General features: G+C 62.9%; 42 protein-coding genes (1 of these 42 running past the window's edge). 20 read left to right on the forward strand and 22 right to left on the reverse strand.

The features are described 5' to 3' along the window. From VNH11_12125 to VNH11_12140, 4 genes are all read right to left on the reverse strand, one after another. Nucleotides 1-946, reverse strand: a 946-nt coding sequence (locus VNH11_12125; GenBank protein HVA47105.1) for a hypothetical protein, incomplete at its 3' end; no start/stop codon positions are given. A 511-nt stretch (nt 947-1,457) separates the two neighbouring features. After that, nucleotides 1,458-2,069 (reverse strand): cysteine peptidase family C39 domain-containing protein, encoded by a 612-nt coding sequence (locus VNH11_12130; GenBank protein HVA47106.1) that lies wholly within the window; start codon nt 2,067-2,069, stop codon nt 1,458-1,460. Nucleotides 2,070-2,085: 16 nt separating this feature from the next. Next, entirely contained in the window at nt 2,086-3,141 is a 1,056-nt protein-coding gene (locus VNH11_12135) for a hypothetical protein (GenBank protein HVA47107.1), read from the reverse strand. Nucleotides 3,142-3,554: 413 nt separating this feature from the next. After that, on the reverse strand, nt 3,555-4,235 hold the full coding sequence (locus tag VNH11_12140; GenBank protein HVA47108.1) for a hypothetical protein: 681 nt from the start codon (nt 4,233-4,235) through the stop codon (nt 3,555-3,557). Nucleotides 4,236-4,598: 363 nt separating this feature from the next. On the opposite strand from VNH11_12140, the gene VNH11_12145 reads away from it, so the two are divergent. The 3 genes from VNH11_12145 (at nt 4,599) to VNH11_12155 (ending at nt 8,390) form a co-directional block, all read left to right on the forward strand. Next, a complete protein-coding gene (locus tag VNH11_12145) occupies nt 4,599-6,662 on the forward strand; it encodes a glycosyltransferase family 39 protein (GenBank protein ID HVA47109.1) in 2,064 nt (687 codons plus the stop codon). Nucleotides 6,663-6,740: 78 nt separating this feature from the next. Next, on the forward strand, nt 6,741-7,625 hold the full coding sequence (locus VNH11_12150; GenBank protein HVA47110.1) for a sugar phosphate isomerase/epimerase family protein: 885 nt from the start codon (nt 6,741-6,743) through the stop codon (nt 7,623-7,625). A 24-nt stretch (nt 7,626-7,649) separates the two neighbouring features. Continuing rightward, the gene (locus VNH11_12155; protein HVA47111.1) at nt 7,650-8,390 is read left to right on the forward strand and encodes an MBL fold metallo-hydrolase; all 741 of its coding nucleotides are present in this window, start codon (nt 7,650-7,652) and stop codon (nt 8,388-8,390) included. A 15-nt stretch (nt 8,391-8,405) separates the two neighbouring features. On the opposite strand, the gene VNH11_12160 is transcribed toward VNH11_12155, so the two are convergent. Further along, entirely contained in the window at nt 8,406-8,690 is a 285-nt protein-coding gene (locus tag VNH11_12160; protein ID HVA47112.1) for a DUF433 domain-containing protein, read from the reverse strand. A gap of 215 nt (nt 8,691-8,905) precedes the next feature. Between VNH11_12160 and metG the strand changes: the two genes are divergently transcribed. The 3 genes from metG (at nt 8,906) to VNH11_12175 (ending at nt 13,736) form a co-directional block, all read left to right on the forward strand. Next, the gene (gene metG / locus VNH11_12165) at nt 8,906-10,954 is read left to right on the forward strand and encodes a methionine--tRNA ligase (GenBank protein HVA47113.1); all 2,049 of its coding nucleotides are present in this window, start codon (nt 8,906-8,908) and stop codon (nt 10,952-10,954) included. Between the two features lie 154 nt (nt 10,955-11,108). After that, nucleotides 11,109-11,510, forward strand: coding sequence for a hypothetical protein (locus VNH11_12170; GenBank protein HVA47114.1), 402 nt, complete (start codon nt 11,109-11,111; stop codon nt 11,508-11,510). Nucleotides 11,511-12,380: 870 nt separating this feature from the next. Then, entirely contained in the window at nt 12,381-13,736 is a 1,356-nt protein-coding gene (locus VNH11_12175; GenBank protein ID HVA47115.1) for an aspartate aminotransferase family protein, read from the forward strand. 8 nt (nt 13,737-13,744) lie between these two features. On the opposite strand, the gene VNH11_12180 is transcribed toward VNH11_12175, so the two are convergent. The 6 genes from VNH11_12180 to VNH11_12205 form a co-directional block, all read right to left on the reverse strand. Continuing rightward, nucleotides 13,745-15,967: a M56 family metallopeptidase gene (locus tag VNH11_12180; protein ID HVA47116.1), complete on the reverse strand. Its 2,223-nt coding sequence runs from the start codon at nt 15,965-15,967 to the stop codon at nt 13,745-13,747. Nucleotide 15,968: 1 nt separating this feature from the next. Then, nucleotides 15,969-16,358 carry a BlaI/MecI/CopY family transcriptional regulator gene (locus VNH11_12185; protein ID HVA47117.1) on the reverse strand — a complete coding sequence of 130 codons (390 nt, stop codon included), beginning with the start codon at nt 16,356-16,358 and terminating at the stop codon, nt 15,969-15,971. Nucleotides 16,359-16,393: 35 nt separating this feature from the next. After that, on the reverse strand, nt 16,394-16,576 hold the full coding sequence (locus VNH11_12190) for a hypothetical protein (protein ID HVA47118.1): 183 nt from the start codon (nt 16,574-16,576) through the stop codon (nt 16,394-16,396). Continuing rightward, nucleotides 16,560-17,201: a Shedu immune nuclease family protein gene (locus VNH11_12195; protein ID HVA47119.1), complete on the reverse strand. Its 642-nt coding sequence runs from the start codon at nt 17,199-17,201 to the stop codon at nt 16,560-16,562. Before VNH11_12195 ends, VNH11_12190 begins: the two co-directional genes overlap by 17 nt. After that, nucleotides 17,198-17,491, reverse strand: a complete 294-nt coding sequence (locus tag VNH11_12200; GenBank protein ID HVA47120.1) for a hypothetical protein — start codon at nt 17,489-17,491, stop codon at nt 17,198-17,200. Before VNH11_12200 ends, VNH11_12195 begins: the two co-directional genes overlap by 4 nt. Before the next feature lie 144 nt (nt 17,492-17,635). Then, on the reverse strand, nt 17,636-17,797 hold the full coding sequence (locus VNH11_12205) for a hypothetical protein (GenBank protein ID HVA47121.1): 162 nt from the start codon (nt 17,795-17,797) through the stop codon (nt 17,636-17,638). A gap of 271 nt (nt 17,798-18,068) precedes the next feature. On the opposite strand from VNH11_12205, the gene VNH11_12210 reads away from it, so the two are divergent. From VNH11_12210 to VNH11_12220, 3 genes are all read left to right on the forward strand, one after another. Then, on the forward strand, nt 18,069-19,469 hold the full coding sequence (locus tag VNH11_12210; GenBank protein HVA47122.1) for a DEAD/DEAH box helicase: 1,401 nt from the start codon (nt 18,069-18,071) through the stop codon (nt 19,467-19,469). Beyond that, a complete protein-coding gene (locus tag VNH11_12215) occupies nt 19,435-20,661 on the forward strand; it encodes a DUF790 family protein (GenBank protein ID HVA47123.1) in 1,227 nt (408 codons plus the stop codon). Before VNH11_12210 ends, VNH11_12215 begins: the two co-directional genes overlap by 35 nt. Nucleotides 20,662-20,850: 189 nt before the next feature. Further along, the gene (locus tag VNH11_12220; GenBank protein HVA47124.1) at nt 20,851-21,585 is read left to right on the forward strand and encodes a hypothetical protein; all 735 of its coding nucleotides are present in this window, start codon (nt 20,851-20,853) and stop codon (nt 21,583-21,585) included. A 6-nt stretch (nt 21,586-21,591) separates the two neighbouring features. On the opposite strand, the gene VNH11_12225 is transcribed toward VNH11_12220, so the two are convergent. After that, nucleotides 21,592-21,747: a hypothetical protein gene (locus VNH11_12225; protein ID HVA47125.1), complete on the reverse strand. Its 156-nt coding sequence runs from the start codon at nt 21,745-21,747 to the stop codon at nt 21,592-21,594. A gap of 58 nt (nt 21,748-21,805) precedes the next feature. Between VNH11_12225 and VNH11_12230 the strand changes: the two genes are divergently transcribed. Further along, entirely contained in the window at nt 21,806-22,789 is a 984-nt protein-coding gene (locus tag VNH11_12230) for a hypothetical protein (GenBank protein ID HVA47126.1), read from the forward strand. A gap of 85 nt (nt 22,790-22,874) precedes the next feature. Further along, entirely contained in the window at nt 22,875-25,952 is a 3,078-nt protein-coding gene (locus VNH11_12235; protein HVA47127.1) for a tetratricopeptide repeat protein, read from the forward strand. A 255-nt stretch (nt 25,953-26,207) separates the two neighbouring features. Here VNH11_12235 and VNH11_12240 read toward each other — a convergent pair whose 3' ends face one another. The 5 genes from VNH11_12240 to VNH11_12260 form a co-directional block, all read right to left on the reverse strand. After that, nucleotides 26,208-26,612, reverse strand: a complete 405-nt coding sequence (locus VNH11_12240; GenBank protein ID HVA47128.1) for a hypothetical protein — start codon at nt 26,610-26,612, stop codon at nt 26,208-26,210. A 90-nt stretch (nt 26,613-26,702) separates the two neighbouring features. Continuing rightward, nucleotides 26,703-26,936, reverse strand: coding sequence for a hypothetical protein (locus VNH11_12245; protein HVA47129.1), 234 nt, complete (start codon nt 26,934-26,936; stop codon nt 26,703-26,705). Nucleotides 26,937-27,340: 404 nt separating this feature from the next. Continuing rightward, complete coding sequence (locus VNH11_12250; protein ID HVA47130.1) at nt 27,341-28,987, reverse strand: S26 family signal peptidase; 1,647 nt, start codon at nt 28,985-28,987, stop codon at nt 27,341-27,343. A gap of 127 nt (nt 28,988-29,114) precedes the next feature. After that, nucleotides 29,115-30,467: a mandelate racemase/muconate lactonizing enzyme family protein gene (locus VNH11_12255; protein ID HVA47131.1), complete on the reverse strand. Its 1,353-nt coding sequence runs from the start codon at nt 30,465-30,467 to the stop codon at nt 29,115-29,117. After that, entirely contained in the window at nt 30,467-31,099 is a 633-nt protein-coding gene (locus VNH11_12260) for a response regulator transcription factor (GenBank protein ID HVA47132.1), read from the reverse strand. The genes VNH11_12255 and VNH11_12260 overlap by 1 nt, the downstream gene beginning before the upstream one ends. A 617-nt stretch (nt 31,100-31,716) precedes the next feature. Between VNH11_12260 and VNH11_12265 the strand changes: the two genes are divergently transcribed. Beyond that, nucleotides 31,717-33,957, forward strand: coding sequence for a transglutaminase family protein (locus VNH11_12265; GenBank protein ID HVA47133.1), 2,241 nt, complete (start codon nt 31,717-31,719; stop codon nt 33,955-33,957). Between the two features lie 239 nt (nt 33,958-34,196). Next, nucleotides 34,197-35,156, forward strand: a complete 960-nt coding sequence (locus tag VNH11_12270) for an outer membrane beta-barrel protein (protein ID HVA47134.1) — start codon at nt 34,197-34,199, stop codon at nt 35,154-35,156. 16 nt (nt 35,157-35,172) lie between these two features. Here the strand turns inward: VNH11_12270 and glgB are convergent, their stop codons facing one another. The 3 genes from glgB to VNH11_12285 form a co-directional block, all read right to left on the reverse strand. Continuing rightward, nucleotides 35,173-37,086 carry a 1,4-alpha-glucan branching protein GlgB gene (glgB, locus tag VNH11_12275; GenBank protein ID HVA47135.1) on the reverse strand — a complete coding sequence of 638 codons (1,914 nt, stop codon included), beginning with the start codon at nt 37,084-37,086 and terminating at the stop codon, nt 35,173-35,175. A 78-nt stretch (nt 37,087-37,164) separates the two neighbouring features. Beyond that, nucleotides 37,165-40,641 carry a maltose alpha-D-glucosyltransferase gene (gene treS / locus VNH11_12280; GenBank protein ID HVA47136.1) on the reverse strand — a complete coding sequence of 1,159 codons (3,477 nt, stop codon included), beginning with the start codon at nt 40,639-40,641 and terminating at the stop codon, nt 37,165-37,167. A 220-nt stretch (nt 40,642-40,861) separates the two neighbouring features. Then, nucleotides 40,862-42,847, reverse strand: a complete 1,986-nt coding sequence (locus tag VNH11_12285; GenBank protein ID HVA47137.1) for an alpha-1,4-glucan--maltose-1-phosphate maltosyltransferase — start codon at nt 42,845-42,847, stop codon at nt 40,862-40,864. A 248-nt stretch (nt 42,848-43,095) separates the two neighbouring features. On the opposite strand from VNH11_12285, the gene dnaE reads away from it, so the two are divergent. From dnaE to VNH11_12320, 7 genes are all read left to right on the forward strand, one after another. Then, nucleotides 43,096-46,803, forward strand: coding sequence for a DNA polymerase III subunit alpha (dnaE, locus tag VNH11_12290; GenBank protein HVA47138.1), 3,708 nt, complete (start codon nt 43,096-43,098; stop codon nt 46,801-46,803). Between the two features lie 150 nt (nt 46,804-46,953). Then, entirely contained in the window at nt 46,954-48,990 is a 2,037-nt protein-coding gene (locus VNH11_12295) for a glycosyltransferase (GenBank protein HVA47139.1), read from the forward strand. A 244-nt stretch (nt 48,991-49,234) separates the two neighbouring features. Next, entirely contained in the window at nt 49,235-50,326 is a 1,092-nt protein-coding gene (locus VNH11_12300) for a hypothetical protein (GenBank protein HVA47140.1), read from the forward strand. A gap of 56 nt (nt 50,327-50,382) precedes the next feature. Next, nucleotides 50,383-51,639 (forward strand): hypothetical protein, encoded by a 1,257-nt coding sequence (locus tag VNH11_12305; protein ID HVA47141.1) that lies wholly within the window; start codon nt 50,383-50,385, stop codon nt 51,637-51,639. Nucleotides 51,640-51,686: 47 nt separating this feature from the next. Next, the gene (locus VNH11_12310) at nt 51,687-53,669 is read left to right on the forward strand and encodes a glycosyltransferase (protein HVA47142.1); all 1,983 of its coding nucleotides are present in this window, start codon (nt 51,687-51,689) and stop codon (nt 53,667-53,669) included. Continuing rightward, nucleotides 53,666-54,514 (forward strand): hypothetical protein, encoded by an 849-nt coding sequence (locus VNH11_12315; protein ID HVA47143.1) that lies wholly within the window; start codon nt 53,666-53,668, stop codon nt 54,512-54,514. The genes VNH11_12310 and VNH11_12315 overlap by 4 nt, the downstream gene beginning before the upstream one ends. Nucleotides 54,515-54,841: 327 nt before the next feature. Beyond that, on the forward strand, nt 54,842-55,747 hold the full coding sequence (locus VNH11_12320) for a radical SAM protein (protein ID HVA47144.1): 906 nt from the start codon (nt 54,842-54,844) through the stop codon (nt 55,745-55,747). Here the strand turns inward: VNH11_12320 and VNH11_12325 are convergent. Together VNH11_12325 and guaB are read right to left on the reverse strand one after the other, a co-directional pair. Next, the gene (locus VNH11_12325) at nt 55,716-56,705 is read right to left on the reverse strand and encodes a hypothetical protein (protein HVA47145.1); all 990 of its coding nucleotides are present in this window, start codon (nt 56,703-56,705) and stop codon (nt 55,716-55,718) included. The two genes, VNH11_12320 and VNH11_12325, sit on opposite strands and share 32 nt — an antisense overlap. An 85-nt stretch (nt 56,706-56,790) precedes the next feature. Continuing rightward, a protein-coding gene (guaB, locus tag VNH11_12330) for an IMP dehydrogenase (GenBank protein ID HVA47146.1) crosses the window boundary here: on the reverse strand, nt 56,791-57,671 show its 3' portion. It continues 598 nt past the right edge of the window; the window shows 881 of its 1,479 coding nt (coding positions 599-1,479); its start codon lies off the right edge, out of view — the gene reads right to left on this strand; its stop codon occupies nt 56,791-56,793.

Here is a 57,671-nt window from a genome sequence, read left to right on the forward strand (position 1 = left end):
CGGCCGGGCCGCTGGGCACGTGATAGCCAACGACCGGTAGTCCGCCATCCGGGCGCGGGGCCAGATGCCTCGTGTCGCCGACGAACGTTCCAGGCTCGAGATCCAAACGGAAGGCGTCGTCGGCAACATCGAAGCGGATGTCCTGCATACTGCATCGAAAGCGCAGCCACACATCCGCGCCCGCGAACATTTCCAGAACGATCCGCTTAGCCAGCCAAAGGCCCTCGCCTATCTCGAAAAAATCATCACAGACGTACCGCGTCGAAATGCTCCCCTGCGGTGAACACGCCTCGCGACCGACGATCGCATATCCGCGTTTCGGGTCGAGGAAAATGCGATCTTGCTTCGACGAAATCACCACGCAATCCGTCCCATGGAACTCTCTGTTTCCGACCGCCAAGTACTCGCCGTTTGCCAGAATTGCGGCGACATCGCAGGAAAACGGTTGGTCGGGGGGCTTGTTTGGGTCGCTCTGCGCCCAGAACTGATAACCGAGGTCCGTCGGATGCCCCTGCAACGCGAGGAATTCCTCCAGGTACCTGGCCTGCGCCCGACGATCGCCGCTATGAACGGTGGCATTGGCAGGCCCGTGCAGCACCCAAGTCGACTTCCCATCGTAACAAAGTGCGCGCCGCCGGAAGTCCTGCGGAATCTGACGCCCGGCCGGAGCGAAACACCGAACGTCGTACAGTCGCTTGTCTCCCTTCACCACGGCGCGGCAATCACAATCGCGGTCCGGAGCAATGATGTCCACGCCTTCGGCCAGGCGCTGTTGCAGCAACCTACTCGAATGCTTCCAGCGAACGTCGACGGTGGCTAATTTGGCGTTTCCATTAACATAACGCTGACGGATCGAACCAAGATCGACCGCCGTGGCGACGGCAAAGTTGTCCGTCGCTAATACCGCGAAATGCGCAATGATGCAAAAGCTTAATGTGGGGTTCATAAGCGCCCGAATCTCCCTAACGAAGTGCGGTGACGCCATCTGCGAAAAGGGCCGGCGTCCCGCCCCTGAGAGGCGAAAAACGACAGTTTCCCGGCGGGCAACTGGCGGGCGCGTAGTAAGAACCGCACATAAAGGGACCGACGCCAAAGGTGCACCAGCTTTGGGTCGTACTTATGCACTGGCCGCCCGCTGTTCCCGGCCATGTTATGTATAAACCGACGAATGCGCAATAACTCAGCGGAGGGATCGGGCCGCCGCACCCTGGCTGCGTCGTCTCCGTAACGGAGCAGCAACCGTTCCCCGCGCCGAATACCTGCCCCGCTTCATTCGGAGACAGCTCCGATGCCCGAAAGCCCGCGATGCATAGGAAACAGCCAATAACGGCGGCAAGCGCGCCGATGACCATGCACAAAACAGATCGCATAACAACCTCCGTTCAGAATAGGCAATGCCGGAAGCTAACCGTGAACCGTACAATACAATACAATACAATACAACACAACGCCGCTCGCTAAAAAGATATCGGAGCCGTAGGACGCTTCCTCTCGCGCAGTCCGCTCCAACCGAGGAAGGCGGCTGCGAGGGTGACCGCTGCGGCTCCGGCGGAAGAGGCATAGGCTAATTGGCCAAGTAGCAAATTGTTCCAAGCGCGCCGCTCGACAAGTGCCACCCCGGTCCAAAGGTCGTAAAAGTCACCGCGTGACATTTGCCGCATTTCGCCGCGCGTGCATTCTAGTACCGTGAACGTGTCGTCCGCGGCGATCCGAAGTAATAACAGGTAGTGACCCCGGTCGCCGGCTTCCTTAAAATGAACGATTGCGGGAAGTGGCAGCCGCTCCACATCGCCGACATCCGCGCGCACCGCCGCCAACCGAATGCCGAAACGCTCCGCGACGCGCATGAGCTCGGCCGCGCTGGTGCCGCGGTCGGTCACCTCGGTCGCTGAGACCAAGCTGGGATAGTCGACCCGCTTGCCGAAAATGAAAAGCATGACGTACAGGCAATTCGGCCCGCAGCGCACCGCCTCGCGCCAGTCAAGGTTCGTGGGCTTTGCATCGCGCCCTTCGGCGGGCGCGCCGAGCGATCTTAGCGCCATGATGCCGACAATCACGTTTGGAAGCATTGGTAACTCTATCGGCTCAGATCCTATTTCGTCCGGGCGTCGCGCTGCAACGCAGCAGCACACGTCCCGCGTGGCTGTAGGGGCAGTAGTCGCTCATCACATCGTCGTCTGAAGCAAGTGTGAAGGCGCGCTCAAGGCAATTCAGTGCGCGCCGCACAGAGTCGTGGGCGATGCGCAGGTCCTCAGGAAGGTAGAGTTGGGCCTCAATCACATGCGCCGTAATATGAAGGTCACGGTGCCGATAATCGGCGGTCGCCGCGCCTTTGATCCAATGCGCCCCCCATGTGCCCTCGGGGCTCTGACTGTCCGCAAGCGAGCGTGAGAGTTCGGAGCAGCGGTTACGCACGCGCTCTGACATGCGGCGGCCCAGCGCAATATCCTCATTGCCACGCGCCAACCGCAGCAGAAGGGCCAGTGACTGAAGGAGGTGCGTTCCGCCGCAACAAAACCGCGTCGGCTCTCGGTCCAGGAGGAACGACGCCCAACCATCGAGCGAAATCATCTCTCCCCAACGGTTTGTCCACGCCGCCACTGCCGAGTAATGCGCAGCGACGCACAGTGCCCATTCCGGCTCCGCCCTTCGCCCCTCGCGAAGCTGCACGTTAAGCAGGCAATCGCGCACCGCGTCGCCCAGGACGCGCGTGCGCGAAGCAGTCGATATGGGCTTTGACGCGGGCAAGCCCGCCTCCGCAAATGCGGCCAGTTCCTGAAATGGATGAGCAGGCCTTGAGTCTACGCGAAGCTTACGGTTCACCAAGCCCGACAGATACCGAATGCCGTGGTCGGTTTCGACGATGACAGCCGCCTGTCCGAACCGGCTCTCGATCTTCCGCGCGTCGGTTAGGAGCGATATGACTTCGCGCGCGGTGTCCGGGATGAACTCTTCGGACGAAGGGTCCGCGAACACGCGCATCCAGTGAAGCAAGTGCGAAACGCCCATCTCAGCGCGCCAGCGGAGGCGGTCCCTGACGAGGTTAATGAGCGCGGGCGAGAGCATCTTGTGCGTATCGCGTAGCGGAACCATCGGCAAACTGCGCGGCTGTTCGCGAACAACCAGCGAGGGCGATTGCAAGGTTGCCCACGCCGCCGCAAGAGAAAGCGGGACCCCCGCTCCTCCGGTCGCTAGCAACTGCCGGCGCGACAGGCGACGTGGTCTGCCAACGGCGCTGGTGTTCGGCTCGCAAGCTAAGCGCATAGCCGCCTCCCGCGGAAGCATCTTCCGTTCAACAACCACCGCATAGCGCAGTGTCCCGCGATCGGCCGCGATGCGCCGTCCGGCGAAGGTTGGTCGACCTCGCGATCCGGACATGCACGCCCAAGGCTGGCGATACCGGCGCCGCCCAAATGCGGCAGCCACGCGCAGCGTTTCATCCAGGGGAGCCTTGCTTCGCCCATCGGATTCGACCTCGTTCGTTCAAAGTGTCCCCGCCGCGGTCCGGCGTCCGGCCGTCCTGCATCGCTTCTATTAACCTATACGGAAGGGCCTTACACTTCCGCTCCATTTTTGTCGGATTCGCCAGACCCGGCCCGACCTATTGTTTCTGCGCGTGGCTCGCTATCCCCTCCGCTGGCAGCATGTGCTTTTGGCGCGAGCCCGCGGGCTTCCAGTTCGGGACCAAGCCTTTTTTTTCCACGCGAGCGATGCACGTAGACGGCGGAGAGGGAGATGCCGAGCTCCGTGGCGAGTTCGGCCGCTGGCGCGATGCCGCCTGGGGAGCGCGCATCCGCCAGCAGAACAGCTTCCTCATTGGAAGAAAGGCGGTCATCCATCGCTTGCAGTATTTCGGGCCGAATGTCTGCAACGTCCGTGGCGGCGTCTTCGATGTCGACGGCCGCGTGCGGGTCCGGCAGGGCCGTTTGCCAATCGTCGCTGGCCGCCGTCGCGCGATCCCGCTTCTTGTGCCACGGCGCGCCAAGCTCCTCGAGCGCCAGGTGATCCGCTATCGTCCAGACCCAGCCCTTGAGCGTGCCTTTTTTGGTATCGAACGCCGCGCGGCGCTCCCAGGCATGCTCGACGGCCGAGACAGCGATTCCGTCGGCCTGCTCTCGCGATAGAGACGCGAAGTATTTCAGCCGTAGTAGTGACGCGAGCTTGGCATGCGCCCAGCGCAACGCCGCAACGACCAGCCGCTCGTCGCCGGCGCGCCATCGCTCGCCGAGCCGCACGGCAGCGCGGCCATCGCCGCCAACCCTCGCGCACCCTGATGAGCCGTCCGTCACGGGATCTCCGCTTTCAGTGGTGAGAACCGAAGCGCCTGGGCGTCGCAGACTGATTGATCGCGCGCCGACGGCGTGACGGTTCGCTCGTGAAATATGGGGCCGTGAATCCACCACGCGAAGCTCACGGCATGGCCGTCATCCTAACCTCTGCGCCGCCGGTGTCAAGGGTCCCCGCCCGCGCGGCGCCCGCGGCTTGGCCAGAAGGTAGGGAAGCGACGGCGCTCGCGTTCGGAAGCCTCGTGGCGGCCCGGGGATCCCGGCGGGCCGGGACTCCGCGGGAGCCACACGGTCGGTTATCATGCGCTGCGAATGAAGCTGCGTCGCCGAATATCGGTTGTCTGCCCGCTGGCCGCTCAGGCGCTCATGCTGCTCACGAGCGCGGCGCTGCACAGTCCGGTGATGGATGAGGCCGCGCACCTGGCCGCCGGAATCAGCCATTGGGAACTGGGCCGCTTCCGGTTGTTCAAGGTCAATCCGCCGCTGGTGCGGATGGTCGCGGCGCTGCCGGCCATCGCCTCCGGGGCCAAGACCGATTGGAGCAACTACTCGGAGGGCGTCGGCGCGCGGCCGGACTTCACCGTCATGGACGACTTCGTACATGCCAACGGCGAGCGCGTCTTCTGGCTGGTCACGCTCGCCCGCTGGGCGCTCGTCCCGATCGTGCTCTTGGGCGGCTATGTATGCTATCGCTGGGCCCGCGAGTTGTATGGCGACGCGGCGGGCATCATGCCGCTCGCGCTGTGGTGCTTTTGCCCGAACGTGCTGGCCTACGGTCAGATCATCAATGCCGACGCCTGGGCTACGGCGCTTGGTGTGGCGGCGGGCTACTGCTTCTGGAAATGGCTGAAGGATCCGGCCTGGGACCGCGCGCTCGTGGCGGGCATCGTGCTGGGGCTGGCCGAGCTGACCAAGACGACCTGGTTGGTGTTGTTCGTGCTGTGGGCCGTGCTTTGGATCGTGGTCCGTTGTCCGTGGTCCGTTGTTTGCGCCGCGATTGTTCGATCGGCGCGGAGACAAACAACTCCAAAGTCGCTAGAGAAGGGTTCAGGGTTCAGGGTTCAGGGTTCAGGAAAGAGCCGGAAGTCTCACGACTTCTGCAACGAGGACGCACAGTTGGTGGCGATATTGACGTTGGGCGTGTTCTGCATCAATGCGGGCTACGACTTCGAAGGCAGCGGCACGCGGCTGCGCAATTACCTGTTCGTCAGCCGCCCGTTGAAAGGCGCCAACGAGGCGGGGCGGGCGGCGCAGATCGGCAATCGGTTTGCGAAAAGTTGGTGCGGAGGGATGCCTCTGCCGCTGCCGAAGGATTACGTCGAAGGCATCGATATGCAGTGGCACGATATCGAAGTCGGCAAGCCGTCGTATTTGCGCGGCCAGTGGCGGGACCGCGGCTGGTGGTATTGGTATCTCTACGCGCTGGCCCTGAAGGTGCCGTTGGGCACCTGGGGACTGTTCCTGCTGGCGGTGGGAGTGCGCGTGACACACTGGCGGCGCGGGAAAAGGAGTCGTCGGACCGAAAGCGGCGCCGCGCACCCTCACCCGCGCCCTCTCCCGAAGGGAGAGGGAGACAGCATTCCTCACGTCAGCCGTCTCCCGGAACGAGAGGGAGAAGCACGCAATCCAAAATCCAAAATCGAAAATCCAAAATGGGCCGACGAACTGGTGCTGTTGGCGCCGGCGGCGGTGGTGCTGGTGTTGGTCAGCTCGCAGACCGGCTTCAGCAGGTACATCCGATATGTGTTGCCGGTCTTTCCGTTCGTGTTTATCTGGATCGGCAGCGTGGCTTGTGGAATTGGCTCGTTCGCCCGGAACGCCACGGAGGGCGTTCCCTACAGACGCGGTCGCGCGCTCGCCGCGTTGACGGCGATCCTCCTGGCCTGGTCGGTCGGCGGCAGTCTGTGGTACGCGCCGCACTGGATGTCGTACTTCAACGAACTGGCGGGCGGGCCGTTGGGCGGACCCGCGCACCTCATCGACGCCCAGGTCGATTGGGGACAAGACCTGCTCTACCTCAAACGCTGGCTCGACGCGCATCCCGAAGCGCGGCCGCTGCGGCTGGTCTATTTTGGGCCGATCGATCCGCGATTGGCCGGCATCGAGTTCTCGCCGCCGCCCGCGGCAGACCACCCGCCGGACGATCCGGCCGGAATTGCCGTCCGGCCGAGCGACCTCCCGCCGGGCTGGTACGCGATCAGCGTCAACTTTCTCTATGGCTATCCGCACTACGCGCTCGACGGGCATGGCGGCCGCGCGCACTTCGCACGCGGCGCCTACAGCTACTTTCGCCGCTTTCAGCCCGTGGCCAGGGTCGGGTATTCGATCTACATTTACCACGTCGGCGACCGCGCTATCGGGCATCGCAGCGGCTGAGAATCCCGGGCTGACGCGTTTCGCCGCGGGCCACCCGGAATTCCGGACGGAGGTATATTGAATAGGATGCATACTGCGATGTACTACCCCGTCCGAAATCCTCAGGCCACCCACCCAATGCGTCTCGGCTACAACACCAACGGCCTCGCTCATCATGATCCGTTTGAGGCGGTGGAACTGCTGGCGGAGATCGGCTATCGCAGCGTGGCACTCACGCTCGACCATGGTCCCCTGAACCCGTTCGCCGGCGACTTCGACGATCAGCTCCGCAAAATGCGGCAATTGTTAGAGCGGCTTGACATGCGCAGTGTCGTCGAGACCGGTGCCCGTTACCTGCTCGATCCGAGGACGAAACACGAGCCGACGCTCGTCTCGCGCGACCCGCGGGGGCGCCAGCGGCGAACCGACTTTCTCAGGCGGGCCATCGATGCGGCCCACGCGCTGGAGAGCGACTGCGTTTCGCTTTGGTCGGGCGTCGTTCGCGACGGCGCCGCCGACGGGGCCGACGAGGCGGCGGTCTGGCAACGCCTGCTCGGCGGCCTGCACGAGACGCTGGACTACGCCGAGGCGCGCGGCGTCGTGCTGGGCTTCGAACCCGAACCGGGCATGTTCGTCGACACCATGGCCCGCTTCGACGATTTGTCGCGGCGGCTGGACCACGACCGCTTTCGCTTGACGCTCGACATCGGCCACCTGCAGTGCCTGGGCGAGCTGCCGATTACGGATCACCTGGTCCGTTATGCGGAGCGGTTGGTGAACGTCCATCTCGAAGACATGCGGGCCGGCCGGCATGAACACCTGATGTTCGGCGAGGGCGAAATCGACTTTCCGCCCGTCATGCGGTATCTTTCAGAGAGCGGGTACGCGGGCGGCATTCACGTTGAGCTGAGCCGCCACAGCCATCTCGGCCCGGAGGCCGCCCGCCAGGCGTTCGCCTTCCTCAGTCCGTTGATGGCGACGTGACCCGCGGCAGGATATAAGAGAAACATGCAACTGGCTCTGCTGGGAACCGCCGGTTATCACCCCAATGAGTCGCGCCACACGGCGTGCTTCATGCTGCCCGAAGTCGGCGTGGTGCTCGATGCGGGCACCGGCTTCTTCCGCGTCGGCCCGCGGCTTTTGACCGACGAGTTGGACATTTTTCTCACGCACACGCACCTCGACCATGTGTTTGGGCTGACGTTCCTGTTCGACGTGCTGTATGGCCGCGACCTGAAGCGTGTCGACGTTCATGCCGAGGCGGCAAAAGTGGCCGCCATCCAGAACCACCTGCTCTACGAGTTGCTCTTTCCGGTCGGACTTCCCTGTCAATACCGGCCGCTCACCGGGCCGGTGCCGTTGGCCCGCGGAGGGACGCTCTCGTCGTTTCCCTTGTCGCACCCCGGCGAAACGGTCGGTTTCAGGCTCGATTGGCCCGGCCATTCGATGGCCTACGTGACCGACACCGTGGCCGATCCGGCCGCCGGCTACGTCGAGCGGATTCGCGGCGTCGACCTGTTGGTCCACGAGTGCAACTTTTCCGACGACTATTCCGAGCAGGCCAAGCTCACCGGCCACAGTTACACCACGCCGGTGGCCCAGGTGGCCAAACAGGCGGGCGTCGGGCGGTTGCTGCTGGTCCACCTCAATCCGCTGATCGTCGACAAAGACCCGGTGGGGCTCGACGTGGCGCGGGCCATCTTTCGCGACACGACCATTGCCGAAGACAACACGGTCGCCGAGTTCTAGTAAAACCGGATCGTGTCAGCCACCGAGCTTTTTTCTCAACTCGGCGGGAATCTTTGACGGAGCGTTCGCCCTTCCCCAGTCGTAGAGATCATCCTCTTTGCGGAAATCTTCTTGGATGTCGTCCTCGTGATCGAAATAGTAAGCCAGTGCCGCGTGGATATCGGAAAGCGTGATGCTCGGATACTCCGCCAGGATTTCCTTGGGCGACATGCCACGCATTTCATGCATGACGACGATGTCTTGTACGCGGATGCGGTGCCCGGCGATGCAGGGCCGCCCGCCGCAGATGCCCGGCGACACGTCCCGCAGCCATCACGCATGCCCATGCGATCGTCGTGACTTCGGTTTTCGGCACGGCTTCGCCAAGGTTGAGCGTATCGTAAGCAAATTGGTTGTCGGAACATAGGCAAGTCGCGGCCGTTACGGCATAATCGGTGGTTCGCCCGCGTTGCCAGGACGGCGAACCTGCCGCCCGCGGCGGGTGTCGCCCAGTGTAGCCGGTCCCCGGAGCATGCATGAGCCAGCGTCGAATTCTTGTCACCAGCGCACTCCCCTATGCCAATGGCCACATCCACATCGGCCATCTGGTCGAGTACATCCAGACCGATATCTGGGTGCGCTTCCAGAAGCTGGCCGGCCATCGTTGCGTCTATATCTGCGCCGACGATACGCACGGCACGGCCATCATGATTCGTGCCCGGCAGGAAGGCCGCAACGAAGAGGCCGTGATCGCCGACATGAAAGCGGCCCACCAGCGCGATTTCGCGGGCTTCCAGATCGTGTTCGACAACTACGGCAGCACGCACAGCCCCGAAAACCGCGGGCTGTGCGCCGAGATTTGGGCCGCCTTGCGCAAAGCCGGACTGATCTTCGAACGCGAGGTGACGCAGCTTTTCGACCCCGTCGCCAACACCTTTCTGGCCGACCGCTTCGTCAAAGGAACGTGTCCCAAGTGCAAGCTGCCGAACCAATATGGCGACAGTTGCGACAACGGCCACACCTACAGCCCCAGCGAGCTGATCGACCCGGTCAGTACGCTGAGCGGGGCCAAACCGGAGCTGCGCTCGTCGAAGCACCTGTTCGTCAACACGGAACAACTGCACGGCTTTTTGCAGGAGTGGACTCAGACGGGCGATCATTTGCAGCCCGACGTGGCCCACTGGCTGGCCGGGGCGTTTCTCTCCGAGCCGCTGCGCGACTGGGATGTTTCGCGCCCCGCGCCGTATTTCGGGTTCGAGATTTCCGACGCGCCGGGCCATTACTGGTATGTTTGGTTCGACGCGCCCATCGGCTACATCGCCTCGAGCAAAGAGTGGTGCGTCAGGCAGGGCGAAGAGTTCGATTCGTGGTGGCGCAGCGACCAGACCGAAATCCACCATTTCATCGGCAAGGACATCACCTATTTCCACACGCTCTTCTGGCCGGTGATGCTCAAGGCGTCAGGCTTCAACCTGCCGCGGAAAGTCCACATTCACGGCTTCTTGACGGTGGGCGGCGAAAAAATGTCGAAGACCAAGGGCACGTTCGTTCGCGCTTCGACCTACCTGAAGCACCTCGATCCGGCCTACCTGCGCTATTACTATGCCACCAAGCTGGTGCCCAAGCTCGACGACCTGGACCTGAATCTTGCTGAGTTCGTGGCCAAGGTGAACGGCGATCTGGTGGGCAAAGCGGTGAACCTGGCCAGCCGCACGGCCCGCTTCGTGCGCGAGACGGGTCTGGCGGCAAGCTATCCCGACGACGGCGGGCTGTTCGCGCAGGCGGCGGCCGCCGGCGGCGAGATTGCGGCCAGCTACGATGCCTGCGACTACAACCGGGCCATGCGGCAAATCATGCTGCTGGCCGATCGCGCCAACAAGTACGTCGAAGACGCCGCTCCTTGGAGCCTGAAGGGAGCGAATCACGCCGAGCAACTGCGGCAGGTTTGCACGGTGTCGCTGAATCTGTTTCGGCAGTTGGTAGTCTATCTGACCCCGGTCTTGCCCCGGCTGGCCGAGCAGACGGGCAAGCTCTTCGGCAAGCCGATCGAGCGTTGGAGCGACGCGGGCCAGCCGCTGGTCGGCACGCCCGTCAGCGAATTCGAGCATCTGATGCAACGTGTAGAAACCAAACAGGTGAAAGCCATGATTGACGAGAGCAAAGAAGAAGCGCCGCAAACCGCTGAGACAAGCGGGCCCGCAAGCGCGGCCCAACTGGTCGACGGCCCGGAGCCGTTGGCAGCCGAGCCGCTGTTGGGCCAGATCAGCTACGACGAGTTCGCCAAGGTCGATTTGCGGATTGCCCGCGTCGTGGCGGCCGAAGAGGTGCCCAAGGCGAAAAAGCTGTTACGGCTCACTTTGAGCCTGGGCGGCGATATGCGGCGGAACGTGTTCGCCGGCATCAAGAGCGCCTACAAACCTGAAGAACTGGTGGGCCAGCTCGTCGTGTGCGTGGCCAATCTGGCCCCGCGGCAGATGCAGTTCGGCACCAGCGAGGGGATGGTGGTGGCCAGCGGACCCGGCGGCGAAGAGGTGTTCTTGCTGCGGCCCGACGAGGGCGCCAAGCCGGGGCAGCGCGTGCATTAGTGATCGCCATATATGTCCAGACCAACCGCCGGACCTACGATTACGGACTTTTAAGGGTTGCGGCCTCGGTCTGCGCCGCCGATTCAATTGCATTAGGGACCGATATTGTGGATACTAAGCATAACCTTCCCCGCCTTTCTGAAAGGAGCCTTCCATGACCGTCGCCCGCCTTTTCGACCGTCACGCTCGCCGCTTGCTGGCCGGTGCCCTTGTTGTTGCCATCGTGTGCCTGCTCGAATCGAACGCCGTTGCCCGCGGAGGCTCAGGGGCGATGCGGATGTATATGAAGGTCGCCCAGGCCCAAATGAAGTGGACGCAACAGCAGATGGCCATCTATCAAAAGCAGCAGAAGGAACAGTACGACGCTTTCATGAAGCGGTTCGACACCAACAAGAACGGCAAGATCGACGGCAAGGAAAAAGGGCCGGCCCAAAAGTATCTGCGTGCGTTGGAACTGGGCAAGGATCCAGACAAGTCGATGAAGACGTTGGGCGGGTCGTCCGCCAGCTTCGGGCCGCGGACGCACACCAAGCCGGCCAGCAGCAAGTCGAAGTAAACCGGTTTCTGGCCGCGCTGCAACGCTACTTCTGGGAATCGCCGATGAATCGAGCCGTGGCAGCCGGAAAGGGGGACTTATCAGCGGCGGCCATCGTGCGTATGCTTGATTACCACGTCCTTCTTTCCCTTCGGTACCATTCCTGCTTTAGGGGGCGCCACGGTTTCGACAGGCGTCTGTTTGGCCTGCGTCGCACCTTCTGGCGCGGGTAAACTGACAGATTCTGGGCCAGGCTTTGCCGACACTTCCTCTTTGGATCACGCCCGCGCTTGGCCTGCCGATCGACCTGGACATCACCTACCAGGCGGCCTGTGCCGCCAGGCGAATCGCCGTTGAACCATCGTGATCTGGCAGCCGTGAACCCGTGAGCGTTGGGTTCCGGGGACATGGCAGAGGTGGCGTAATGCTGTTCATGCGAACCGCCATGTGGCGTCTCGTTGTGTCTCCGCGGGCTGGTCGTCGATCGTCCGACGGCATGCCGTGTCGTAACCCCCCATTGACCTCCACTCTGCACCAAGGACTCGCGGTTAGCCGGCCGCGCCATATGATGTGGATGCGGTTGACGCGATGCCTAACGGGAGACGACGTTCGTGATGCACAAGGTCGAGACAATTCAACAGGCCGGCGATGATCGGATGCTGCACCTCGCAATCCCGGTCGATGGAGCGAAGCGGCGTTACCAAGTTACCGTCCTGGTGCGGCCGGTGCCTGACGCTTCGGAGCCGGGCTCGGGTTGGCCGCCTGGCTTCTTTGAGCAGACCGCGGGCTCGATCCAAGACGATGCCGTACTCGGCGAAAGATCCGCTGAGCGTCGAATTGATCGGTGGCGGACGCTACAATCGGATCCTTGTACCCACCGGACTTCCCCCCATGCCACTGCCGATACCTGGCGACGACCGTTCGCGAGATCAAGCCCACCTGCTCCACTCGCTCCATAACCGCGAGGCGCAGGCCCGGGCCCATGTTTGGGTCCGGGGCCACGGGGCGGTGCTGGTCGACCAGGATGGCAAGGAGTATCTCGACGGGCTGGCCGGACTTTGGAACGTCGTCGCCGGACATGGCCGCCGCGAATTGGCCGATGCCGCCGCGCGGCAGATGAACGAACTCGCCTACGCCTCGTGCTACGCCGGCAGCACGAACCGCCCGGCCATCGCGCTGGCCGAGCGGCTCGCGGGGCTCGGTTACCCCGGCATCAACCGCTTCTACTTTACCTCCGGCGGGGCCGAGTCGAACGAATCGGCCTTCAAGACCGCCCGCTACTACTGGAAGGTCGCCGGCCAGCCCGACAAGTACAAGATCGTCAGCCGCGTCTGGGGCTATCATGGCGTGACGCTGGCCGCCATGTCGGCGACCGGCATCGCGTCGTACTGGCCGATGTTCGAGCCGCGCACGCCCGGTTTCGTCCAGATCGAGAGCCCGTATCCCTATCGTTTCCAGGCCTCCCCAAATGACTCGCGGACTGCGGGTCAACAGGCGGCCGACTTGCTCGAAGCGGCCATCCTGCGCGAGGGTCGCGACACGGTGGCCGCGTTTCTGGGCGAGCCGGTGCAGGGCGCCGGCGGCGTGATCGTGCCTCCTGACGACTACTGGCCGCGCGTTCGCGAGATCTGCGACCGCTACGGCGTGCTCTTGATCGCCGACGAGGTCATCACCGGATTCGGCCGGACGGGCGAGTGGTTCGCCCTTTCGCGCTACGGCATCGAGCCGGATATCGTGAGCTTCGCCAAAGGAATCACCAGCGGCTATTTTCCGCTGGGCGGCATCGGCGTCAGCGACCGCATCGGCGCCGCGATCGACGGCGCGGCCGGCGATCGCACCTGGATGCATGCCTTCACCTACTCCGGGCATCCGGTCGGCTGCGCCGTCGCGCTTGTTAACCTCGCGATCATCGAGCGCGAGGGGCTTGTCGCGCAGGCCGGCGCACTCGGCCGGCGGTTGCTCGAAGGTCTTCGGACGCTCGGCTCGCATCCCCACGTGGGCGATGTGCGCGGGCTGGGGTTGATGTGCGCCGTCGAGTTGGTGGCCGATAAAACGACGAAAGCCGAGTTTCCCGCGGCCGAGCAGGTTGGACCTCGCGTGTATGCTGCGACGCAAGAGCGGGGCCTCTTCACCCGGCTGCGCGGCGACGTTTACAACCTTGCCCCTTGCTTTGTCACCACCGATGCCCAGATCGACCGGATGGTCGAGATTCTAGGTGACTCGATCCAGGCCGTGTTGGGCCCATGACGGTCTCATCACTTCTTGCGGACGTCGAAACCAGCCGAGCTCCCTTCGGTCAGCAGGATGCCGTTGCGTTCCAACAACGAGCCCTTGCGGAAGTGAACCTGCAGGATCGCCACGTTGTAATCGACCAAGGCGCGCCAGTAGGCGATCTCGGCGTCGGCCAGGCGGCGCTGGGCGTCGAGCAACATGTCGAGGGTAGCGGTGCCCACCTCGTAAGAGCCTTTGACCGCCTCGAGCTGCTTGGCGGCCGCCACCCGGCGATTGGACGTGGTGTGGCTCACCTGGTAGTTGCGGTCCAGATCGCGCAGGGCGTTGGTCAAAAGGTGAAACAACTCCAGTTCCTTGTCTGACAGTTCTTCCTTGTCTGACGGTTCAACGCTACGGTTAAGCCCTTCGGAAAGGACCTCCTTCCAATCGAAGCGGACTTCCTCGCTGGTCGGGTCGTCGGCCGGGCGGATCAGGCGGCCGTCGCTCGGAAGAAGCCCCATCATGTGTCGCAGGCGGCTCTCGGCCGTGTAGAGCTGGCCCAGCGCGTTTTCCGCCTGGGCGCGGAAGAGGAAGTACTGCTCGCGGGTCTGTGCTTCTTTCTCGGCCTCGCCGCCCTTGGCGCCCGTCATGTTCAAGGCGTGAACCTTTCGCCACGTCTGCAACGCGCTGTCGCGTCCGGCCTGCACGGCGTTCAGGTTGCGGTAGTGGTAATAGAGATCCCAATAGGCCCGTTCCAGGTCGCTGACCATGTTCCGCACGCCGGCCTCGAAGTCGGCCAGTGCGACGTCGTCGTCGATCCGCGCCAAGACGAATCGGACATTCGTGCCGCGAACGGCCTTTGAGTCGCCCACCGACCCCTTGGCGTCCTGGCTGGCGCCCTGTTTCAGGTCCGATTGCGGCCTAACAGGCGTGAAGAGAAAACCGCCCATGTTTCGCAGCACTCTGGAGTTCCCCAATGCGGTCCGAACGGCCTCTTCAATCGTGAGATCCCAAATCTCGTGGACATCGGGATTGCTGAGCGTGAGTGGGTCGCGGTCGACGTGTACCTGCTCCACTTGCCGTCCGGCCGGGCCCAAATCCATGATGGGCGCGGCTGGCGGCTCCTTCTTCTGTTCTGCAGGTGCCGACTCCGTCGATTCGGGAGGAGCAGCGCGAAGCATGGCCAGCGGGGCCATCATGGCGGCCGCGAGTGCCGCGCCCAGGCAGACTGCCGACCTGGTGAGCGCCGCCCGACTGCGGCGACTGTCGAGAATGCCGTGGAGACGATCATCCAGTACGCCGCGGCGAGCCATCGGCACGGCCACGAGCGCCGACACCTGCGCATCGGACAGGCCCGTCGCCAGCGCGAGCAACTCGCGGGCATAGTCGCTGGCCCGGGCGCCTGAGGCCAACACGATGTCGTCGCAGGCCCGCTCACGCTCGATCCGCATTTGCCTTGCGGCCAACCAGACGAGCGGGTTGAACCAGTACACGGCGCAGGCGACGTGGGCGACCAGTTGCGTAAGCCAGTCCCAGCGGCGGACGTGAGCCAATTCATGCAGCAGCACCAACCGCCGCCGCTCGTCGGGCCAAGCGCCGGCCTCGAAAGGCACCAGCAGCACGGGCCGCAGCGCACCCCAGGTCAACGGCGCAGGTGCCGATTCGCATTGGCGGAGTTGCACACTGCGGCGCACGCCCAATTGCCGGCGCAACTCGTCGAGCAGGTTCAGCCAGCGACGATCGCCGATGACTTGCGAACGGCGGTGCAAGCCGGCCAGTTGCCAGAGTCCGATCGCCAGCGGAACGAGCGACAGCAATCCGCCCGCCGGCCATGCGATCGCCAGCCATGGCATCGCGGAGCGCGGCGGGCTGGTCGTTTCGATGATGGCAGGCGGCAGATTGTGCGGCTCCATTTCCGAACGAGCGGCGATGGGCGGCAAGATGTTCGCCGCATCATGGTGCGGTGCTTCATCGAGCGGCGCGGGGCGATTCGCCTGCGCGAGCCCGGTGTGCCCCGTTGCGGCGAGCTCCGTTGGCTTGGCGGTCCACTGAGGCAGCCAGGCCACTCGCCAGTCCGGCAGCGCCAGCGACAGGACCGGCAAGAGCAGCAAGCTCGCCACGCTCAGGCACCACACCAGGTGCCGCCAGGCAGCCGAGGCCCGGCCCAAGACCACCGCAACGACCACGGCAAGGAGCACAACGGCCGCGCTTTTGAGCGCCGGGTCCGACAATTCGGATGCAGAAACGAGCGTCAGTAGTGAGGACATGTCAGCGTCCCTCCTTTCGAGCTTGCTGGATGAGTTGCGCCAGGCGCTGGAGATCTTGATCGGAAAGGTCGGCGTCGGCCCCTTGCAACAAGGCGGCGACGGCTTTTTCGAGTGAGCCCTCGAAAAAAGTGTCCAGCACGCGGCGCAGCGCCGAGCGACCGGCCTGGGCGCGGCGGCGGGTGGGGACATAGATATAGCGCCCCTGCTGGGAACGGTGCTTGAGATGCCCCTTGTCGACGAGGATCGCCAGCAGGGCGCGCACGGCGGAGTAGCTGGGCGGGTCGGGCAGGGCGGCACGGACGTCGGCCGCCGTGGCCTCGCCCTGTGCGTACACGATATCCATGATCTGTCGTTCGCGGCGGCTCAGTGTGTCGGCGGGTGCGCGGCTCATAGTTGCTAAAAAATTAGCAGCCAGGCGGGAGGCGGTCAATAGCGCCATGCTGAATTATTCAGCACGCCGTCGTGCCGGGAGGAGGTTTGTCCCTCAATCATCAACTCCCAGCCGGTGAAATCCGAGATTTCGGTCGCCACGCCAAAGTCAGCCGCGAAAGAGCCGATCGCCGTCGACATCATCCTCGTCTGCCGCAAGTGGCTAACTTTCTTCGGCATCGGTGGCAAGGCCCCAGACTCGCATGCGAAACGCGAGCGCGTCGTACAAATCATCGTACGTCATGCAGCCAACTTGCACCGAGTCGACCTTCACCTTGTCCGCTCGCCAGCTTAACCGTTCCTTTTCGTCGCCCTCCAAATTCGCCGACCTGCCGATTAAAAGCAAGCCGCTGAACCGAACGTGTCCGCCGCCAAAATCGCGCGAGAACCGTCGGGTCCGCTTGAAATCGTCCAGCGAACAAAACCAGTCGACGATTTGACTGAAGCCGTGATTGAACCGCGGACTCCAATCTCGGGCTGCCCTGTCGCCGACCCGAGAGAAAACGCTGTTCTGCCTGGCGTCTTCGAGCTCCACGAATAAAAATGCGCGCGGCACTCGATTGCCCACGACGAGGTCCGCCGAAAAATCGCCTACGATGGGAAATTCGAATGCGAGGCAGTCGGCCACCGATCCATGTGGCCCACATGTCCCGACGAGGGCGCAGAGGTGTCGCCGCTCCTTGAAAAACTGCTGAATATCGGCACGTTCGGCGAGTTCGGCACGAGACGCCAAAAGCTCGCCAAATTCCCGCAACTCTTGCGCACCTTTGGCGGGATCGAAATCGACATCCGCCAGTTTCTTCATAGCCCTCGGTGGTCTCCGGCTTTGACCGTCCGCAGAGAATCCTTTCGAGCAACGTCGACGACCGTGATTTGATCTTCGTCCACGGTGAAAAAGATTCGCACGTCCGACGTGGTTCGCAGAACGTAGACGCCATGCTCGTCGTCGGGGAAAACGGGCTTCGAATTCTTTCGGACCTCCGGATCGGTACGCCAGTTCCTGAGATGGTCGAACCAAGCATGCACCCGCCGTCGATCTTCATCGGGCAAGCCCGTTACAGCAATCTTCGCCGCATTCGTAACTGCTACGTTCATGTCACATGCACCTCGCGCGCCGCTGATTCGACAGAATTGGGTGGAACGGTCCTCATTTGATCCTATTCTGTAGGATCGCATTGGACAAGCAAAGAGCATTGCCGTCAGGTAATCGAGCCGCCTCCGCCTGCCGCGGCGCGCGGTTTATGTGCGCTGGCAGCCGTAACGTATCAAGCAGTCATGCATGGCGCGCTGGGCCGCGGCCAGGGCTGCGCGGGCACGCTCGGTGAAATCGTTCGGGCCGCCGGAACCGTTGGCCACCAGCCGCCGCCAAACACGGTAAACGGGCGAACGACTTGCGGGCACGACCCTTGTTCTTCGAAAGTGTTTTCGTCCGATCCCGGCGGCGGGTCAACTGTCGGAATCCGACAGTTGGCCATTGGTGGGGGGCGTCCGTCTTTGTCGCCACCGGTTTCCGGCACGGCCCCAGAAGGCATGGTGCGCCACAATGGAGAAGTTGCGGAGGTGTTTGCGGTAAGCTAAAAAGGAAGTGGAAGGGGCCTGTCAAAAGGCGGGCTGTCACACGCCGGTGCCGTGATCCGAGCCACGGTTGTCCCGTCGAGCGATTCGTGCCGCCATGCCGCCTGTCACGCCCTCCCTGTCCTTCGCCGGCGGCACGTTGCTGCTGAAAGACCTTCCGGCGGCGGGCGTCCGGCGCGTTTTTGGCGATTTACCTTGGACCTGGGACGACCGGACGGCCGCGTGGCGCATCGACGCGATCGAGTATCCCGCGGTCCGCTCGGCGATCGATGCTCGCCGCCTGGCGTGCCACGACACCGTACCCAAGTGGCAACCGGTCCGCTGGTCCAAGATCGAGTTGCCGCCGTTGCGAGCGGAGCAGCAAGCGGCCCTGGCGGCCTGGCAGACCGGGCGCCGCGGACTGGTGGTCATGCCCACCGGCACCGGCAAGACCGAAGTGGCCTTGTCGATCGTTCGCGACCTGGCCGTTTCGACGCTCGTCGTCGCGCCGGTGCGAGACCTGATGTATCAGTGGCACCGCCGCATTGCCGAGCGCCTGGGTTACGAGGCCGGCATCGTCGGCGACGGCGTCTATCGCGTTTCGCCCGTATCGGTGACCACTTACGACAGCGCGTTCATTCATACCGAGCGGCTCGGCGACCGGTTCGGGCTGATCGTGTTCGACGAATGTCACCACCTGCTCGGCACCCTGCGCCGCGACGCCGCACGGATGAGCGCCGCGCCGTGGCGGCTAGGCCTGACCGCCACGCCCGAACGATCGGACGGCCGCCATGCCGACTATGCACGGCTCATCGGGCCGGTCGCATATTCGCTTCCCTTGGCGGCGGTCCGCGGTTCCACGCTGGCCAATTACGAGGTGGTGCGGATACCCGTGTTCCTGGCACGCGAAGAACAGGCGCGCTACGACGCCCTGGCCCGCCAAGTGCGGCAATACGTCTGCCAGCGGCGACAGACTCAGCCCGACTTCGGCTGGGCGGAGTTGTGTGCCGATACGGGCAAGTCGCCCGAGGCGCGACGCGCGCTGCGGGCCTATCGTGCCAAGCTGGCCATCGAAGACCGGGCCGAAGAAAAGCTGCGCGTGCTGGAAGACCTGTTCCGCCTGCACGCGGGAAGCCGGACCATCGTCTTTACCGGCTCGAACGCTATGGCCCGCGAGGTGTCGCGCCGCTTTCTCATCCCGTGCCTGCTCAGCCACTGCGGCAAAAAAGAGCGGCTGGAAGTGCTGCGCGGCGTGGAAGACGGCACCTACCCGGCGCTCGTCGCCAACCAGGTGCTCGACGAGGGCGTCGACTTGCCGGCCGCCAAGGTGGCCGTCATCCTGGGTGGCAAAGGCTCGGCGCGTCAGGCCAAGCAGCGGTTGGGGCGGATATTGCGCAAGGCCGGAAACGAGCGGGCCACGTTGTATGAGGTCGTTTGCACGGGCACCAACGAAGAAGACCGCTCGCGGCGGCGGCGGCGAAACGATGCTTACCAGGGAACACGCCATCGTCGAATATGAGGGCGGCCGCGTCCTGCCCGACCGGCTCGACCGCCGCAGGCACGCCCGCTATGCCGGCTATGCCGAGCGGATGCTCACCGTCTATCGGCACGGCGCGGGTCGAACGCGCGGCGAGCTGCACCGCGCGGTGCGCGACATCTTCATCGACGAGCCCGATTGCCCCGTGCGGCGCATCGCAGCGTTCTGCAAGCTGCTCGACGACGCCAGCAGCTACGATTACGACCGGGCAGGCGACGCGGCCGCACTGCGAAAAAAGGTGTTTCAGCTCGCCGCCGCGTCGCATCCGTTGGTCGCGTCGGCCGAGGGCCTCTTCGGCCGAAACGAGCAGCGGGTCAAGGCGGAGATTGCCGCCGAGCTTGGCAGCAGTTGGGACGACATCGACGCGAGGCTGTTTTCCGACATCATCGACTTCCATCGGCTGCGCGAGTTTGCCGGCTACGTCGACGGCCGCGCTCTTTTGGCGCGTTACAACGTGGCCCAGACCCAGGCGGCCCTGTTCGACGCCGTCGAGATGACGGTCTGGGCGGAGGACGATTTCAAAACCATCTTTCGCTATGCGAAGTTGGCGCGGCTGCTGCACACGGTCCGCCGCACGGCCGACGGCAAGTACGTCATTCGGCTGGATGGCCCCGCGTCGTTGCTGCGCGAAACGCGACGCTACGGCGCGGCGATGGCCCGCTTTCTGCCGGCCCTGTTGGCGTGCCGAGGCTGGCGGATGCACGCGCTCGTGCGTACACGCGGGCAGCAGCGGATCAACCGGCTCGAACTTTCGCCGGCCGACGGTTTGACCAGCCATCTGCCGCCGCCCGAAGAGTTCGACTCGTCTGTCGAAGCGGCGTTTGCCGACAAGTGGGGCGTCGCCCCGCGCGAGGGCTGGACGCTGCTGCGCGAAGGCGAGGTGTTGTGCCGCGAGCAGCACGTGTTCGTGCCCGACTTCGTGCTCGCGCACGACGACGGCCGCCGCGTGTTGCTGGAGATCGTCGGCTTTTGGACGCCCGAATACCTGGAAGCGAAGTTGACCACGATGCGGCGTTACCGCGACGAGCGAATCATCCTTGCGCTGGCCGAAAGCAAGCGCCACGAGGCGTTTGCGGAGCGGTTCGCGGCCGCCGGCTTTTCCATCGTCCGCTTCAAAGCCGCGTTGTCGGTGAAGAGTGTGCTCGACGCGTTGCGGTCGCTTTCGCAGAGATAGGGAGTACCGGCTCTGCTTGTCGGAACCCATTGGCTAAAGCCTCGTCCGGCTCCTCGGTCTGATCGCAAACCGAAGCGCCGATTGCTAGAATCAGGGAGCACTGCATCATCGGCTCCCGGACCCTTTATAGCCTTATCGCCCTCGCGCTGACACGAGCCGCCCCTCAACTGGCTCAGAAAGGAGGATCGCATGGGAATCCAGGACATTAAGTTCACGGGCCTGATCCAGAATCGCAAGCTATCCGAAATCACGGGGCCGGAATTCTTCAACGCTTTGGCGGCTTGTGGCTGGAAAGAGGGCACAGGCACGCATTTCTTCCAGCAGCTTCGCAAAGACGGACCATCGCGAGGCATCAACACGCCGGCGGACCTCGTGCGGGCGATCGCCGCCGGCAGCTCGGAGCCGGGTCGCGACGGGAAGACGATTCATCGGATTTGCAGCCAAACCGCCTACCTGATCTACAACGCGACGACACGAACGCTGATCACATTCAGCCAGGGGAGCCCGTCCGCGAGATGGGACGTCGACAAGGCGATTCAGCATCTGAGATCGAAGGCCGGATCGCCCTATGGCGTCGGCAAATGCGCGACGTTCGTCCGGGAGGCAATTGAGGCCGGCGGATTAACCATTTCCCGGACCGGGTCAGGGGCCGCAAAAGACTATGGCCCTCGGCTGACCCAAGCCGGCTTCGTCGCGCAGATGGGCGCTGGCACGCCTTACCAAACAGGCGATGTCGCCGTTATCGACGGATTTACGAAAGCTGCCGCCCAGGGCATCAAGAAAGATCACATCGACGGGCACGTGGCGATGTACGATGGCACGCAGTGGATCTCGGATTTCAAGCAGGTTGGCCTATCGCCCTATCCGGGCAGCGACTACGAGCGGGCAAAGCCAAAGATCGTGATCTACCGATACGGACGGTAGCCGCGATCACGAACAACGTGAACAGGCGAAGGCGAACAGGCCGAAGATCAGCGACCAGGCCAGGCCCGAAATGATCGGGGCGATGATGATCGGCATGGCGCCCAGCATCGCCGCACTGGCGGTGAACAGAATCGGCCGCAAACGCACGACGCGGCTTTCCATGATCGCGTCGAACAGCAAACGACACGCGTGTCGCGTCGCCCCGGCGCCGACAAGCGACGTGTCACGCGGTTGGAACGTCGAGGCGCTCGCGCACAACCCGCCATGTGTGCGCGAGATTGAAGGAAAGGTCACGGACGCCGACACGGGCGAACCGATCAAAGGCTGCGTCGATTACCTGGCATTGAGAACAAACAAGAACATTCCACAAGAATTCGGACTTCAAGACGGTTGGGAATCGGAACGCTTTTTGACCGACGCGGGGGGCCGGTATCGCGCGGCCGGATTGCCGGGGCCGGGAGTGCTGCTGGTTCGTTCGTTCGGCAAAACGATTTATCCTCTGAGCGTGGGGGCGGAAAAAATCGAGGGCTACGATCCCAAGAGCAACTTCATACCCACGACCCCGACGGGCATGCCCCTTTCCAATTGGCACCTCGTTCAGTTCATCGATCCGGGCGTGGATGCCGACTCATATACCTGCGACATGACGCTTTCGGCTGGAATTTCGTTGGTCGGACGGATCGTCGGGCCGAACGACTCGCCGGTCTCCCACATCGAAGCCTTGGGACTGGTCGAAAAGGGCCCGTTCTTCGAGTCCTTGATGGACGACAAGTTCACGCTGACCAATTACCAACCTGACGTGCCGCGAAACCTGTTCTTCAAAACGGGTGATGGGGCCTTGGTCGGACTCTTGCATCTGGAGGGCAAGCCGCCCGCCGACTTGACCGTTCGCCTGCAACCCTCGGTCACGGTCCGCGGAACGCTGATTGAAACCGAAACCGAAGAACCGGCCGCGGGATATGGTATCTATTGCAACTCGTCGAAGCACGGCAACTTCCGGATCGAAGACACGACGACGGACAAGGAAGGCGGCTTCGGAATCAAAGGGCTGATGGCCGGAAACGTCTACGAAATGAACGCGTTCAATGTCCAGCTTTTCTCCAGTGGAAAGAACTGCTTCACGATCGACCTGACGGAAGCCAAGCCCGGAGATGTGGTCGAACTGGGTGACGTTACGGGCAAGAACGCTAAGCGGAAGGAATAGGCAGGGTGAAGAGGCGGTCTTGCCGCCGCTCGACGCATGATGCTATGCTGCTTGCGTAAAGGCCGTCGCGCAAGGAGGTACCGTCATGTTCAAGCGTTTCCTTTGCCTGCTGGGAATTGCGGGGCTTGTTTTGCTCTCGGCAGCCTATGCTGTCGACCACAGCGCCGCCGATGCCGCCGCAGATGGATGGACCGGCCGGTTCGTGTTGGCCAAATCGCCGGCGGTCGTGCTGCGCGAGGCCCCCGACGGTAATTCGGCGACCATCCAACTGTCGCTAACGGGCATCTGGCTCGAGGTGCAGCAAAAGGAGGGCGACTGGCTGAAATTCGCCGAAGGTTGGCTGCCAGTGAGCGACGTCATGGGCGAAGAGGGCGTCGTCGAGCATTTCACGGCACAGCTCAAACAGGGCGAAAGCGTTTTCAGTTATCTTGGCCGGGCGCGCGGTTGGTTGAATCAAAACGACTTCGGCAAAGCCGAGGCCGACGTCAGTGAGGCGCTGCGTCTGGAGCCGCAGAACGCTCGCGCTTTCTTCGTGCGCGGGAAAATCGCCGCTAAACGGCAGCGTAACGACGAAGCGCTGGCAAACTACGACCGTGCGCTGGATTTGTCTCCACGCGGTGCGGCGGTGCTCGCCGAGCGTGGCGTGCGGCTGATGAACCTGGGTGAAGACGAGCGCGCGATTCGCGACTTCGACGCAGCCATCGAAGTAAACCCGGCCGACTCTCACTCTTGGGCTATGCGAGGCTGGTGCCGCTCCAACAAGCGCGAGTTCGAAAAAGCCTTGGCCGATTTGGCGGAGGCCGTGCGGCGAAATCCCCGCGATGCGTACGTGCGCGCTGCCCATGCGGTGGTTTATCTTCGAAACCAGAAACTTGATGAGGCCCTGGCAGAGGCTCAGGAGGCGCTGCGGCTCAATCCAAAGCTCGGCGAAGGATTTGCCACGCGCGGCGCCGTGTACGCATTCCAAGAAAAACTTGACGAGGCCCTGTCCGACCTGAATGAGGCGATTCGATTGGGCGTGGCAGCGGCATCTACGTTCTCATATCGCGCCTACGCCCATTCGCTGAAGGGGAATCTCGATGCGGCGGCGCTCGACTATACGCAAGCCATCTCGCTGAAAGCCGACGATGCCGGTCTCTACTTTCGACGGGCCGAGGTGTGGGCCGGCAAGGGCGACAATGCCAGCGCCATCGTCGATCTCGGAGAATGTCTGAAGCTGGCGCCGCAGACCGTCGAGGCTTACGTTCAACGGGGCCGCTTGCGGAGCGAACCGGATGCGGACGGCGCCCTGCCCGGTGCGGCGCGCCTGGACGAAGCCCTCGATGACTTTCAGCAAGCCTTGCGGCTTGACCCGCGGCACGTGGATGCCCTGATCCACCGGGCCTATATCTGGTCGGCAAAAAATGAAACCGAGAAGGCCCAGGACGACCTCTCCGCCGCCATTCGCATCAATCCCCACGAGAGCGAGGCTTATTGCCAGCGGGCGGGAATTCACACGTCGCGCGGCGAATACGGTGCGGCGATCGAAGACTTGACCGCCGGCATCGGCGCCGAGCCGACGAAGACCGCCTGCTTGCTCGATCGCGCGGTGGCCTTCGCATTGAAGGGCGAATACCAGAAAGCGATCGACGATTGCCAGGCGGTCCTGAAGATCGAACCGAACAACACGATCGCTTACTTTCATACCGCGATGGCGTGCTCGTGGGGTGACCGAAGTGAGGAGGCCTATGAAGCGTATAGCGCCATTTTGCGGATCGATCCGGACGATGCGGGCGCTCTCGAGTCGAGGGGCCACGTAGCAGCTAGGCTAGGCAAGTTTGACATGGCCCTGGCCGATTTCGAGCGGCTGAGGCAGATGAAGGGACACGAGGCTGAGGCGATCCGCGCGCGCTCGCAAGTCTGGGAGTATCAGGGTCAGTGGGACAAGGCGGCGGCCGATTTGACCGAGGCCATTCGGCTCAAGCCCGACGACGCCGAGATGCTCCGCCAGCGGTCAGCCTGCTGGCTACAACTTAAGAAGTTTGACAAAGCGATTGCGGGTGCGAAGGAAACGGTGCGGTTGGAGCCGAATTCAGAGCTGGCCTTGCAGACGCTTCATGTAGCTCAAGAGGCGAAAGCGGGGCGCACCGTCGTCCGGCCGCCAATCATGGGCGCGACGACCGAAACGATAACGATTAATGATGCAGTGTTGGGGAATAGCGAAGCCGGGCCGTTGACGCCTTTGTACGACCTTACATTGCAGGGGCCGGCCGGTTTCCAGCTCGCTCTTGAAGGCGCTCAAATGGAGGAGTTCGAAGACAACGCGGCGCCTTTTCCGCAGCGAGTGCCGATGTTCGACCAAGGCATGGCGCGTTTCAAGCTTGCGGCCGACAAAGAATTGGCGAAAGATCTCTTTGGGCGGATCGAGTCGGCACATTTATCGCCCGAGGAGGCTGCGCGTTGCAACAAGAAGGCCCCGTCACTGCAACTCACGAAGGACAACCTCCATATCGCCAGATCCGGCACAGACGTGATCAAAGTGCTCGTGCTGGCGCATGCCGGAAACGAGCCCGCGAGCGAGCCTGAATTCGAAGTTCTGACGAGCACGGCAACGCGGCGTCTGCCCGAATTGCTCAGCGAGGCAGCGCGCCGCGGCACCGTCATCGCGGCGCTTGACCTGAGCGAGCACCTGCCACCTCTGACGCCATTTTTGCCTTCGCAGCTTTTGCCTTTGACGCCCAATGACCGGTTCGTCCGTTTTACGCTCCGTGGTCCCCAAGGACTGACGCTGGCGCATGAGTTGCCAGTCCCAGGAAAGTTCGACGAGCAGCCGCAGCCGGTAGCGGCCCATTTTGCGTTCTTGCCCGGCATCGAGATGCGGTTTCAGCTAAAGGGACCGCCGATACCCGCGGGTACACCTCTCTACGGCTGGCTGTCAGTGAGTGGTCCTTGGCCGACGGAGCTTGGCCCGCCGGGAAAAACCGAATTGCTGATCGACCCGACCGTCCGCCCGGAAGCGTTCAGGTGCGGTTCGGCGCATCGGTCGATGAAACCGAATGCAGGTTGCCGAAGCGCCGCCAACCAGCGACGCACGACTGGATGTCTCTTGTCGCGGTCGGTGCGGTTGGCTGCGGAGGACGATGCCACTGCCGCACGATCTCGTCCAGTCTCGGTGGGTAGCTGAACGGGACAGGTCCAATATCGAAACACTCAACGTGGCACGAGCACGACAGCCGCCGACTCGTGTGCGCAAAACGGGGCGCAGCTTGTTTGGAGAACGATCTGCGCCCTCTCTTCGCCCGCTGCCACCGGGTTTCGCCGCCGATCGGCAAATCCCTCGCGTTGGAGCGTTGTCATCGCGACTTGGCGAGCATCGCGCTCGGCCTGATCGAGCCGCCACGGCCGGCCGCATCGTCTGGGCTGACGAAACGACCGCCTCCTAGAAAAACCCCTTGTTGATCGAAACGGCCAGTTTGCGTCCGTCGATAATGGCTTTGAGCCGGTTGTGAACAAGAGCCCGCAGCCCGAGAAGCGGCAGCCTCGGACTTAGAAGATCGTCGCGCGGATGAACTACAATGCCTTCGGGCAATTCGAGTGGGACCGGCGGCGTCGCCAAAAGCTCGTCCCGATGCCCCTTCAAATTGCGATGTAAGCCCACGCCTGCCCGGCTTAAGAAGACCGGGCGGTTGTTCAGCGTCGTGCGGCCAATTTCCTTGAGAGCACTGTGCAGGATGCCAGCCCAATCGCGAAGCTGCTCCTCCTTGATCGAAAAGTTCAGCGAATGCCCGACGTCGAGAATGGCCGGAAAGGGCCGCGAAACGGCCGTGCCGACTCGGATGCTCACCCAAAGAATGATTTGATAGGGTCGGATCTCCACCCGCGACGGTCACCTGTGTCGCCGCTCTGTAAAAAGGGCATTGGCGAATGATGGAGCTCATTGATCCAGGTAGAGGTGGACCTCCCCGGCCTCGTAAAACGACGGGTCGGTTTGTGCGACTTCGAGAAGAGCTTTCATCTTCTCGAGCTGATCGGCTGAGATGACATAGTAGGTTTGCGGTCCATCCTGGATGGGCACCGCGCGGCCGGCTTCGAGCGCCTGCCGTTGTTCGTCGACTACCCCTTCACGGACCGCCAGGGCAGCAAAGTGCGCCCGGCGCTTGTCGTGCAAGCAAGATCGGAGACATGCCACCGGTTCTTCTGCGTCAAATCGACGCCTGCCTCCAAGGCCGCATTGGATCTGCCGTAGTCTGCCGCGTCTCCGCCATCACGAATTGGCGGCGTACGTTGATCGCTTTCACAACCTGCCGCGAAGGCGCCACATCGCGGTCGGGCAAGGGATACTCAGTGATGTACTGGGTGAGATGGCGCCTGCGCTGCGAATAAAGCTTGTTTTGAAAGGCCAGGTCGTGGTAGCGCGAGATCAAGGCACTGGGGTGCCGCGGTCCAAGAGGGAGCGGCCAAAGCGGGGGTGGCAACGGTTGCCGCCGGCCGATCGCGCAGGTATATGGTGACGAGCATCAAGCAGATTCCCAATCAGGCGCAAGACGAGAGAGCCGCCGCCTGATTTCTTCCTTATTGAAGCTCGTGCCAACGACTTGGCGGCCAGTAAATCCAGCGGACGACTCCCAGGATGTCCTCGGTTGGCACGCCGCCGAAGAAACGGGAATCAACTGAGCGAGCGCTGTTGTCGCCGAGCATGAAGCATTCACCGGCGGCCAGCACGAGTGGTTGGCTCGGTTCGCCGTAAAACGGTTCAAAGCCGATCTCGCTGTCCACGTAATAGACGTCGCGGTGGACCGTGATGCGACGCAGGTCGATTGAGCAGTCGCTTGCCGCAATCGCGATCCGGCAACGAAAGTCAGATGTCTCGATGCTTGCCGACGATTCGAAGTAATCCGGCTCGAACGTGGCAAGCGCCGCCACATAATTGTTATGCAGCACATAGGCTTGTCCATCGCGGACCGCGAAGCCGAGCGTGTCACCAGGCTTAAGGGACCGATCGAGCCGTCCCGCCGCACGCCCGCGATTGGGCCCGTCCCATTGCGCGACGCCTTTCGCTTCCATCGCCACGTGTCCGTCGCTTTGCAATTCCGCGATGATGCTCGCGCCACCAAATCGCCATTCGAAGCCAAGCTTGCCCGATCCGCTCAGATCGGCGATTTCGCAACTCACCAACACGTCGCCGACGTGGTGCTCATCCAGGTAGCCATTCGTCGGAGTGTGGTCGTTATAGGCGACAAAATCGGTGATTCCGCCGGTGAAGTCGAGCCTGTCGGGGCCGTCGCCGGCGGCGTTCCGCGACCAGCGTCCTCCCTGCTCGCGCCAGCCGCTGGTTTTCTCGCGCGGGCGCCAGCGCGGAGTGTCGTCGCGCAGTTCCTTCGCTACGAGGGCGGTGTCGTTCAACGGCAGCCAAAGATCGGCAGCCACTTGGGGCCCCTTTCGAAGCAGCTTGCCGTTAATAAAGACTTCGCCGCCGGTGATCCCGACCGCTTCGCCGGGCAGGCCGACCACTCGCTTGACATAATTCTCGTCCCGATCCCGCGGATTCACGAAAACCGCCAGCGACCAACGCTCGGTGGGCGTCGTTTTATCGCACAGGATGCGATCGCCGCGAATTGTCTCCGCCTTTACGTCGACGACATGCCGCTCTCGGCAATTCGGACAATTGGTGATGATCTCTTCCCGACGCGGCTCAGCTGCGTTGTTGTGGCGCGCAACCCATGCACTTAGTGAAACGTTGAACCCGCAGCCGCAATTCGCGCAAGCGCGCTTGGCATGGGCGCCGATGATGGTAGGCGCCATGGCGCCCGTCGGCACAATGAAGCCCTCGGCGAAGAGCACCCTGGTGGCCGTGGTCAACGCCGTGTTCACGAGCACCAACGGCACGCTAGCCGAAAGAAACACCGCCGCGGCTCGTCTACCGTTGGTACGAAGGATGATCCTGACCCAGTTCCACTGGATGAGAAGACCGGCGAAGCACAGCATCAGCACGACTATGGCTGTGACGTCGGTGCCTTTACTGGTCCACAGCAAGAGCCAAGCAAGCACCGGCACCACCACCGAGGTGGCCAAAAGCGCCGCGCAAAGTCCAGCGGCCCGCCGTAGGCTCGTCTGGGGCGTCTTCCACCACTGCGCGGCGATATAGAATAGTAGCGTGCCTACCACAAACGACTCTACTAGAGCCGCCACCAGAAGCACAATCAGGCTGGCAAGTGACATGATGTCAAATTCGGTGGAAACGTGAACTCGCCGGTTCCTTACGGCTTTGCCGGAATGCCTAGCGGCATTCTACAACGTGCGCCGCAGGTGCCGCCAGAATCTCACGAATTCCGCCGCTGCGTTCCGCTCAATATCCCAAGCCCGGCCCATTGAGCACGGCCGTGCCCAGCGTGCCGTCGCGCAGGTTGAACATGCTGGGATAACGCTCTCGCCAGCCTTGGTTGCCGTTCGGGCAGTATTGCCGGGCGTTGCCTTCAATCGCGACCACCGTCGGAATGCGGGCTGAAATCGAGGCCGAGTGCAAGAACGACGCGCCCGGACAGGTAAGATCCTGGACGCAGAGAAACATGCCGTATTTTTGGGCCGCGGCGCCCATCAACAGGGCCTCGGTCTGCCCCTTGCACGCCTTGAGGGCCACGCCCGAATAGCCCATCTCGCGCGACAGCAGCAAGCTCTCGAAGTCGATCAGCGACTCGTCGATGACCACCGGCTTGACCTTGGCAGCCGCATGCATGCGGTGATGGGGATGGGCCTTCAGGTCGCGGTGCGTCGGCTGCTCGATATAGTGGACGCGGGCCAGCGCCGCGGGATTTCGCTCTTCGATTTGCCGCAGGAAATCGAGCACATAGCTCACGTCGGCACAGCGTTCGTTGAAGTCGAGCGAATAATGCCACTGGCGACACCCGCGGGCCGTCTGGGCCGCGACCGCCTCGCGTTCGACCCCCAAGACGCGCTCCACGTCCCAGTTCAGATCGTCGCCGTTGAGCTTGATCTTGAGGTGCGTCAGCCCATCGGCGGCGATCCACTGGCCGAGCGTTTCGGGCAGGCCGTCGCCGATCGGCTGTTGCACGTCGGCTTCCGTCAGCGGATCGAGCGCGCCGACCAGGTGATAGAGCGGCATCCGCGGCTTGGGCTCGCGAAGCGTGTAGCGGTCGAGATACTCACCGCGGAAATCCTCGTTCAGCCAGGCCGACAAGTCGCGGCTGACGAATTCAGGGCCGAGAGCGTTGTACGAATTCAACCCCAGGGCCTTGCCGAAGCCGTCGTGAATCGCGGCCTCGATGGGGCTGGCCGCCACAAGCTGGGCCAGCCGCGGCATCGGCTCCTCGATGCCCAACGAGCGCACCACGTCTTGCGTGGTGGCTTCGTGCGTGCCCGCCAGATCGGTCGTGATGTCGAGCGGGTGCCCCTGGCCGCGGTACTGGTCGGCCTCGGCCGCCAGCCGACAGCCCAGCTCGATCATGGCGGCCAACGTCTTTTCGGCGGGCACCTCGCGCGTCGGCCAGGCCCAGGTATTGCTCATCGGCATCGAGCCGAAACCGCGGGCACGCCGGCCGTCGCGCGTTTCGACGTCGGCATGCACGTGCAAGAGAACGGCATCGGTGACCACGCGGCCGCCGAACTTGATCGGGGCGCGATAGCCGATGCGCTCTTGCTCGACCGTCACGCTTTTCAACGAGATGTCGGTGGGCTTCGACACTAGACCAGTCCTTTGCGGACCGCCCAGACGGCGGCTTGGGTGCGGTCCGTCACGCCGATCTTGCGAAGCACGTGTTGCACGTGCTCCTTGACCGTTTCATAGCTGATTCCCAGCACGACGGCGATTTCCTTGTTCGTCTGGCCCAGCGCAAGCTGTTTCAGCACCTCGCTCTCGCGTTGGGTCAACGGCACTTCCACGTCGGCCGCCAGTCGCGGCGTGGCCAGCGCGCCGGTCACGCGCCGCAGTTCCTCGCGTGTCCAGGCATCGCCCCCTTCGGCGACGCGGTGAATGGCGGCCAACAACTCCTCACGCTTCAGGCCTTTCATCAAATAGCCGCTGGCGCCCAGGGCGACCGCGCGGGCCACGTAGGTGGGGTTGTCGTAGGTCGAGAGGACCATGACGGGAATCTTAGGACGGTTGAGCTTGATCCGCGCCAGTGCGTTCAGCCCGTCGCTCTCGCCCATGCGAATGTCGAGCAGCACGAGATCGGGCTTGTGCTTGTCGGTGAGCTTGACGGCTTCTTCGCCGGTGACCGCCTCGGCGATGATTTCAATATCGGTCCCCTGGAAAAGGATCCGCAATCCAGACCGCACGACCTCGTGATCGTCGGCAATTAACAGTCGAATGGACATCGATTACTCCGCTGGTCCGTTCAATTCAAGATTCAATTCAGCGATTATGAGAATAACCTCGGCTCCCGGGCAAGGGTTATAACCGAGGTGGGTTGGCGACGCGTCCTGCTGAGCAGGCATGCCAACCTTAGCAGCACACTATGTTAGGGCACGAACGGCCGGTGATGCAACAGAGCGGCGCGAGTTTTTTCCCTAAACGGTTCAGCTTTGTTGGCAGGCGCGCATGGCCCAAACGAACCATACCTCACGCGGCCGAGAATGAGACATTGGCGGTGGCTGGGGCAGAGCCTGGCCGCGTGCAGGCTGGCACTTCGTTCATCTCGGCGGCCAGGCGATGCCCAGGTTGGACGCACCGGGGCATCGCTTGGCCGCCAGGCTGTCGACGCGCGCCACCCGCTATCTGGCCAAGCTCTGCCCCAGCCACCGCTTTTCCGCGGCAAAACGTCTCATTCTCGGCCGCGTGAAGTATAAATGCCGCTCGCGGCAACGACCCGCCCGTCATGGCGGTCGGTTCTTCCAAGCGGACCGGCTAGCAAACCGCCGGCCTTTGGCGGTATCGTTAGTATATTGTCGACTTCCGGCTCATCAATGCTTTTTTCGCCCACGAGGTGAGTTCGATGCGTTCACTTTCGAGTGGCCCGCCGTTGGGCCTTTGTTGGATTGCCGCCGCGTTGGCAACCGTCGCCACCTTCGGCCCACGCGGTTTGGCTGACGATGCCGACAACTCCCTGCCGGTCTCGGTGGAAAAGCTCTTCGAAACCGTGCGGCCGTCGGTGGTGGTGATCAAGTTCGCCGGACGCGACGGCACACGCGACGGGCTGGGAACCGGATTCATCGTGGGCCGCGACGGGCTCATCGCCACCAACCTGCACGTGATCGGCGAGGCCAGGCCGATTTCGGTCGAGACCGCCGACGGCCAGCGTCACGAAGTCACGGCCATCGAAGCCTCCGACCGCGCCGCCGACCTGGCCTTGGTCCGCATCGACGCTCGCGACCTGCCCGCTCTGGAACTGGGCGATTCCGATACCCTCAAGCAAGGCCAGCCGGTCGTGGCCGTCGGCAACCCGCACGGGCTGAACCACAGCGTCGTGACCGGGGTCGTTTCCGGGCAACGCGAGATCGACGGCCGGCAGATGATTCAGCTCGCCATACCGATCGAGCCGGGCAACAGCGGCGGCCCGCTCATCGACCTCGAAGGGCGAGTCTACGGCCTGCTGACCATGAAATCGCAGGTCACGGCCAACCTCGGTTTCGCCGTGCCCGTCAATCGCCTGAAGCCGCTGATCGAGAAGCCCAATCCGGTTCCGATGGACCGCTGGCTGGCCATTCGCGCACCCGACCCCAAGCAATGGGCGCCGCTGTTCGGCGGCCACTGGCGTCAGAAGGCCGGAAAGCTGCTGGTCGACGGCGCCGGTCAAGGCTTCGGCGGCCGCACGCTCTGCCTGGCGCAACAAGCGGTGCCGGAGTCGCCTTACGAGTTGGCCGTGTGGGTGCGGCTCGACGACGAAGCCGGCGCGGCGGGTCTGGTTTTCGCCAGCGACGGCGGCCACCGCCACTTCGGGTTCTATCCCAGCGCCGGCAAACTGCGGCTGACGCAGTTCGACGGCCCCGACGTCACCACCTGGCACGTGCTCGATGAACGTGCCAGCCCCGACTATTTGCCCGGCGATTGGAACCGGCTCAAAGTGCGCGTCGATCGCGAGAAGGTGCTGTGCTACGTCAACGGGCGGCTGCTGATCGAATCGACGCAGGCCCAGCCGAACCCCGGGCGTGCCGGCCTGGCCAAGTTCCGCGATACGCGGGCCGAATTCAAAGGCTTCGAATTGGCCAAAGAAATCGTGTCGCCGCAAATCGACGCGGCGCTGGCCGCGAAGGTTGAGAGCTTATTGGGCAGCTTGCCGGCCAAGGGCGAAATCGATGCCGACGCCATCGAGCGACTGGCGCCCGAGGGCGAGCTGGCCGTCGTCGCGCTGCGCGAACGGGCCAAGCTGCTCGACCAACAAGCGGCCAGGCTGCGCCAACTCGCGGCGGCCGTGGCCGAGCAACGCGTGCTGGCCGAACTCCGCAAGGAACTGGACCAGGACGAGGGCCAGGTCGATCTGTTGCACGCCGCTCTGCTGATCGCCAAGCTCGACAACGACGATGTCGACGTGGCGGCTTACCGCCAGCAGTTCGAGCGGCTCGCCGACGAGCTGAAATCGCGCTTGCCCGCCGACTCCGATGACGACGCACGGCTCAAGACGCTCGACGAGTTTCTCTTTACGCACCACGGTTTTCACGGCAGCCGAGGCGACTACTACAATCGCCGCAACAGTTACATCCATGAAGTGCTGGACGACCGAGAGGGGCTGCCGATCACGCTTTCGCTGCTGTATACGGAGCTGGCCCGGCGGCTGGGCCTGGATGTGGCAGGGGTGGGGCTGCCGGGCCATTTTGTGGTCGCCTGGCAACCGGCGGAAGGGGAACGACAATTGATCGATGTGTTCGACCGCGGCCAACGTCTGACTCGCGAGCAGGCGCAATCGCGGGTGTTGGCCACGACCGGCCAGCCGCTCGACGACGAGCAGCTCAAGCCGGTCGAAAAGCGGGCCTGGCTGGTGCGGATCCTGCGGAACTTGCAGTCGCTCGCCGGCCGGGGCCGCGACCTGCCCGCGCTGTTGCGATACCTGGATGCCATTTTGACCATCTTGCCCGACTCGGCCGACGACCGCATGTATCGCGCCTTTTACCGCTATCAGAACGGCCAGGGGCGGCTGGCGCTGGACGACGTCGATTGGCTGCTTTCCCACGAGCCGCCGGGTATCGAGCTGGAGCGCGTGGCCGAGCTGCGCGACGCGATTCTCCGCCGCGCGGAGTAAGGTTGCCCCCGTTTCTCGCGGCCAAGTCTCTGTAGGGAACGGACTCCGTGCCGTTGCGAGCGCGCGGAGCGATCATCGAAATTCGGCGGAACGGCACGGAGTCCGTTCCCTACCGAGACTTCGCAGACTCGCACGCGAAAGCGTTCCTGCACCGAGGAGTAAGGTTGACCCACGGCGTTCATCCCGCTACAGTCCGCCGTCACAATTCGGCAGAAAGCGGTAAGGGCCATGAGATGAGTTTGTCTGGACCACAGTCGAAAGCCTGTTGGGTCTCGTGGCTGGCTTGCGCGCTGATGCCGACGTTGGCAACGGCGGCCGACTACCCTCCGCCTGGTCTGATGCGGCCGAACTCGTCTCCCGCCACCCAGTTCGCCGACAGCCCCGATCTTTCCAACGAGCCGGCGGTCGCGGAAGCGGCGCCGTCGTTTGAAGGCCAGATCGCGCCGCAGCAGCAGTGGCTCGACGCGCCCGCCGATCCTTGCCAGCCTGCGTGCCCTTGCGCGCCTGCCCCGCTTGTGGAAGGCCCGCCTCCCGACGCCAGCCCCCTACGGCGATTCATCTGGAATCACGCACCGGAAGGAGTCGTGCCTTACTGGGGACCGCGCACGCCCGATTATCGCAAGGACTTTGGCTTCGGTCGCCCCTTGCCGCCCGGAAACGGTTGGCGGTCGCAGCCTTTCTCCATCAGCGGTTTTGCGGGTGCCACGAACGGCGGGCCGCTGATCCGCAACCACGTCGATGAGTTGCCCAGCGCCTACGCGGGGGCCAATTTCGGCTGGGACTATGACCATTTCTGGGGCATTGAAAAACGGCTCGGCTTTGGCGCCCTGAACCTGACCAACGGACTGCACCAGCGACTGCCGCAAACCGGCCTGAGCGTGACCGGCGAGTACCGCGTGATGTTCTATCCCTTGGGCGACACGCGCTGGCGGCCTTTTCTCACCACCGGCATCGGCTGGAGCGACTTCTATTTCTACGACGACTTTCATCACCGGCACATCAACACGCTGTTGAGCTTTCCCTTCGGCGTGGGCCTGAAATACCACTGGAGCGACCACTGGGCCTTGCGGATCGACCTGATGGATGAACTGACGCTGAGCAGCGCCCAGACTTCGACGTTCAATTATGTGGCTCTCACGGCCGGACTCGAATTCCGCTACGGCAAGCGGCTGTTGAACATGCCTTGGCACCGCAAGTAGGGACCCTGGCCCCACCCTACGTTGCTCTTTTCCAGACCAACACCGCCAGCGGCGGCATGGTGACGTTCAGCGAATGCGAGCGGCCGTGGACCGCGATCGGAACCGCATCGGCGCCGCCGGCGTTGCCCATGCCGCTGCCGCCGTAATACTCGGCGTCGCTGTTGAGCACTTCGCGCCAGTGGCCACTGGTCGGCACGCCTAGCCGATAGTTGTGCCGCGGCACCGGCGTAAAGTTGCACGCCACCACGATGCCTGTCTGGTCGGTCTTGCCCCGACGCAGATAGTTGAGGATGCTGTTCTCCGTATCGCAGCAATCGATCCACTCAAAACCGCCGGCCTGTACGTCTTTCTCGTACAGCGCCGGCTCTTGCCGGTAAACGCGATTCAGGTCGGCCAGCCAGTTGACCACGCCCTGGTTGCGCCGGTCGTCGAGCAGACCCCAATCGAGCTGCCCCTCGTGGTTCCATTCACGCCGCTCGGCGAACTCGCTGCCCATGAACAGCAGCTTCTTGCCGGGCAAGGTGAACATGTAGCCGTACAACAGCCGCAGATTGGCGAACTTCTGCCATTCGTCGCCCGCCATCTTGTTCCAGATCGACCCCTTGCCGTAAACGACCTCGTCGTGCGAGAGCGACAGCACGAAGTTCTCTGAATACTGATACATCGCCCGGAACGTCAACGCTTTGTGCTCGAACTTGCGATAAACCGGATCTTTGGCCATGTAGTGCAGTGTGTCGTGCATCCAGCCCATGTCCCACTTCATGCCAAAGCCCAGTCCGCCCACGTACAGCGGCCGCGAGACCATCGGCCAGGCGGTCGATTCCTCGGCGATCGTCTGCACGTCGGGACAGGCCCCGTACACCTGCTGGTTCATCTGCCGCAGAAAGCTGATGGCCGCCAGGTTCTCGTTGCCGCCGTGCTCGTTGGGAATCCATTCGCCGGCCTTTCGCGAGTAGTCGAGATAGAGCATCGAAGCGATGGCGTCGACCCGCAGGGCATCGACGTGATACTTGTCGAGCCAAAAGACGGCGCTCGAAGTCAGAAAGCTCCGCACCTCGTTGCGGCCGTAGTTGAAGATGAAGCTCTTCCAGTCGGGATGGAAACCGAGCCGCGGGTCGGCGTGCTCAAAGAGGTGCGTGCCGTCGAAGTACGACAAAGCGTGCCCATCGGTGGGAAAGTGAGAGGGAACCCAGTCGAGAATCACGCCGATGCCGTGCCGGTGCAGCTCGTCGATCAGGTACATGAAGTCCTGCGGCGAACCATAGCGGGCCGTGGGCGCGAAGTACGACGTACACTGATAGCCCCATGACCCATAGAACGGATGCTCCATCACCGGCAAGAACTCCACGTGCGTGAAGCCGCAGCGTTCGACGTGCTCGATCAACTGCGTGGCCAGCTCGCGATAGCCCAGCCACGTGCCGTCGGGCTTGCGCCGCCACGAACCGAGATGCACTTCGTAGATCGAGATCGGGGCGTCCAGCGCATTGCGGCGATAGCGAGAAGTCATCCAATCGTGATCGCGCCAGTCGTAATCGAGCGGTTGCACGATCGAGGCGGTCTTCGGCGGCACCTCGCCATAGAAGGCAAACGGATCGGCTTTGTCGACGACGTAGTCCGCATAGTTCGATTCGACGCGATACTTATAAACCGTGCCGGGCCCGATCTGGGGCACGAAGCCCTCCCAGATGCCCGAACTGCCGCGCGACCGCAACGCGTAGCTTCCGCGGCCATAGGCTTCAACCGTGATGCGGCGGGCATTCGGCGCCCAGACGGCGAACGCCGTGCCGGCCGTGCCGTCGAGCGTGGTGGGATGCGCGCCCAGCTTTTCGTATAGCCGGGCGTGCGTTCCCTCGTTGAACAGGTAGAGGTCGTCTTCGCTCAGCAAGCTGAAAGGGCTGACTTTTGGTTTATCTGCTTGAATTACGGCCATGATTCGATTTTGGATTTTGGATTGTTTGGTAGGTTCTGTGTAGGGTGGGACCAGCGAGCTTGCGAGCGCCGGCCCACCCTACGCCGCACACTGGCTCGCCTCCAACAACTCAGTAATTCCCAGCAGCGGCACCTCGACCCAATCGGGACGGTTGTTCAATTCGTAGTTCAACTCATAGACCGATTTTTCCAGCAGCAGCGCGTTCAAGAGCAGCTTCAACTCATCGAGGGATGAGGGCAAAAACGACGCCTGACCGGCGATTTCCAGATACTTGCTCAAAAATCGCGCGCTGGCCCACAGATACCAATGTCGGGCCGCCGACCGCAACGACTCACGTGTTTCAGGAAATTGCTCGATGTGCTGAAAATACGCCGTGTAGGCGGCGTAGTGGAACGAACGGATCATGCCGGCCACGTCGCGCACCGGCGAACGCTTCATCCGCCGCTCGTTGAGCGACCGGGCAGGCTCGCCCTCGAAGTCGATGATCATGAAGTCGTTGCCCGTGTACAGCACCTGCCCCAAGTGGTAATCGCCGTGCGTGCGGGTCCGCAGGGCGCGAATGCGCCGGCTGAGGATGGCGTGCAGGCAGCGGTCGAGATCGCGATCGTGTTCCAGCACCGCCCTGGCGTCGGCCTGCACCGCCTCGCCCAGCACGCTCAGCCGCCGCCGCAACAGCGCCAGCGTTTGCGCCGTCAGGTTTCGCATCGACTGATAGAGCGAACGCTGATAGTGCTGCGTGAAGGGCTCGGCCGCAAACTCCGGCAAGGTCGTTTCGCCGGCCAGCGCCTTGTGCAGCTCGGCCGTGCGCTGGCCGAGCAATTCGGCCGAGTGGCGGAAGACGCCCAGTCGCTCGGTCGCCGTGCGCGAGATTTCGCGCTGTGCCAGATCGACCAACGATTGACCGGCTTGCAGGTCGTCGCTGTCGGTAATCTCCATCGGTTCGACGGCCGCCTGTTCGAAGTACCGCGCCAAAACTTCCAGCGCATGTTGCCACGCCGTTCCCTGGTTCGGCACAAAGCCGCTGAGCATGCCCACCACCAGCGGTTCTTCGCGGCCGGCGCGATACTCCATCCAGCCGGCCACCGGCGGTATGTGGTCGAATTTGGCCTCCTCCGTGAGAAACCGTCCGACTTCCAAGTCGGGGTTGACGCCGCGTTGCGCATGGCGAAACAGCTTGAACACGAACTGGTCGCCGTAGGCCAGCGAGCTGTTGCTCTGTTCGCCTTTGAGCACCGTGGCCGCCGGCAGCGTGCTTGTGGTGTCGGCGTCCCGCCGGCTGGTTGTGCTATCGGCGTCCCGCCGGCTGGTTGTAATGTCGCCGTCCCGCCCACCCACATCCTCGCCGTTGTGCCGGCTGATGCCGATGCTCCGCCGCAGAAGCTTGCTGCCGTGGCCGGCCAATTCACCCGCGCGGCCCTTGAACCGCCGCCGCCGCCGCATCGCTTCCAGCAGCCCGCTGGTGAATTCGTTCCGCCAGAGCGCGTCGTAGAGCAGCCCCGGCTCGGCCTCACCGGCGATCTGCAGCCGGCAGATCGGCGCCTGGGGAACTTTGCTCTGCAGCTCGGCGGCCGCCTGCGAAGGGGCAAAGGCCATCGGCCAAACGTAGGTTTCCGTTTCACCGATCACGTAATCCACCCGCAGGATGGCGATTACGGTCGGTCCGGCCTCGTCCTCATGTTCCATGACGATCGTGTCGACAATCTGCAGCGACTGGATAATCCGCGCCTTGGCACCGAACCAGCGCCGCAAGCGGATGGCGTCGCGCAAGATCGCTTCCAAGCGTGTCTTGGTCCGGCCTTTCTCGAAGGCGTTCGTCCATGCTCCTTCGACTCGCAGGCTGGGCATCTCGGCCGCCGGCACGACCACCGCGCCGTTGCCGCCGACCGGCTTGGGCTCGATGGCGAACCAGTAAAAGGCGTGCGGCGAAAGCGTCAGGAAATACGGCTCCTTGGTGATGTGCGGAAAGGCCGTGCGGCCGAACATCTCCGTCGGCATCTGCCCCTCGAAACGCCCCAGGTCGATGGCCGCGCACTGCGCGTAACGCGACAGGTTGGCCACCACCAACACCTGCTCGCGGTCGTCGGCCCGCACGAAGGCCAGCACCTTGGGATTGTCGGGAAAGAGAAACTCCAGCGACCCGCGGCCGAACACCGGGTGCCGCTGCCGCAGGCCGATCAACCGCTTCGTCCACCACCACAGCGACTCCGAGTTGAGCCGCTGCGTCTCCACGTTGACGCTCTGAAAGTGGTATTCCGCGTCGATGATCGGCGGCAGGTAAAGCTGCTGCGCGTTGGCCCGCGAAAAGCCGGAGTTGCGGTCGGGGCTCCACTGCATCGGCGTGCGCACGCCGTTGCGGTCGCCCAGATAGATATTGTCGCCCATGCCGATCTCGTCGCCGTAATAGATCACCGGCGTGCCGGGCAACGAAAACAACAGCCCGTTCATCAACTCGATCTTGCGGCGGTTGTTCCCCAGCAGCGGCGCCAGCCGACGGCGGATGCCGAGGTTGATGCGCGCCTGCCGGTCGTGGGCGTAGACGCGATACATATAGTCGCGCTCTTCGTCGGTGACCATCTCCAGCGTCAGCTCGTCGTGGTTTCGCAGAAAGAGAGCCCACTGGCAGTTGGCCGGGATCGACGGCGTCTGCTGCATGATGTCGACGATCGGAAAGCGGTCTTCCATCTGCGTGGCCATGAACAGCCGCGGCATGAGCGGAAAATGAAACGCCGTGTGGCACTCGTCGCCGGCGCCGAAATAGGAAATGGCGTCTTCCGGCCACTGATTGGCTTCGGCCAGCAACATGCGGTCGGCGAATTTGTCTTGAATGTGCTTGCGCAGCTCGCGCAGCAGGGCGTGCGTTTCGGGCAGGTTCTCGCAGTTCGTCCCCTCGCGCTCGAACAGATAGGGAATGGCGTCGAGCCGCAGGCCGTCGACGCCCATCTCCAGCCAGCGGTCCATGACTTGAAACACGGCCCGGCGGACGCGTGGACTGTCGTAGTTCAGGTCGGGCTGATGGCTGTAGAAGCGGTGCCAGTAATAGGCCTGGGCTTCGTGGTCCCACGACCAGTTGGAGTGCTCGAAATCCTGGAAGATGATTCGCGCGTCCTGGTATTTGGCGGGCGTGTCGCTCCAGACGTAAAACTCTCGCCAGGAACTGCCCGGCCGCGCCCGCCGCGAACGCTGGAACCAATAGTGCGCGTCCGACGTGTGGTTCATGACCAACTCGGTGATCACCCGCAGGCCGCGATCGTGCGCTTCGCGCATGAACGTCTTGAAGTCGCGCAGGGTGCCGTAGATGGGATTGATGTCGGTGTAATCGGCGATGTCGTAGCCGTCGTCGCGCAACGGGGAAGGATAAAACGGCAGCAGCCAGAGGGCGGTCACGCCGAGATCCTGGAGGTAATCAAGTTTGTCGGTCAGGCCGACAAAATCGCCGATGCCGTCGCCGTTGCCGTCGCAAAACGCGCGCACGTGCAGCTCGTAGATGATAGCGTCCTTGAACCAGAGCGGATCGGCCGGCAGCGCCGCCACGTGACCGTTTTTACCGTTGTGCATTTATGAGGGTTCAGGGTTCAGGGTTCAGGGTTCAGGGTTCAGGGTTCAGGGTTCAGGGTTCAGGGTTCAGGGTTCCGCGCGCTGTGCGTGAGAGGCACCATCACGCGGAGCGCGATGCGCAGCACGTCCAGGGTGTCTCCGGACTTTTCTGAACCCCGAACCCTGAACCCTCTTCCTCTGGGCTTTCCTGAACCCTGAACCCCGAACCCTGAACCCTCTTCTACAGAAAGTATTCAAACTCATGCTCCGTCCTCACCCAACGCCTTACCCTAAATATGTGTGCGGGCACGACTTGCGGATCGAGCTCCACGTAGTTTCGCTGGCCGTGCCATAGGTAACGACCATCACCGAGCAAGTCGTGTACCTGATACGGCCGATTCGCTTCGATGCCCAGTCTCGCGACGGGCACGCTGATCCAACCCGAATGCCGGTGATAGGGATCGAGATTCACCACCACCACGACCAGGTTCGAGCCCGACTGCTTGCTGTAACAGAGGAGCTGCTCGTTGGTCGACTCGTGAAACTCCAAGTTGGCGTCGCCCTCCAGCGCGGGGTTCTCGCGGCGGATGGCATTTACGCGGCCGATGAACTCCGCCAGGCTGTCGCCGCGCGTGATGTCCCAGGGAACAATCTGATATTTTTCGGAGTTCAGGTACTCTTCGCTGCCCGGCTCGCGGGGCCGGCCCTCGCACAACTCGAAGGCCGGGCCGTAAATGCCGTAGTTGGCGCCCAACGTCGCCGCCAGCACCAGCCGTGCCATGAACGCCGGCCGCCCGCCGGTCTGCAGATACTCCGGCAGAATATCCGGGGTGTTCGGCCAGAGGTTCGGGCGAAAGAATTCTCGCACCTTCGTCTGCGTCAGCTCGGTGAAGTATTTCGTCAGCTCATAGCTGGTGTTGCGCCAGGTGAAATAGGTGTATGACTGCGTAAAGCCCACCTTCGCCAGTTCATACATCACCTGCGGCCGCGTGAACGCCTCCGACAGAAAGATCACGTCGGGATGCTCGCGTTTCACCTCGTCGATCACCCACTGCCAGAAGGCGAACGGCTTGGTGTGCGGATTGTCGACGCGAAAAATGTGGACGCCGTGCCCGACCCAGAACGTAAAGATGCTCTTCAACTCGTCCCACAACTCGCGCCAGTGTTCGGTCTCGAAGTCGATCGGATAGATGTCTTGATATTTTTTGGGAGGGTTCTCGGCATACTGAATCGTGCCGTCCGGCCGCAGCCGGAACCACTCGGGGTGCTCTTTCACGTAGGGATGGTCGGGCGAGCATTGCAGGGCCACGTCGAGCGCCACCTCGATGCCCAGCGCCCGGGCCTGCTCGACCAACGTGTGAAAATCGTCGAACGTGCCCAGTTCGGGGTGAATCGCCTTGTGTCCGCCTTCTTTGCCGCCGATGGCCCAGGGGCTGCCGGTGTCGCCCGGCCCGGCCCGCTCAACGTTGTTCTTTCCTTTGCGAAACGAGGTGCCGATGGGATGGATGGGCGGCAAATAGAGCACGTCGAAGCCCATCGAGGCCACATAAGGCAGCCGCCGCGCGCAATCGGCCAGCGTGCCGTGGCGGCCCGGCCCGTCCGCGCAAGACCGCGGAAACATCTCATACCAGGCGCTAAAGCGGGCCTTGGGCCGATCGACCACCACGGCCAACTCGCGGTCGTAAGTCGTTTGCCGCGACCGGTCGGGATATTTCCGCATCAGCTCGACGAGTGCCGGATCGAAGGCCGCCAAGGTGCGCGCGGTTGAGCCGCGCTCGGCCGAAAGCGCGGCGGCGGCTTCTTCGAGCCGGGCGGCATCCGCGCCGGCGGCACGGTCCGCGCCCTCGCACACTAATTGGGCACCGATCAACAGCTCGACGGACACATCCTGGTCAGCCTCGATGCGCTTGCGCATGTCGCGGCACCAAGTGTCATAGCGGTCTACCCAGGCTTCCAGCGTGTAGTAGTAACGGCCGATTTGGGTGACGTTGAACGCCCCCAGCCAGCGGTCTTGGCCCAGGGCCTCCATGACGACTTCGTGCCAGTCGTCTTCCGCTTCGTGACGGTAGCGGAGCACGGCGCGCACGAGCTCATGGCCGTCGGCAAAGGCGGCTGCTTCGACCACCACCTGCTCGCCGGTCGTCCGTTTGATCGCATAGCGACCGCCGTCGATTTCCGGCTCGACTTGGGCGATCACCACTCTTCTGCGTCCATCATCGACGTGCATCACTGGATTCCTGTTCCGATGCGTAAGAAACCAAGGTAGGGCAAATCGCATGCCGGGAATGGGTCCGAACGACTAAAGACCGCGGACGCGCACGGGTCCGATGCCACATTATGTCAAACCCATCGGAGGCAATGGCCAACCGGCGGGCCCCTCGCTACATTACGAGTGCTAGCACCACTTCCCTCCATCGGGAACGCCCCTTTCATAACCACCAACCCACGGCGGTCAACCGCCGGCAATGGACTGCCATGACGCAACGCTCCTTTGTTCACCTGCACTGCCATAGCCATTTCAGCCTGCTCGACGGCGCCAGCCGCATCACCGATCTGGTCAAGCAGGCCAAGACGCTGGGCATGAATGCCCTGGCACTCACCGACCACGGCAACCTCTACGGCGCGCTGGAGTTCTATCAGAAAGCCAAGGCCGCCGGCATCAACCCCGTCATCGGCTACGAAGCCTACATCGCGCCCGGCAGCCGCTTCAACAAGGACGTCAGCAAAGACGATGAAGCCAGCTATCACCTCACGCTGCTGGCCCGGAACCAGACGGGCTTCAAAAACCTCATCAAGCTCGCCTCGGCCGCGTTTCTGCAAGGCTTTTATCGCAAGCCGCGGATCGACAAGGAGTTGCTGACGGCTCATCACGAAGGACTCGTTTGCCTCAGCGGCTGCGTGTCGGGCGAGTTCAGCCGGGCCCTGCTGCGGGGCCAAACGGCCGAACCCGATCTGAAGCAGGCCAGCGAGATCGCCGCCTGGTTTCACAAGCTGTTCGGCGACCGCTACTTCATCGAAATCCAGAACAACGGCATCGAAATCCAGCGGATGGCGATGGAAGGCGCGGTCGAAGTCGCCCGCCGCATGGGGCTGCCGTTGGTCGCCACCAGCGATGCCCACTACGTCAACCGTGCCGACGCCGAAGCCCAGGACGTGCTGTTGTGCATCAACACCGGTAAGTTCCGCACCGACACCAATCGCATGCGGATGGAGGGCGACCAGTTCTATCTGCGCGGGCCCGACGAAATGTACGCCGCCTTCCCCGGCTTCGACGAGGCCGTGGCCCGCAGCCAGCAGATCGCCGATAGCGTCAACATCGAGTTGGAGTTGAACAAGCGACACTTTCCCACGTTCGACGTGCCGCAGGACAAGACGCCCACCGACTATCTGCGTGAGCTTTGCCTGGAAGGGTTGAAGCGGCGTTACGCCGACGTGCCCGAAATGTGGGCCGACTGCGTGGGGCGACCTTCCCAGGTCGTCGATGACGCTACGCCGGATACCGACTTAGCAACACCGCCGCACGTTGACGACCTAGGAAGGTCGCCCCACGTTGACGACCTAGGAAGGTCGCCCCACGTTGAGTTGGCCCCGCTCGTCATCGAGCGGCTGGAACGCGAGCTCGACGTGATCGACAAACTCGGCTTCCCGAATTACTTCCTCATCGTCTGGGATTTCGTGCGGTTCGCCGCATCGCGAAACATTCCGGCCACGGCCCGCGGTTCGGGCGTCGGGGCGCTCGTCTCCTATGCCTTGGGTCTGAGCCACGTCTGCCCGTTGAAGTATGATCTGCTGTTCGAGCGGTTCCTCGACATCAGCCGTCTTGAGGCGCCCGATATCGACATCGACTTTTGCAAAGACCGCCGCGGCGAGGTGATCCAGTACGTCAAGGAAAAATACGGCGAGGAGAACGTCGCCCAGATCGGAACCTTCGGTACGCTGGCGGCACGGGCGGCCATTCGCGACGTCGGCCGCGCCCTGGGCCTGCCGATTCCGCGCGTCGATGCGATCGTGGCGATGGTGCCCGAAACGCTCAACATCAAGCTGAGCGAGGCGCTCGACCAAAGCGAGGACCTGAAAAAGATTCATGCGGCCGACCCGGAGGTGCGTGAGCTGCTGGACCTGGCGATGAAGATCGAGGGGCTGGCCCGCAACGTCGGCACGCACGCCGCCGCAGTCGTCATCGCCGATCGCCCGCTCACCGAATACGTGCCGTTGCAGCGCGTGACGGGCAAGGAAGAAATCATCACCCAGTGGGCCATGGGCGACGTGGAACGCGCCGGCCTGCTGAAGATGGACTTTCTCGGCCTGCGGAACCTGACGATCCTGTCGAAAGCGGTCGACCTGATCGAGCAATCGACCGGCCGGCGGGTCGATCCTTACAGGTTTCCGCTGGACGACCAGGAGACGTTCGCCCTGCTCTGCCGCGGCGAGACGAAGGGCATCTTCCAGCTCGAAAGCGGCGGCATTCGCGACCTGTTGCAGCGGATGAAGCCCGACCATTTTCGCGACATCATCGCCACCAACGCCCTTTATCGGCCGGGTCCGCTGGAAGGCGGCATGGTCGATGACTACATCCAGGTGAAGCACGGCCGCAAGCCGGCGGAGTATAAGCATCCGGTGATGAAAGACATCCTGGAAGAGACCCACGGCGTAATGGTCTACCAGGAGCAGGTGATGCGAATTCTGAATCGCTTGGGCGGCATCGAGCTGCCCAAAGCCTACACCTGCATCAAGGCCATCAGCAAAAAGAAGCTGGAGACGATCGCCAAGTTCCGCGAGCAGTTCGTCGCGGGTTCGACGGCCCAGGGACTGACGAAGCACGAGGCGAGCGACTTGTTCGGCATGATCGAAAAGTTCGCCGGTTATGGCTTCAACAAGAGCCACTCCACGGCTTACGCCCTGATCGCCTACATGACGGCCTATCTCAAGGCCCATTACCCAGTGGAGTTCATGGCGGCGCTGTTGTCGGGCGACATTCAGGGCCGCAACTTCAAGAAGAAGGACTCGCTGGTCGAGCACCTCGAAGATTGCCGCCGCATGGAGATCGAGGTGGTGCCGCCGGACGTGAACCGCAGCCACGGCGACTTCACGGTCGTCGAGGGCAAGATCGTGTTTGGTCTGGCGGCGATCAAGGGCTGCGGCGGGCAAGCGGCCGACGTGATTACCGCCGAGCGCAAGTCGGGCGGGCCGTTCCGCGACCTGTTCGAGTTCTGCGAGCGCTGCGATCCGACCGGCGTCAACCGCGGGGCCATCGAATCGCTCATCAAGGCGGGCGCCTTCGACTCGTGCGGCGGCCGGCGGTCGCAATGGCTGGCCGTGCTCGACAAGGCCGTGCAAGCGGGCGCTTCGGCCCTGGCCGACCGCAAAAGCGGCCAGCGCGGCTTGTTCGATTCGGGTGACGACGGGCCGGCCACGGGCGGCAAAGCGATTTTGCCCGACCTGCCCGAATGGCCCGAACGCGAACGCCTGGCCAACGAAAAAGAAGTGCTGGGGTTCTATCTGTCGAGCCATCCGCTGGCGGAGTATCAGTCGACGTTCGACACCTATTGCACGCACAACACGGCCACCGCCGCCACGCTGCCGCACAAGACCGAGGTGCTCTTGGGCGGCATGCTCAGCGCCATCAAGTTCACGCACTCCAAGAACCCCAAGCCGGGTGCGCCGTCGAAATATGCGATGTTCGACCTGGAAGACATGGCCGGCATGATCCGCTCGATCGTCTGGCCCAGCGACTTCGTCAATATCGGCCATCACGTGCAGGCCGACCGCGTGTTGGCCGTGCGCGGCACGATCGACAAGCGGCCCGGCAGTGAAGAGGCGAACCTGATCGTCAACGAGTTCATTCCGCTGGAAGAGCTGAAGGCCCGCTACACCAAGGGTGTTGCCGTGCGGGTCGACGAGCAGGCGCACGGCGAGAAGGCGTTGGAACGGCTGCGAGAGATCGTGCGCGGCTATCCGGGCAACTGCGAGCTGCAACTCGTGCTGGTGTTGGCCGACGGCTGCAAAGTTTACTGTCGTTGCGATGATGTGCGGGTGGAATTGAACGACGAGATGCGTGTACGCATCGAAGAGCTTGTGGGTGCGGAGAACTTCCGCACGTTTGCGGCGCCGCCGGCGACAAAGCCCGCCTCGAACGGCCGGTCGCGCAGTCACGGGCGCGGCCCGGCGCTCGCCCGCGTGTGACGGACGACTGCCGCGATTGTCGTCTTTCGCTCCTCGAAAGAACGCCCTTTAGCGGAGCCGTCGACGTTTTTGCTTTGCATCCGCGCACAAAGACGCTACAATGCATCCACTCCCCTAGAATGAAGATCACATCGAAAACGGGGTTTGGCCATGCGTGCGAGTATTGTCGTGGCGTCACACCAGGAAGGTGAACGGCTGTGGCGCACCATCGAGTCGTGCGTCGAAACGACGATCGGCTTGGAGCGAGAGATCGTCGTCGCGGATGACGCTTCATTTGATGGCTCGGTCGAAGAGGCGATTCGCCGCTTTCCGCAAGTGCGTCTCTTCCGCCATGAAGAGCGGCTCGGCGCATCGCCGTCGAAGGCGCTGGGCGCCCGCCACGCTCGCGGCGACACGCTGGTTTTTCTCGACGGGCATTGCAACCCCGAGTGCGGCGCGATCGAGCGTCTGATTGACGACGTCGAGCAGGTGAAAGGCCAGGCGATCGTTACGCCGGCCATCCCCGCCCTCGACGTCCCGAGTTGGAAAAACGCGGAATCGCAGATCGGTCACGGCTACTTCCTGGATCTCGAAGAGTTCCACTGCGGGTGGCTGCCGCTGGGCGAGCTGCGCGGCGTGTGGAGAGGGCCAAGAAAGTTTTACGAATCGCCGGCCCTGATCGGATGCGCCTTGGCCGTCGGCCACGAACTCTACGACAAGCTGGGCGGTTTCGACCCGCACATGCGCTGCTGGGGCGTCGAGGATCTCGACTTCGGGCTAAAAAGCTGGCTGATGGGCTTCCCCATTCTTCACGACCCCGAGGCCGCGATCGGGCATCGGTTCCGTGCGGCCTTTGAGAATTTTTCGGTGCCAATGGAGCACTTGCTGGCCAACCAGTTGCGGATGGCGCGGAAGAACTTCACCGACGCCACCTGGTCGGATTGGGTCGAGCGTTGTCGGTCGCGGCATGTGGGCCGCCTGCCGGACCATCCGGAGGGACTTTGGACGCTGGCCTGGGAAGTGTTTCAAGCCGATCGCCGCAGCGCCGACCACGAGCGGGCGATGCTGCTGGGGCATCGCCACCACGACGAATTCTGGTATGCGGAACGGTTTGGGCTCGAATGGCCGCGGCTGGCGACGACGGCGTCGGTTACGGTGCCGCGCCTGTTTTCCGCGCAGCCGAGCCCAAGTCCGAGCCCCAGCCCGCCGCCATGCGAGGTCACCGGGGTCACACCGGCGACGAAAACCCTCTGCGTGGGCGTCTCGCAAACTTTCACCGCACAAGGGACGAACCTGAAGAATATCACGTGGTCGACCGGCGGCGCGGGAACGCCTGACACCGGAAAAGGATCGACCTTTTCGACAAAGTTTAATCAGCCAGGTGTTTACACCGTTACGGCGAAGTGCGGTAAATCGTCCGCGTCTGCGACTGTGACTGCTGTATCGATCACGTTTGCGCCAAATCCTGTTAGAACAGGCATGATCAAACCGCTGCCGGCGAACAAGTGCAACATTCAAAATATCAGCATCTCGACGACCGTGGTTGCGACGGTTCGCCCGTCTTCCGCCGTCGGCTCTGTGACGATCAGCCTTAGCGGAGCGGATCGAGCGACGCTTTTGGGCCAGCCCGTCGTCAACCCGCAGCAAGGCACCATCACCGTGCGGCTGACCGGCACGGCAATGACGCCTAAACGCGTTGCTGACACCTTCCTTCAGGCGAGCCTCGGAAGCAAAGTTTGCAGCAAGGTGCCGGTGTTTGTGATTGTCCCGTACAAGGTGGTGCCCGTGTCGGCTGCGCCGACAGTCGTGAACGGTACGAATAAAAATCTTACCGCCTGTACGAAACCGGCGTACACCTGGAGCCTAAAAAGTGGATTCGTCTATTTAGCTTCCGTCTACGGGATCACCCAAACCGTCCAGGTATTGGATCAGTTTAACGCGCCGCTCGACCGGATGTACAACGGCGCGCCCGTGTTCGAGAACGTTGGCAAGGGCTGGTTCCCAATTAACGTGACCGTCAATGGGGCGTCCTACCCCGATCCGGTCGGCCAGTTCTTTCCTGGCGCCCAGAATCCGAAAGTTGACGCGAACAGCACGGCAGCCCAGCAGTGGCCGGGAAGAGTCCGGTGCCAGCCGACGCCACGCCGCCCGATGTCCAGAATATTTTCATCAAAATCGCGGGCATCACCCTCAATGTCGGCGTTGTGAACCGTATCGTCCTCGTTGTACCGGGTCCGGGAAACACTTCCGCGACGGTGACTATTAATTGGCAATAGGGTATTACAGTAAGCAAAGGACATTCGCTATTTGTATGCGTCTTCTAATTTGGGGTGCGGTGGCTAGCGTGTTCGTAGGACAGTTGTCCGCTCGGGTCACCGCCGCGGATGATCAGGCGGCGACTGAAGCTGATCGTTTGCCATGGGAGTGGTTTCTGACCGCTACGGGTGAGCGAATGGGACTGCAGTTTACCTACGAAATCGCAGGATTTCCACCGGCGAATGTGGGCCCCGCGGATTGGTTGATCGATTCCAGCATGAGGTTCGCCTCGGCGGCAGATTTGATTGAGCGTTTACCAAAGAAGCTGCATTGGCTCGCGTTTGAGCTCGACGCGACCCACCCGCACGTCATCCACATCATCGACAAGCGCCTTCAGGGGCGCAACGGATACGCTTTGGAGAAAAAAATAGACATCGACTTCGCGGGGACACTTGACGGTCTCGCCTGGGCACTCCACCGCCGGATCGGCAATCTTTACGGATTCAGAGGGGCCGCCATTCACGATATCACTACTGACTATGAGACGGAGACGGTTGTGGAGGCCAGAAACAAGACCGTGCGACAAATTCTCACCGACGCAGTTCCATTACGCTGCTACGGGCCGATCCTGTGGCGCGCTCGGATGGCAACCGACGGTGGCGACGCGGCGGCGCCGATCGATGTCAACTTTTACGAGAATAAAGAGGACCGGCGGATTGGCTGGTCGCGGTGGTGGTGGTGGCTCGAGACGCTGCATAAACCAAACGCGGCCGGCAAGCGACTGGACTGCTATTTCACGATAGAGACGACGTACCGGGAGCCCAGCGAAACGGCAAGTTGCCTCGCCTATTTCAACGACGACGAGAGACCGGAATCACCAGACGCGCTCATCGCGGAACTAACAAAACGCGTCAAGTGGCTGACGGCGGTGAAAAACCCCAAGCGGCCTGAAATTGTTCATCTCGTGGACGAACGGCTCCTGACGCTTCCGGGCTACGCGCTGCGCCGAAGGGTCGACGTCGACTACGACGGCACTCCCGATGGCCTTGTGGATTGGCTCGCGACGCATGGGGACGGCGTTGGGCGGAAGGTCGGACCGCGGACCGGTGACGCATTAAATGGAGATCCTGAGACTCGCATTGGGGCGCATGCGAAAGGGCAGCCGCTACGAGGCGTTTTGACCGCTTGCATGCCGACGGAGCGGGAGCGCGCGGTGCTCTGGCACGCGCGCACTTGGGTGAGAAAAGATGGGCCACATACCACGGTCGAATACGTATTTCCTCGGTAGTCGTCTGAAAATGACCCTGTGGCGGCCGGATGGCCTCGTTCGATTGGAGCTATACAATGTGCGTACTCGCCGACCGTATCCGAATGGGACTTGCGTTCTTGCCTGCTTTAGTTTTGCTCGCGGCATTACAAATCTTTGCAGCGAGCGCGGCCGCGGAAGATGCGGAAGACGACGCGCCAAGGACGCTGTTTTGGTGGCAGTACCTGTATGAGGTGGGCGAACAGCACGACTGCTGGTTTACGATCGAGGAGCTGAAAGAGCCGATTTCCGACGCGATTGCGCCGGTCGACTTAACACTCACGGTGACAGAGCGGGCACGAACGCGCGAGGCGGCTATTCAGATCGTATCGGCGCGGTTCCCCTGGCTGAAATTCATCGAAAACAAGAAGCACTCCAACGTCATTCACGTTGTTGACGAGAAGCTTCTCGGAATCAATAATTACGCGATCGAGAAGACAGCCGACGTGGATTTTGTTGGGCTCGTCGACGACATCGTATTTCAGTTGCATACGCAGGTTCCCTCGATTGACGGGAGGAGGGTTTGTTTTACCGGGCGCGGCCCGGGAGACGGTTACACCGAGGTGGCGTTCCGCGCGATTGGGAGGAAAGTCCGCGACATCCTTACCGACTGCGTGCCGCGACGACGTGGATACTCACGGTTTCTTTGGCGAGCGGAGACGACGCGGCGCGATGATGGCGCCCAGACCACAGTTGAATACGGTGGTTTGGGTGAGCTATTCCAAGATCCGGGGGGATGGTCTTGGCCCTGGTGGGAACAGCTAATCATCGCCGGAAAGCGGCTGAATTGCCATTTCACGGTCGAAACGATTTATCGCCAGCCCGATGATCCGAAAGCGCTGCCCGTCTTCCTGCGGCAAGACGAGGAGTTCCCTGACGCAAAGGCACTAACGGACGCCTTATCGAAACGAATTCCGTGGTTGGTGTTCGACTTTGACAAGGAGGCGCCTGGGCTCGTGCATGTGATCGACCGAGACCTGCTGAAACTGAAAGACTATGCCTTGGCGAAGTCCGTGTCCGTCGATTACCAAGGGACGCCTGACCGCCTGTTGGCGCATCTGGGCGCGCGGGTCGACAATCTCTTCCAAGAGCTTAATCAAGACCCGGTAACGGCATATCCTATTTGCGTTGATGACACCACCCCGATTCAGTGCAATGTGCGAAACAGGTCGGTCCGGTATGTTTTAACAGCCGGCCTGCCGTTGGAGACCTACGAAGCGGTGCTGTGGCACGCACGAACCTGGCTCACCGAAGCTGGACCGAAGACTCGGGTCGAGTACAGGGGCGCGCCCTAGCCGCTGATAGCGGCACGAGGAACCGTAACAGCATAGGACTTGCGGCAATGTTAGCTGGCGATGCGTGTCACGATTTACCCGCGAACTGGTCGCATGGGGCGGGATTGGGTCCGCGGGTCAGTGTTATCATGGCGGTGCGTAACTGCGGCTCATTGCTTCGCGCATCGTTGGAGTCGTTGGCGAGACAATGCCTGAGCTCATTCGAGATCGCCATCATGGATGACGCGTCGACCGACAGCACCTCCGAAATAATAGACGAATTACATCGCTTCAATCCAAGCTTGGCGATCTGCGCCGGTCGTAACTTCGAGAACCAGGGCATCGGCGCGAGCCGCAACAGCGCTCTGGCCCTCGCGACGGGCGAGTATGTGGCAATCCTTGATGGCGACGATCTGTGTCGGGCGGATCGGCTCGCGCAGCAGGTCGCTTTTCTTGATGCCAGGCCGGGTTGCTTCTGCGTCAGCAGCACTGCGGTGCAACTAGACCGCGAGGGCTCGGTGGCCGGAATCCTGGATTTCGGTGTGCGGACGAATGACGACGTGGTGCGCCACCTTCTGGCCGGTCTCAACCCGATTATCAATTCCTCGGCTATGTTCCGCCGAAAGGAAGCAATCGAGATCCTGCGCGGTTACGCGGCCGAGGGTCAGGCTGCGGTAATCGAGGATCTCGATTTCTGGTATCGCGCGGTTCTGGCCGGCTTGCGGTTTCAGGTGCTGCCCGATCCGCTCATTTGGTATCGCTCGAACCCGCTGGGCCACACGCGAACGCGCCAGCGGGAGATTCTGGCCGCTCAGCACTCCCGATTGAGCGAATTTCGGCGCGATTTTGAGCGGCGGCGGACGTCGATCGTGAGCACGGGCGCCGTCGCGATGGACGGCGACCGGCGCAACGGCGCGCGTCCGCGGCGGCGCTCTGCCGCCGGTTCCATCCGCGCCGCGATTTTGACGCCTGTGCTGCAGGTGGGAGGGGCCGAGCAGTGGCTGCTCAGCCTCGCGAAGCGCAGCGATCCGTCGCGAATTCGCTGGGTCGGCGTGGCGCTGACGGAGCAGGCCCCGGTCGATGCGGACTTTTGCAGCGAAGTCGCGCGCAATGTGCCGGTATTCGGGGCTGAGGAGGCGCAAGGCGACGCGGCGGTTCGCTGTGCCACGGCGCGCGAGGCGCTGCGCGCCGCGGCGAGCCAGGCCGACGTGCTCGTCGCCTGGGGGCTTCGCGACACTCTGCCGGTTCTTGAGGCGGTTGACATTCCGACGGTCTATGTCTCACACGGGTCCGGCGAGTGGTCGGCAAACTGCGCACGTGCCATCGAAGATCATCCGGTTCGGCTGGCGGCGGTGTCGGAGGCGGCACGCGAGGCGTTCAGTCCAGCGAAGCGGCCACACGTGCGCGTAATCCATAACGGCATCGAGGTCGATCGCTGCACGCCGACCCGCTCGCGCGCGGCTGTTCGGTCGGCCTGGGGCTACGACTCGCGGCATCGGCTGGTCGCCTACGTCGGCCGATATTCGGAAGAGAAGAACCCGGCCGCGGCCGCCCTGGCGGTCACGCGATTGCCCGATCATTTTTATGCGATTTATGCGGGCGCCGGCCGCCATGAGGAAATGGTCCGATCGCTGGCGTGGCAGATTGCTGGCACGCGCGCCAGGTTCGTCGCGCCGGAGCGGCGAATCGGCAATCTCTTGCAGGCGTTCGACGTGGTCATGCTGGCCAGCCCTTCCGAGGGCTTTTCATTATTGCTGGCCGAGGCTTGGTACTGCGGCGTGCCCGTCGTGGCCACGCGCGTCGGAGCCGTACCGGAACTTGAGGCGGCGCATGGACCGCTGGTTTCGCCGGTCGCCATTGGCGCAGCGGCTGACGAACTCGCCGCCGCGGTCGAGCACGCCCTCAGCCCCGCGTTTCAGCGCGAAGTCGTCCCCCGGGCCCGCGCGCTCGTCGCCCAAAAGTTTACCGCCACGCGAATGGCCGACCGCTGGACCGACTACCTGACGGAGATTTGCAGGGAGGCGGCGCGATGCGGCGAACCGTCGCCTTGATCGTCGGCACTCGCTACTGCGGCAGCAGCCTCTTGAACCTGCTGCTCGATTCGCAGCCCGCCATTCGCGGGCTCGGCGAAGCCGTGAACCTCCTACCCGGTTCGCCCGCCGCGCCCTGCAGCCGCTGCGGCGGAGACGCCCCTTGCGAGCTTTATGGCGCGATCGACGACGGGCGCTTCTACGGCTCGCTTTTCGACTTCTACGGCGACTCGTTAGTGCTGGTGGACTCGTCGAAGGATTTCTCCTGGTGCTTCGGCGCGCGCCGTTTTGAGTCCGATTACGCTTACGAACCTATTCTGCTCAGTAAGACTCCTCATGAATTCGCGGGCTCGTGGCTTGGCCATCATCCTGACGACTTGCCGCGAGACGCCTTCACACGCTACATCGAGTTTTACGAGCATCAACTCGACTGGCTATCTCGCCAGCCCTGGTTCAACCGGGCCCGGTGTCAGACGATCCGCTATCGGGATCTCGCCAACCGGCCGGAAGCAACGATCCGGGCCATTTGCAGTTCTCTGGAAACGCCGTTCGCGTGGAAACCTGACTGGTGGCAGAGCGGCAGCCACATTGTTGCGGCCAATCGGATTGTGTCGGCCCAGGTGAAAGATGAGCCCAGCGGGGCGGCGATCGAGCCCGAGTATCTCGGTGGCAAATATCGCGACCGTTTCCACACCATCTTTTACGATGCGCGGTGGCAATCGAACGCGGAGTTTGTTGGCGAATGTCGCAATTTGTACCATGAGCTCGAGCGGCGCATCGAGCCATTGCTGAATCTGCTCGGTCAGCGCGATTGCCGTCAACTGGCTGGAGAGTTGGACGGTCACATAGACGGCGTTGACTCGTGAAGCTCAGGCGGCGACGATGGTAGTAGGGAATCGATCTTTATGAAAGCGCGGTTGTCGCACGTGGCATCGAAAAGCGACCTCAAATCCGACTCGAACCAAAGCGATCGATCATTCCACAAGCGAGCAGCAAGTTCAGTCGCGCTGCGACGGCTCACAGAGCGAGGCAAATGGCGTAGGGTGGGACCAGCGAGCTTGCGAGCGCCGGCCCACCGATTTGAGGCGTCAGGTTTCAGGCGTCACGCGTCAGGACAAACAGCTGATGCCTGATGCCTGCTGGTGGGCCGGCGCTCGCAAGCTCGCTGGTCCCACCCTACCATTGGTGCAGCAATGAACGCAACGCCCTCAAGTCCGCTCATCTCGCCTTCGCACCTGGACCATCTCTGGTTTCAGGTGACGGGCACGCGTTGCAACCTGACCTGCCGGCACTGCTTTATAAGCTGCAGCCCAAAGAACGACCGTTTCGGATACCTGTCGTTCGACGAAGTCCAGCGGCGGCTGGAAGAGTCGCGCGCCCTGGGCGTGAAGGAATACTACTTCACCGGTGGCGAGCCGTTTCTGCACCCCGAGATGGTGCGGATGCTCGTCGAGACGCTGCGGTTCGGTCCCGCCACCGTGCTGACCAACGGCACCGTGCTGAAGAACGAGTGGCTCGTGTCGCTGGCCGAGGCCGAGCGAGGCAGCTTGTATAGTCTGGAGTTCCGCGTGTCGATCGACGGTTTTTCGGCCGAGACGAACGACCCCGTGCGGGGCGAGGGAACGTTCGAGCGGGCCATGCGGGGCGTGATGCAACTTGTCGAGCACGGGTTTCTGCCGATCATCACCGCGGCCCGCGTCTGGTCCGATGCGGACGAGGATGAAGTCGTCGGCCAGTTTATCAAAATGTTGCAAGCGCGAGGTTACGAGCGACCCCGGCTGAAGATATTACCCGTGCTGCGGTTGGGAGCGGAAGTCGAGCGGACGCACGGCTACCACGACGCGCAGCGCGTCGACGCGCGGATGATGGAAGGCTTCGATCGCAGCCAGCTTGTGTGCGAGCACAGCCGCATCGTCACCGATCGCGGCGTTTATGTATGCCCGATCTTGATTGAATCGCCCGAGGCCCGGCTGGGCGAGACCCTTTTGGAATCGCTGCAGCCGTATCCGCTGCGCCACGGTGCTTGCTACACTTGCTATCAGTATGGAGCGATCTGCTCCAATCCATCTATGGGAACAAGAACCACAAGCCGGTGGTGATGACGCCCTGCGTGGCGGCGCCGCGGATGCTAAGCGGAAAGGGACCCACGGTGTAGGGCGCACAGCTTCCGGGCCGGTACCAGCCGAGCGGATAGACGCATTCCCAAGGTGGTTCGACGCCCATCAGGTAGGGCAGGCAGGGCACCGTCACAAAGAAGGTCCCAGCCGAGATGATCGGCGTCAACAGGCCAAAGGTGTGACCATAGCGTTCGAGCTTCGGTTGCTCGAAGTAGAGCGGCTTGTGGCACAGCGACGATGCCTTCCAGGTGAAGGTAATCGGGGTGAAGTTGCGGGGCTGGAAGGGATCTTCGCTGAGCGCGCATTCCTGCGGAAACAGTCCCGGCTCGGCGGCGATGCGATGGTCGATCTGATTGATCGGTTTCAGGTCGCGCGGCGACGGACAGCGTTCGGGCTCGCCGGGGCCGGCCTCGGCATATTCTTCGCCCAGCGTCGGCAACTCCGATTCGGCTTGCCGCAAGTTCAGCCGCGGCGACCCCGGCAATTGCGACGCGTCTTCGTTCATCCCCTCGCGCTGGGCAAATTCGTCGGCGTCGAATTCCAGCTCTTGTTCGAGATCCTCGTCGCTGGCCGGTTCCTCCCCGTCAGCAACCGCGCCCTCTTCGCCTTCTTCATCCGGCACGACTTCGTCTTGGAAAGGATCGTTGGCCGGGTCGTCGGCCGGCGTCGAGAGCGACATCAGTTGGATCGCGCCCGTTTCGCCGCCCTCGTCGGCCTCGTGCAGCGCGCGGGCGACCCGCGGCGCGTGAAGCTTTGGACCTTCGTCGCTGGCTGTGGCGTTCCGCCCGCTGTAGGGAACGCCCTCTGTGGCGGTCCGCCATTTTAGCCCGGCGTTACCGGCAACCGGCCTGGCTGCGGCGGGCTTGGACGTGCGTGTCGACCAGCCGGCGGCCGCCGGAGCGTCGAAACTGTCCGCTCGGGCGATGTTGCCCGCGAGCATTGAGATGAGCGTCGCAGCTATGCCGCCCAACGCCCAACGCCCAACGCCTTCCCTGAACCCTGAACCCTGAACCCTGAACTCTCGCTCAATCGGCCTCTGCCAGCCCGTAGCTGGTACTGTAATTAGGCGCTTCCTGCGTAATCGCGATGTCATGGGGGTGGCTCTCCCGCACGCTGGCCGGTGATACTTGTATGAATCGTGCATCCCTGCGCAACTCCTCGATGTTGCGTGTCCCGCAATATCCCATTCCTGCCCGAAGCCCGCCCACGAGTTGATACACGTGGGCACTCAGCGGGCCGCGGAAGGGAACCCTTCCCTCGACCCCTTCGGGCACCAACTTGTCGTTCCTTCCGTCGCCCCGCTGCCGATAGCGTTCGCTCGAGCCTTTGACCATGGCCCCCATCGACCCCATGCCGCGGTAGATTTTGTAGGTGCGACCTTGATAGAGGATCATTTCACCGGGGCTTTCGCTCAGCCCGGCAAACAGTCCTCCGATCATCGCGCACGACGCTCCCGCGGCAATGGCCTTGGTCAGATCGCCCGAATAGCGGATTCCTCCATCGGCAATGATTGGTGTTTCGGTGTTCCTGGCCGCTTTCGCGGCATGATAAATCGCCGTGACCTGCGGCACGCCCACGCCGGAAATGACGCGCGTCGTGCAAATCGACCCCGGCCCGATGCCCACTTTGACGGCATCCGCTCCGGCGGCGATCAGGTCGCTGCAACCTGCCTCGGTTGCCACGTTTCCCGCGACAACGTCGATATCCCAGCGTTTCTTGATTTGTCGGACCGTCTCGATCACGTTGGCCGAGTGGCCGTGGGCACTATCGACCACGACCACGTCGACGCCTTTGGCAATCAGGCTTTCGACGCGTTCGTACTCATGCACCCCCACCGCGGCACCGACCCGCAGCCTCCCTTGCCTGTCTTTACAGGCGTTGGGGAACCGCCGCATTTTGTCGATGT

The organism is Pirellulales bacterium, from assembly GCA_035533075.1.
Taxonomy (GTDB): domain Bacteria; phylum Planctomycetota; class Planctomycetia; order Pirellulales; family JAICIG01; genus DASSFG01.

What these genes read in the sequence shown, in the direction of transcription:
- metG (HVA47113.1), top strand. Translation starts at nt 8,906, where the DNA reads ATGAGCCAGCGTCGAATTCTTGTCACCAGCGCACTCCCCTATGCCAAT.
- VNH11_12195 (HVA47119.1), bottom strand. Translation starts at nt 17,201, where the DNA reads ATGAAGAAACTGGCGGATGTCGATTTCGATCCCGCCAAAGGTGCGCAA.
- VNH11_12220 (HVA47124.1), top strand. Translation starts at nt 20,851, where the DNA reads ATGGGAATCCAGGACATTAAGTTCACGGGCCTGATCCAGAATCGCAAG.
- VNH11_12295 (HVA47139.1), top strand. Translation starts at nt 46,954, where the DNA reads ATGCGTGCGAGTATTGTCGTGGCGTCACACCAGGAAGGTGAACGGCTG.
- VNH11_12325 (HVA47145.1), bottom strand. Translation starts at nt 56,705, where the DNA reads ATGCTCGCGGGCAACATCGCCCGAGCGGACAGTTTCGACGCTCCGGCG.
- treS (HVA47136.1), bottom strand. Translation starts at nt 40,641, where the DNA reads ATGCACAACGGTAAAAACGGTCACGTGGCGGCGCTGCCGGCCGATCCG.
- VNH11_12145 (HVA47109.1), top strand. Translation starts at nt 4,599, where the DNA reads ATGAAGCTGCGTCGCCGAATATCGGTTGTCTGCCCGCTGGCCGCTCAG.
- VNH11_12260 (HVA47132.1), bottom strand. Translation starts at nt 31,099, where the DNA reads ATGTCCATTCGACTGTTAATTGCCGACGATCACGAGGTCGTGCGGTCT.
- VNH11_12285 (HVA47137.1), bottom strand. Translation starts at nt 42,847, where the DNA reads ATGCACGTCGATGATGGACGCAGAAGAGTGGTGATCGCCCAAGTCGAG.
- VNH11_12150 (HVA47110.1), top strand. Translation starts at nt 6,741, where the DNA reads ATGTACTACCCCGTCCGAAATCCTCAGGCCACCCACCCAATGCGTCTC.
- VNH11_12180 (HVA47116.1), bottom strand. Translation starts at nt 15,967, where the DNA reads ATGTCCTCACTACTGACGCTCGTTTCTGCATCCGAATTGTCGGACCCG.
- VNH11_12190 (HVA47118.1), bottom strand. Translation starts at nt 16,576, where the DNA reads ATGCCGAAGAAAGTTAGCCACTTGCGGCAGACGAGGATGATGTCGACG.
- VNH11_12265 (HVA47133.1), top strand. Translation starts at nt 31,717, where the DNA reads ATGCGTTCACTTTCGAGTGGCCCGCCGTTGGGCCTTTGTTGGATTGCC.
- VNH11_12130 (HVA47106.1), bottom strand. Translation starts at nt 2,069, where the DNA reads ATGCTTCCAAACGTGATTGTCGGCATCATGGCGCTAAGATCGCTCGGC.
- VNH11_12235 (HVA47127.1), top strand. Translation starts at nt 22,875, where the DNA reads ATGTTCAAGCGTTTCCTTTGCCTGCTGGGAATTGCGGGGCTTGTTTTG.
- dnaE (HVA47138.1), top strand. Translation starts at nt 43,096, where the DNA reads ATGACGCAACGCTCCTTTGTTCACCTGCACTGCCATAGCCATTTCAGC.
- VNH11_12310 (HVA47142.1), top strand. Translation starts at nt 51,687, where the DNA reads ATGTTAGCTGGCGATGCGTGTCACGATTTACCCGCGAACTGGTCGCAT.
- VNH11_12170 (HVA47114.1), top strand. Translation starts at nt 11,109, where the DNA reads ATGACCGTCGCCCGCCTTTTCGACCGTCACGCTCGCCGCTTGCTGGCC.
- VNH11_12185 (HVA47117.1), bottom strand. Translation starts at nt 16,358, where the DNA reads ATGAGCCGCGCACCCGCCGACACACTGAGCCGCCGCGAACGACAGATC.
- VNH11_12175 (HVA47115.1), top strand. Translation starts at nt 12,381, where the DNA reads ATGCCACTGCCGATACCTGGCGACGACCGTTCGCGAGATCAAGCCCAC.
- glgB (HVA47135.1), bottom strand. Translation starts at nt 37,086, where the DNA reads ATGGCCGTAATTCAAGCAGATAAACCAAAAGTCAGCCCTTTCAGCTTG.
- VNH11_12250 (HVA47130.1), bottom strand. Translation starts at nt 28,987, where the DNA reads ATGTCACTTGCCAGCCTGATTGTGCTTCTGGTGGCGGCTCTAGTAGAG.
- VNH11_12320 (HVA47144.1), top strand. Translation starts at nt 54,842, where the DNA reads ATGAACGCAACGCCCTCAAGTCCGCTCATCTCGCCTTCGCACCTGGAC.
- VNH11_12215 (HVA47123.1), top strand. Translation starts at nt 19,435, where the DNA reads ATGCTTACCAGGGAACACGCCATCGTCGAATATGAGGGCGGCCGCGTC.
- VNH11_12210 (HVA47122.1), top strand. Translation starts at nt 18,069, where the DNA reads ATGCCGCCTGTCACGCCCTCCCTGTCCTTCGCCGGCGGCACGTTGCTG.
- VNH11_12305 (HVA47141.1), top strand. Translation starts at nt 50,383, where the DNA reads ATGTGCGTACTCGCCGACCGTATCCGAATGGGACTTGCGTTCTTGCCT.
- VNH11_12225 (HVA47125.1), bottom strand. Translation starts at nt 21,747, where the DNA reads ATGGAAAGCCGCGTCGTGCGTTTGCGGCCGATTCTGTTCACCGCCAGT.
- VNH11_12155 (HVA47111.1), top strand. Translation starts at nt 7,650, where the DNA reads ATGCAACTGGCTCTGCTGGGAACCGCCGGTTATCACCCCAATGAGTCG.
- VNH11_12300 (HVA47140.1), top strand. Translation starts at nt 49,235, where the DNA reads ATGGGACTGCAGTTTACCTACGAAATCGCAGGATTTCCACCGGCGAAT.
- VNH11_12200 (HVA47120.1), bottom strand. Translation starts at nt 17,491, where the DNA reads ATGAACGTAGCAGTTACGAATGCGGCGAAGATTGCTGTAACGGGCTTG.